The sequence below is a fragment of the Variovorax sp. FW305-3-2-15-B-LB1 genome (genome assembly GCF_058787635.1).
This window is the reverse complement of record NZ_JBYSZY010000034.1, coordinates 1-55,436: the sequence shown is the minus strand read 5'-3', so window position 1 is coordinate 55,436 and position 55,436 is coordinate 1. Positions and strand designations below refer to the sequence as shown.

Here is a 55,436-nt window from a genome sequence, read left to right as displayed (position 1 = left end):
CGGGTCGCGACCGAGACAAAGGATTCGAGTTGCTTGAGGCGGTCCATGGCGCGGGAACTATATCGCCCGCCACCGAAGATCAGTCCCCAGCCGTGACGCCCTGCGCCCGCAGCGCGGCGATGTCGCCGTCGCTGTAGCCCACTTCTTTGAGCAGCGCCGCGCTGTGCTCGCCGATGTGCGGCGGCTGCAGGCGGATGCCGGGACGTTCGCCGCCCAGCGTGAACGGCGCGAGCGGCACCTTGGCCATGTGGCCGTCGTTCATGCGCACGGGCGCGAGGCCGCCGGTGGCGTTCAGGTGCGGGTCGTCGAACAGCTCCTGCGGCTTGGTGATGGGCGCGAAGGGCAGTTCGTTCTGCTCGAACACCGCACTGAGTTCGGCCGCGCTGTGGTTGGCGAGGTGCGAGCGCAGGATCGGCATCATCCACTCGCGTGCGCGCACGCGGTCGTTGTTGGTCTTCAGGCGCGGGTCGGCCAGCATCTCCTCAAGGCCGAAGGCCTTGCAGAAGATGGCCCACTGCTTGTCGCTCACGGCGGCAAGAAAGATCTGCTCGCCGTCCTTCACGGTGAACACGTCGTACACGGCCCAGGCCGAGATGCGGCTGGGCATCGGGTCGGCGGCCTTGCCCGTGGCGGCGAACTGCATCATGTGCTGCGCGACCAGGAACACGTTGTTCTCGAACAGCGCCGACTGCACCTCGCAGCCCTTGCCCGTGAGGTCGCGCTGGCGCAGCGCGGCCATCGCGCCGATGGCGCCGAACATGCCGCCCATGATGTCGTTCACGCTGGTGCCCGCACGCAGCGGGTCGCCCGCGCGGCCGGTCATGTAGGCCAGGCCGCCCATCATCTGCACCACCTCGTCGAGCGCGGTGCGGTGGTCGTACGGGCCGGGCAGGAAGCCCTTGTGGCTCACGTAGATGAGGCGCGGGTTGAACTTGCTGAGCGTGTCGTAGTCGAGCCCCAGCTTCTTCATCGTGCCGGGCTTGAAGTTCTCGCTCACGATGTCGGCGGTGGCGATGAGGCGCAGCGCGGCCTCCACGCCTTCGGGCTTCTTCAGGTCGAGCGCGATGCTCTTCTTGTTGCGGTTGAAGGTCGGGAAGAAACCCGCGCCCGAACCCAGCAGGCGGCGCGTGTTGTCACCCTCGATGGGCTCGACCTTGATGACCTCGGCGCCCAGGTCGGCCAGCAGCAGGCCGCAGGTCGGGCCCATGACCATGTGGGTGAACTCGACGACGCGCACGCCCGCGTAGGGCAAGGGATTGGCTTCAGACATGAGAGAGGGTTTCCTGGACAAAGCCCTTGGGCAGGCCGGCTTCGGGCGTCATGCCGTAGACCGGTTCGCCGGGCAGGCCGGCCTTGAGCGGCGCACGCGCCGCGATGAGTTTGTCGATGTCGATGCCGGTGCGCACGCCCATGGCCTCGAACATGAAGACGAGGTCTTCGGTGACCGCATTGCCCGACGCGCCCGGCGCATACGGGCAGCCGCCGAGGCCGCCGAGCGAGGCGTCGAAGGTGCGCACGCCCTCGTCCCACGCGGCCAGGCAATTGGCGATGCCCAGGCCGCGCGTGTTGTGCATGTGGGCCGCGCCCGCGTGCACGCCGAGTTCGGCGCGCAGCCGCTTGAAGAGGCGGCGCACCTGCGCGGGGTTGGCGTAGCCCACGGTGTCCGACAGACCGACCTCCTGCGCACCGGCCTCGACGCACTGCACCGCCAGGCGGATCACGTCGTCTTCCGGCACCAAGCCCTGCAGCGTGCAGCCGAAGGCGGTGGAGATGCCGGCTTCGAGCTTCACCTGCGGTGCGAGGGCGCCGCGCAGCTCGGCGATGGCACGCACCTCCTCGACCATCTCGGTCGGCGTCTTGCGCACGTTGGCCAGCGAATGCGCGACGCTGGCCGACACCGGCATCGTGAGCTTGTGCACGCCCGCCTCGAGCGCGGCCTGCGCGCCCTTGCGGTTGGGCACCAGCGCCATCACCACGAGGCCGGGCAGCGTGACCGCGTGGCGCACCACCTCGGCAGCGTCGGCCATCTGCGGCAGCAGCTTCGCGGGCACGAAGGAAGCGACCTCGATCTCGCGCAGGCCGGCGGCATGCAGCGCGTCGATCCAGCGCAGCTTGTCGGCCGTGGGCATGGTGGCCTTCACGGACTGCAGGCCGTCGCGCGGACCGACCTCGCTGATGAGAACGTCGGGGGAGGTCATCGGGTGCTTTCTTGACTGTTCTATCTTGCAGAACTATATTCTGTTAAACAGAATTAAATCGGCAAGCCCGCCGACTGTCAAGCCACGCCATGCCCCGCAAAGCCCAGACCGAATCGGTGTCCGACCTCAACGCTGCCCCCGGCGGCGCCGCCGCGGTCGACCGCGCGCTGAGCCTGCTGTCGGCCTTCCGGCCCGGCGACGAGGCGCTGTCGCTGGCGCAGTTCGCCGAGCGCACGCAGCTGTACAAGAGCACGGTGCTGCGCTTGCTGGCCTCGCTGGAACATGCGCGGCTGATCCGCCGGCAGGACGACGGGCGCTACGCGCTGGGGCTGGAGATCGCGCGGCTGCACGGGCTGTACGCGGCGTCGCAGTCGCTCGACCGCCTCGTGCTGCCGGTGCTGCGCACGCTCGCCGCCGCCACCGGCGAAAGCGCGGCGTACCACGTGCGGCAGGACCAGGGCGACAGCTGGGTGCGGCTGTGCCAGTTCCGCGTCGACTCGTCGCATGTGGTGCGCGACCACGTGCGCGCGGGGGACCTGCTGCCCAACGACCGGGGCGCGGGCGCGCGCGTGCTGATCGCCTTCGGGCCCGAGGCCGAACGGCCGCGCGGCGCGAAGGAACGCAAGCTGTACGACGCGATCCGCGCGCAAGGCTATTGCGCGCTGGTGGGCGACCGCACGGCCGAGCTGGCGGGCATCTCGGCGCCGGTGTTCCATGCGGATGGCGGCCTGGCCGCGGCGGTCACGCTGACGATGCCGACGCACCGCTACGACGAGGGCTATATCGAGCCCGTGCGCGCGGCGGCGAAGGCGCTCAGCGGGCAGGTCTGAGCATCAGGATTCAGCCTTGAAGCCCGAGTTCTTGATGGGCAGTTCCCACCGCTTCAGGTGCGTCGCCTGGATGCTCGCCAGTTCCGCCGGTCCCGCATGCGCCGGCACGAGGCCCAGCGCGTAGATCTTTTCCTGCACGTCGGGCATGCGCAGCGCGTCGGCCACGGCCTTGTCGATGCGCGCGACCAGCTCGGGCGACATGCCCGGCGGGCCATACAGCCCGAAGAAGGCATCGGCCGTCACGTTGATACCCGCTTCCTTCAGTGTCGGCACGTCGGGCAGCGCGCGGCTGCGCTTTTCGCCCGTCACCGCGAGGATGCGGACCTTGCCCGCGCGGTGGTGCTCGATGGTTTCCGAGGCGGTGTCCACCATCAGCGGCACCTGTCCGCCGATGAGGTCCTGCGCGGCCGGCGCGCCGCCGCGGTAGGCGACGTGCGTCATCGGCACGCCCGAGGCCTGCGCCAGCAGCTGGCCCGCGAAGTGCGGCACCGTGCCGGCGCCCGAGGTCGCGTAGTTGGCCTTGCCCGGGTTGGCCTTCATCCAGGCCAGCACCGCCTTCAGGTCGCCCGCCGGCGCACCCGGCCCGGCCGTCACCGCGAAGTCGAAGGTGCTGCCGAGCGAGATCGGCGTGAAGTCCTTCACCGTGTCGTAGCCGAGGTTCGAATACAGCCACGGGTGGATCACCATCGCGCCGCTGGGCGAGAAGATCAGCACGCTGCCGTCCGGCGGCGAGCGCTTGAGTTCGGCCAGCGCCAGCCGGCCGGCCGCGCCGGGCTTGTTGTCGACGATGACGTTCTGTCCGAGCGACACGCGCATCTTGTCGGCCAGGATCCGCGCGACCACGTCGGCCGACCCGCCCGGCGGAAAGCCGATCAGGATGCGCACCGTGCGCTCCTGCGCGAACGCCATCGGCGCGAAGGCCGTGGCGGTGATGACGGCAGCGGCTTGCGCTGCGAACTGGCGGCGTTGCATGGGGCGGTCTCCTCGGGGTGGTTGTTCTTCGGTGTGCGTGGGGTCGTCAGCGCAGCGCGGCCAGCAGGGCCTCGTTCTGCGCCGGCAGGCCGACGCTCACGCGCAGCCATTGCGGCAGGCCGTAGGGGCCGAGCAGCGAGACCTCGATGCCGGCGGCCAGCAGGCGCGCGTGCACGGCCGGCGCATCGCCGACCTGCACCATCACGAAGTTGCCCGACGACGGCACGTGCGGCAGGCCCAGCGCGGCGAAGCCCGCGGCGAGCTGCTCGCGCCCGGCGGTGTTGAGTTCGTAGGTGCGCGCCAGGAAGTCGGTGTCGCCCAGCGCCGCCACGGCCGCGGCCTGGGCCGGCGTCGTCACGTTGAAGCGCGGGCGGTGCGCGTTCATGCGCGCCGTGAGCGCCGGCTGCGACACGCCGTAGCCGATGCGCAGCCCCGCCAGGCCGAAGGCCTTGGAGAAGGTGCGCGCCACGATCAGGTTGGGCAGGCGGCGCACCCATTCGATGCTGTCGTAGCGCTGCGCGGGCGTGAGGTACTCGGTGTAGGCCTCGTCGAGCAGCACCGTCACGTGCGCGGGCACCGATTGCAGAAACTCGCGCAGCGGCGCAGCATCGATGAAGGTGCCGGTCGGGTTGTTCGGGTTGGCCACGAAGACCAGCTTCGTGTCGTCGCCGATGGCGGCGCGCATCGCGTCCAGGTCGTGGCCAAAGTCGCGCGAAGGCACGACGGTGGCGCGCGCGTGGGCGTGCGCCGTGGCCGCCGCGTAGACGATGAAACCGTACTGCGAATAGACGACGTTCTCGCCCGGCTTGAGGCTGACCTGCGCCGCGAGCTCGAGGATTTCGCTCGACCCGCTGCCCAGCGTGAGCCACTCGGGCGGCACGTCGAGCCGCGCGGCCAGCGCCTGCTTGAGCGCGGTGCCGTTGCTGTCGGGGTAGTTGCCCGCACCTTCGAGGGCGGCAGCGGCGGCGCGGCGGGCCGACTCGGGCATGCCGAGCGGGTTTTCGTTGGAAGCCAGGAGGATCATTGCGGCGGGAGCTGATTATTTAAGAAGTTAAATATATACAGCTGCCACCGGCCCGGCCTCAGGGCCTACCCTTTGAAGCGGGGCCTGGGTTCTGGTTGATTACCTTCATTTTTGTCACAGATAAATCTCACTTTCGGCTCTTACTCGCCCGCAAAGTATCGAATACAGTTCTCCCATGGCTTCACCTGGGGCAAGTGCGCCCCACTGCTGCGCCGCCCCCGATTTCCTGTTTTTTGCATTGCGTTCCCCAAGGAGAAACACATGACCGACCGCACCACCGCCCACCGACTCCAGGTCGCGACCGAACTGCACCGCTTCGTCGAAGAGAAGGTCCTGCCCGCCAGCGGCGTGGCCAGCGACGTGTTCTGGAAGGGCTTCGACGCCATCGTCCATGACCTGGCGCCCAAGAACGTCGCCCTGCTCGCCGAGCGCGATCGCCTGCAGAGCGAGCTCGACGCCTGGCACAAGAAGAACCCCGGCCCGATCGCCGACATGCCGGCCTACCGCGCCTTCCTGGAAAAGATCGGCTACCTGCTGCCGCAGCCCAAGGGCGTGAAGGCCACCACGGCCAACGTCGACTCCGAACTCGCGCTGCAGGCCGGCCCGCAGCTGGTGGTGCCGATCCTGAACGCACGCTACGCCCTGAACGCCGCCAACGCGCGCTGGGGTTCGCTGTACGACGCGCTGTACGGCACCGACGCCATTCCCGAAACCGGCGGCGCCGAAAAGGGCAAGGGCTACAACCCCGTGCGCGGCGCCAAGGTCATCGAGTTCGCACGCAACGTGCTCGACCAGGCCGCGCCTTTGGCCAACGGTTCGCACAAGAACGCCACCGGCTACAGCGTGAAGGACGGCCAGCTGGTCGTCGCGCTGCAAGGCAGCACCACCGGCCTGGCCGATGCGTCGCAGTTCATCGGCTACCAGGGCGACGCCGCCGCGCCGTCGTCGGTGCTGCTCAAGCACAACGGCATCCACCTGGACATCCGCATCGACCGCAGCACCGCCATCGGCAAGAGCGATGCGGCCGGCGTGAGCGACCTCGTGCTCGAAGCCGCGCTCTCGACCATCCTCGACCTGGAAGACTCGGTGGCCGTGGTCGACGCGGCCGACAAAGTCGTCGCGTACGCGAACTGGCTGGGCATCGTGCAGGGCACGCTCACCGAAGAAGTCGCCAAGGGCGGCAAGACCTTCACGCGCGGCCTGAATGCCGACCGTGAGTACACCGGCGCCAACGGCCAGCCGCTGAAGCTGCACGGCCGCTCGCTCATGTTCCTGCGCAACGTGGGCCACCTGATGACCAACCCGGCCATCCTGTACGAAGGCGGCAAGGAAATCCCCGAAGGCATCCTGGACGCCGTGGTCACCACCACCATCGCCATGATCGACGTCAAGCGCAAGGGCAACTCGCGCACCGGCAGCATCTACATCGTCAAGCCCAAGATGCACGGCCCGGCCGAAGTCGCCTTCGCCAGCGAACTGTTCGGCCGCGTCGAGCAGCTGCTCGGCCTGCCCGCCAACACCGTCAAGCTCGGCATCATGGACGAGGAGCGCCGCACCAGCGTGAACCTGCAGGCCTGCATCGCCGAAGCCGCCGCGCGCGTGGCCTTCATCAACACCGGCTTCCTGGACCGCACCGGCGACGAGATGCACACCGCCATGCAGGGCGGCCCGATGATCCGCAAGGGCGACATGAAGTCCAGCGCCTGGATCGGCGCCTACGAAAAGAACAACGTGCTCGTCGGCCTGAACTGCGGCCTGCGCGGCAAGGCGCAGATCGGCAAGGGCATGTGGGCCATGCCCGACCTGATGGCCGCCATGCTCGAGCAGAAGATCGCCCACCCCAAGGCCGGCGCCAACACCGCCTGGGTGCCCTCGCCCACCGCCGCCACGCTGCACGCGCTGCACTACCACCAGGTCAGTGTGACCGCCGTGCAGCAAGAGCTCGAGAAGATCGACGCCGACGGCGAGCGCGAGAACATCCTGAACGCGCTGCTGCAGGTGCCGATCGCCGCGCAGGCCAAGTGGACCGACGCCGAGAAGCAGCAGGAGATCGACAACAACGTGCAGGGCATCCTGGGCTACGTGGTGCGCTGGGTCGACCAGGGCGTGGGCTGCTCGAAGGTGCCCGACATCCACAACGTCGGCCTCATGGAAGACCGCGCCACGCTGCGCATCTCCAGCCAGCACATCGCCAACTGGCTGCTGCACGGCGTGGTCACGAAGGCGCAGGTCGACGAGGCCTTCCAGCGCATGGCCAAGGTGGTCGACGAGCAGAACGCCGGCGACGCGCTGTACCAGCCGATGGCCGGCCACTTCGACACCTCCCCCGCCTACAAGGCCGCGCAGGACCTCGTGTTCAAGGGCATCGAGCAGCCCAGCGGCTACACCGAGCCGCTGCTGCACGCCTGGCGCCTGAAGGTCAAGGCCGCGGCCTGACGCGCGCCTTGCGCAGTGCCGGCCTCCGCCGGCACTGACGCCTCGGAGACACGCAACGAACGGCGCCCTCGGGCGCCGTTCTGCATGGGGCGCGACATGCCGGTAGCATCGACGCCGCCCTCTTCTCTCTCCGGTCTCCGTTTCTTTCGATGAACAAGCACGCGGCTACGCCGCCCCCGACCCGCGGGTCGACCTCGGCCGCGGCCATGCTGGTCGCACTGGCCACCGCCTTCGCGCTGAGCCAGGCCTTTCGCACCGTCGGCGCCATGATGGCCACGCCGCTCACGCAGCACTTCGGCCTCACGCCGCAGGCGCTGGGCACCTGGGCCGGCACCTTCCATTTCACCTTCGGCATCATGCAGCTCGCGATGGGCGTGTCGATCGACCACTTCGGCGTGCGCCGCACCGTGCTCACCGCCTTTCCGCTGGCCATCGCGGGCGCCGCGCTGTGCACCGTGGCGCCGGGCTTCGGCGCGCTGCTGCTGGGGCAGGCGCTGATCGGCGTGGGCTGCGCGCCGGCCTTCCTGGCCTGCACCGTGTTCATCGCGCGGCACTTCGACGCCGCGCGCTTCACCGCCATGTCGGGGCTGGTGATGAGCCTCGCGGGCATGGGCATCCTGTTCACCGGCACGCCGCTGGCGCTGCTGATCGAGGCCGCCTCGTGGCGCGCCGGCTATGCCGCGCTGACCGCCTTCGCCGTGCTCTCGTGGATCGTCATCTTCTGGCGCGTGCACGAGCCCGCGCGCACGACGATCGCATCGGACGAACCCGCGCCCGAGCGCCAGTCGCTGCGCCAGGCCGTGCGCGACCTGCTGCCGCTGTTCGCCATGCCGCACACGCTCGGCCTGCTGTGCTTCGCCTGCGTGTCGTATGCCGCCTTCATCACGCTGCGCGGCCTGTGGCTCGGCCCCGTGCTGCACGACCGCCACGGCCTCTCGCTCGTGGCCAGCGGCAACGTGGCGCTGGTGATGACCGTCGCCGGCATGGCCAGCCCCATGCTGTTCGGCCGCCTCGACCCTGGCGGCGCGCGCCGCACGCGCTGGATGATGCGCTGCGCCTTCGCCGGCGCGGCGATGTTCGCCGCCATGGCCCTCACGCAGTCGCGCGCCATCGACATCGGCCTGCCGATCGTCTACGGCATGCTGTCGGGCTACAGCGTGCTGCTGTACGCGTACACCAAGAACGCCTACCCGGCGGCCGTCACGGGCCGCGCGATGGCGCTGCTCAACATGGCGATGTTCCTCGGCGTCTCGCTGATGCAATGGACCACCGGCGTCGCCGCCTCCTGGGCCGTGGCCCAGGGCAGCGAGCCGTTCCGCGCGGTGTTCCTCACGGTGAGCGGGATGCTGGCGGCGGGGACGCTGGCGTTTTGGCTGCTGCCGCGGGCGAAGGTGCCAGTGCGTCCCACGCCCTGATCGCCGACACGCGGCCTCACGCCGCATCCCCCAACCGCGCCCGCACCTCGCGCCGGCTCAGCTGCCGCTTGGCAACGGCATAGACATCGTGACGCCCATACATGTCGAAGTGCGTGGGCAGGCCCGGCGCTGAACGTCGCGCCGCGCCGCAGCGCGTGACCATGCAGCGGCGCAGCACGTCGTAGCAATTGGGCTCTGGCTGCGCCGCGCTTGTGCGCTCGGGAAACTGCGCCAGCACGACCTCGAACCAGCAGCCCTCGACGCAGTGCCACTGCGTGGTCTCGTCGATCACGTGGTAGACCGCGCAAGGCGTGTCGCCGCGCCGTGCGGCCCGGTCCACACGGCGCACCGCGCGTGCCTCGCGCAGGCGCCGGTTCGGCAGCAGGATGCCGGTGACCGGGTGCACGAACAGCTCGACGCCCGGCGCTTCGTGCAGCGGCACGCCGTCGCGGGTTCCCCAGCGGTGAGGCCGCACCCGCACCTCGCCGTCGCACAGCACCGCGTCGCGTGCCACGAAGTCGTCGACGTGCAGGAAGATGTGCGCCTGCACCGTGCTGCGGCGATCGATGCCCGCGCACAGCTCGGCGTACACCTTGTCCCACGGCCGGTGCACCTGCTTGTGCAGCCAGCGCTTGAGCGGCTGAAGGTTTTCACTCAGCCACTTCGGATGCTGCAGGCCGCGCTTCATGCCCAGGTGCGAACCGCGCTCGGGGCTGTTGCGCCACGGGCGGCCATCGCCCTGCACGCGCCAGCCGCCGCGCGGACGCTCGACGATCACCTTGCCCATGTCGTCACGCATCGTCGGCCCTCCGCCCGAAGTCGCGCGCGGCTTTCTGCAGCGCCACCTTCTGCGCGCGCCGCTCGGCGCGGTGGGTGCGCAGGTGGCGGCCCGCGCCCTGGCTGGATTCGCGGCGCGCCATCGCGGCCACCACGGGATTGCGCGGTGCCGACGCGGGCACCGCAAAGTAGAACCGGCCCAGACGCTTGTCGTCGTCGCGGGCCTTTCGTTGAGCACTCATGTGCACACACTCCGAAAAAACAAAAAGGCCCCGGCGAATGCAGTTGCGCGCGGGGCCCTTGTCGATACGGCCGCGGCGGATGCGAAGGTGCACATCCGGCCGGGGCGGTCGGTGTGCGTCAGGTGTTCAGTGAACGGTTCATTGAATGGTGTTCTCGCCCGGGAGGTTGATCGTCGCCGTGCGCGGTGTCTGGAAAAACGGTCGCTGAAAAAGGAAGGGCGGATTCTGGCGAGGGCCTTCGCCGTGCGCAAGCCCGGCGCGGCGCGCTGTGGCGCAAAGCTGACAGGGCACGTCGGTTGAATCCGCTTCACACATCGCGCCGTATGGCATCTCAAGCGCATCGCGCCCCCGAGCTGTTGGCGGTTTCCACAGAGCTTTTCCTTCCAGGAGACATCCATGAAAAAACTCGTGATCGCACTCGGCGTGTCGGTCCTGCTCGGCGCGTGCGCCGGCAGTGGCATGAGCAACGCCAGCAGCAGCAACAGTGCCGCCACCCCCATGGTCGGCGGCGCGCCGATGTACCCGACGAAGGACATCGTCGACAACGCGGTGAATTCGAAGGACCACACGACGCTGGTCGCCGCGGTGAAGGCGGCCGACCTCGTGGCCACGCTCAAGAGCCCGGGCCCGTTCACGGTGTTCGCGCCCACCAACGCCTCGTTCGCGGCGCTGCCGGCCGGCACGGTCGACACGCTGCTCAAGCCCGAGAACAAGGCCACGCTCACCAAGGTGTTGACCTACCACGTGGTGCCCGGTCGCATGGACAGCGCGGCGCTGACGAGCGCGATCAACGCGGGCGGCGGCAAGGCGATGCTGAAGACCGCGAGCGGCGGCACGCTCACGGCGACGATGAGCGGCGGCACGGTGTGGGTGACCGACGCCAAGGGCGGCACGGCGGCGGTGACGATCGCCAATGTCTACCAGTCGAACGGCGTGATCCACGTCGTCAACAAGGTGCTGCTGCCAGGTTGATCGGCAGGCGGGCGGCGGCCCTTCGTCAGCTCCGCTGCGCGGCCTCCGCCTCGTCGCGCAGCCATTGCGCGAAGTCCTGCGCGTCGCGGTTGCCCGCGGCGCGCCGCGACATCTCGATGAAGTAGCCGCGGTGCGATGCCACGCCCTGGCCGAGCGGCGCCACGAGCCGGCCGTCGCGCACCAGTTCGCGCAGCAGCGGCAGGCGCCCGATGACCACGCCCTGCCCCGCCACCGCGGCGGCCACCGCATCGGCGTACTGCGAGAAGCGCAGCGTGCTCTTCATGCGCAGGTCTTCCAGCACCATCACCTTGAGCCACGGCTCCCAGTCGGCGGTCGGGGCTTCGCTGTGGTCCGGGTATTCGATGGTCAGCAGCGTGAGCTTGGAAAAATCGGACAGCTCGCGCAGCGACGCGGCCACCTGCGGCGCGCACAGCGGGATCACCGACTCCTCGAACAGCGCCGGGCCCACGCCGCGGCCGATGGGCACGAAGCGCACCGCAAGGTCCAGCCGGCTCACGTCCAGGTCGAGCACGTCGAGCGTGGCCGACACACGCACGTCGACCTGCGGATGCGTGCTGGTGAAGCGCGCCAGTTTCGGAATGAGCCACAGCGACGCGAAGCCCGGTGTGGTGGTGATCGACACCTGCCGCGGCGCGGCGCTGGCGCGCACGCGGGCGGTGGCGTCGCGCAGGCGCTCCAGGCTGTCGGTGACGGCGCGCTGCAGCACGCCGCCGGCCTCGGTGAGCGCGAGCGCGCGGTGGCGGCGCTCGAACAGCAGCACGCCCAGGCTGGCTTCGAGCTGCTGGATCTGCCGGCTCACGGCCGACTGCGTGAGGTGCAGCTCGCCCGCCGCCAGCGTGAAGCTGAGCCGGCGCGCGGCGGCCTCGAAGCTGCGCAGCAGCTCGAGCGGCGGGAGCTCGCCGGCAGGGGTTTTCACATTCTCTGGAGGCATGCAACGAGTTCCGAATGACCGCGTGTAAGAGAGGGCTCTGCTCACTATATTCATTCGTATCACGAATGCAATGGAGGTTCCCATGAGCACCACCGACCGGTCCCCTTCCACCTTTTTCTCCTCGTCGAGCTCGCGCTTCCACGTGAGCCTGCCCAGCCGCGCCGTCTTCGCCGTGCCCGACGGCGCGGGCGTGGGCATCGAATGCCGCAGCGGCGCCGTGTGGATCACGCTCGACCGCGACCCGCGCGACATCGTGCTCGGGCCGGGCGAGCGCTTCGAGAGCACCGAGCACCGGCGCGTGCTGGTGTCGGCGCTGGAGTCGTCGTGCATCTCGGTGTCGGACGCGCAGCCCGCCGCGCTGCCGAACCCGGCCTCGCGCGCACAGGCTCGCGTGCGGTCGCCTTGGCGACTGGCGCTGCACGGGTTGTCCCCGGCTTGACCGCGGGCGCCGTGGCATCGAACCTCGATGCCATGGACCGCCCCCGCAGGGAGCAGCACCGCGCGCCGCCGTGACGACAGGCGGCTTTTTGCTTTGGGCGTCCGTTTTCCTTCTTGGCCTTGAAAGGGACACGCCCATGACCACCACTTCCGGCGCAGCGCTCGCATGACCGCGCCGCAACAACCCCAACCCTGCGTCCTGTGCGAACAGGCCGACGGCATCGCCACGCTCACGCTGAACCTGCCGCACAAGCTGAACCCGATCGCGAAAGACCTGCAGGTCGAACTGCGCGACGCGCTCGAGCGCATCCGCGACGACCGCACGGTGCGCGCCGTGATCCTCACGGGCGCCGGCAAGGCCTTCTGCGTGGGCGCCGACCTGAGCGCGATGGCGCCGCCCGGCGAGCCCGGCCAGACGCTCGGCGACCAGACCGCCGAGTGGATGCAGAAGCTCAGCAACCCGCTCATCGAGACGCTGCGCACGCTGCCGGTGCCGGTGGTGGCAGCGGTCAACGGTCCGGCGGCCGGTGCGGGCGTGGGCCTGGCGCTCGCGGCCGACGTGACCATCGCCGCGCGCAGCGCCTACTTCTACCTGCCCTTCCTGCCCAAGCTCGGCATCGTGCCGGACCTGGGCTGCACCTGGACCATCCCGCGCCGCGTCGGCCGGGCGCGCGCCATGGGCATGGCGCTGCTCGACGAGCGCCTGAGCGCCGGGCGTGCCGTGCAGTGGGGCCTGATCTGGGCCTGCGCCGACGACGAGCAACTGATGGACGAGGCCCGCGCCATCGCGCAGCGCCTGGCGCGCCTGCCGGCGCACGCGGTGCTCGAAGCGCGCGAGGCCTTCGACGCCTCGGAGCGCCACACGCTGAAAGAACAACTGCACTACGAGAGCGAGCGCCAGCGCGCGCTCATCGACCGCCCCAGCTTCCGTGAAGGCGTGAGCGCCTTCCTGCAAAAGCGCCCCCCAGTTTTCGAAACCCGCTGACGTCCCCATGACCATCGAACGCACCCTCTTCACCGCCGACCACGAGGCCTTCCGCGACAGCTTCCGCCGCTTCATGGACAAGGAGATCGCGCCCTTCCACGACGCCTGGGAAGAGCAGGGCTATGTGGACCGCGCCGTCTGGTCCAAGGCCGGCGAGAACGGCTTCCTGTGCATGGCGCTGCCCGACACCTACGGCGGCGCGGGCGCCGACCTGCTGTACTCGGTGATCCAGTTCGAGGAGCTGTGGGCGCGCGGCTTCACAGGCATCGGCTTCGGCCTGCACAACGAGATCGTGGCGCCGTACATCCTGCGCTACGGCACCGAGGCGCAGAAGCAGCACTACCTGCCCAAGCTCGCCAGCGGCGAGATGGTCGGCGCCATCGCCATGAGCGAGCCCGGCGCGGGCAGCGACCTGCAGGCCGTGAAGACCAGCGCCATCCGGCAACCCGACGGCAGCTACCTGCTCAATGGCAGCAAGACCTTCATCACCAACGGCTGGCATGCCGACCTGGTGATCGTGGTCGCCAAGACCGACCCGGCCGCCGGCGCGAAGGGCACGAGCCTGTTCCTCGTCGAGCGCGGCATGCCGGGCTTCGAGAAGGGCAAGCGCCTGAAGAAGCTGGGCCTGAAGGCGCAAGACACCTCCGAGCTGTTCTTCAACGACGTGCGCCTGCCCGCCGAGGCGCTGCTGGGCGAGGTCAACCGCGGCTTCGTCTGCCTGATGGAGCAGCTGCCCTGGGAGCGGCTGCAGATCGCGATCAGCGCGGTGGCCGCGTCGCAGGCGGCCATCGACCACACCGTGGCCTACGTGAAGGAGCGCAAGGTGTTCGGCCAGCCCGTGGGCAACTACCAGAACACGCGCTACACGCTGGCCGAGCTGCAGACCGAGGTGCAGGTGGCGCAGGTGTTCGTCGACAAGTGCATCGAGCTGCTCATGGCCGAGAAGCTCGACACCGCCACCGCGAGCATGGCCAAGTACTGGACCAGCGACCTGCAGTGCAAGGTGATGGACGAGTGCGTGCAGCTGCACGGCGGCTACGGCTTCATGTGGGAGTACGCGATCACCCGCGCGTACGCCGACGCGCGCGTGCAGCGCATCTACGGCGGCACCAACGAGATCATGAAAGAGGTGATCACGCGCGCGATGGGCCTCGGCGGGCGCTGAAGCGCCCCGCATTTGGCACCACTGGCGCCATGGAAAGGGCTGCGGGAGAATGCCGCGCATGCCCATCCTCAACGCCTTCTACGCCCAGTCGGGCGGCGTCACCTCGGTCATCAACGCCTCGGCCTGCGGCGTGATCGAGACGGCGCGCCAGCACCCGGACCGCATCGGCACGCTCTATGCCGGACGCAACGGCATCCTCGGCGCGCTCACCGAGGACCTGATCGACACCAGCGCCGAGCCGGCCGAGGCGATTGCGGCGCTGCGCAGCACGCCCTCGGGCGCCTTCGGCTCGTGCCGCTACAAGCTCAAGTCGCTCGAGAAGAACCGCCGCGAGTACGAGCGCCTGATCGAGGTGTTCAAGGCGCACGGCATCGGCTACTTCTTCTACAACGGCGGCGGCGACTCGGCCGACACCTGCTTCAAGGTGAGCCAGCTGTCGCAGTCGATGGGCTACCCGCTGCAGGCCATCCACGTGCCCAAGACCATCGACAACGACCTGCCGCTGACCGACTGCTGCCCGGGCTTCGGCTCGGTGGCGAAGTACGTGGCGGTGTCCACGCTCGAGGCCTCGTTCGACGTGCGCTCGATGGCCGCCACCTCCACCAAGGTGTTCGTGCTCGAGGTGATGGGCCGCCACGCCGGCTGGATCGCCGCGGCCGGCGGGCTGGTGGCCGACCATGGCATTCCGGTGGTGGTGCTGTTCCCCGAGATCGAGTTCGACGCGGCCCGCTTCCTGGCGCGCGTCGATGCGCTGGTGCAGCAGCACGGCTACTGCTCGGTGGTGGTGTCCGAGGGCTGCCACCATCCCGACGGCACCTTCCTCGCCGAACAGGGCGCGCGCGATGCCTTCGGCCATGCGCAGCTTGGCGGCGCAGCGCCGGTGGTCGCGCAGATGGTGAAGGAAGCGCTGGGCCACAAGTTCCATTGGGCCGTGGCCGACTACCTGCAGCGCGCGGCGCGGCACATCGCCTCGGCCACCGACGTGAAGCAGGCCTACGAACTGGGCCAGCGTGCGGTCGAGCTGGCGCTCGAAGGCCGCAACGCGGTGATGCCGACCATCGAGCGCACGAGCGACGTGCCCTATGCCTACACGCTGGGCGCGGCGCCGCTCGAAGCGGTGGCCAATGTCGAGAAGCCGATGCCGCGCGATTTCATTTCGGACGACGGCTACGGCATCACCGAGAAGTGCCGCCGCTACCTGCTGCCGCTGATCGCGGGCGAGGACTACCCCGCCTACCGCGACGGCCTGCCGGTGTACGCGACGCTGCGCAACGTGGCGGTGCCGAAGAAGCTGCCGGCCTTCGCGCTCGCATGACGGTGGTCATCGACACCGCGCACTGTCCGCTGTGCGGCGAAGCGAACCGCTGCGCGATGGAGGTCGAGCGCGAGACCGGGCAGGCGCAGCCGCCCTGCTGGTGCATGGCCGCCGATTTTTCGCTGGCGCCGCTCGACACGCTGCCACCGGCGCTGCGCGGCCAGGCCTGCATCTGCGCGCGCTGCGCCGCAGGAAAGTCGCCGCCTCAGGACTGAGCGACGTCGCCCTGCGACTGCGATTGGGTCTGCCCCTGTGCAGGCTCGGCAGCTTCCGTCGCGGCCTCCGCCACATCCCCCGCCGTCACCATCGTCGGCGCCGTGCCGCTGCGCTGCGCGGTGACCACGCCGTGGATGAACTGCAGCTTGCCCACCGCCGCACGCGGCAGCACGAAGGGGTAGTAGTCGGGCTGGCCCATGCTGCGCGACAGCTCGTTGAGCATGCTGGTCAGCAGCACCCAACCGTTGATGAAGTCCAGGAATTTCGCAGCGTCGGGATGCTCGGGCTGCCACAGGTCGGCGGCGGTGAACAAATCGTTCTGCAGCTCCACGTTGCTCGCGTCGATGCCGAAGCTCATCGCCGTGTCGGCGGTGTCCGCCATGTGCAGGTAGTGGGCCCAGGTCTCGGCCCAGTCTTCCCACGGGTGCATGCTCGCGTAGCTGCTGACGAAGCGCTGCGCCCAGTCGGGCGGCGGGCCCTGTTCGTAGTGCTGCTGCAGCGCGGCGCCGTAGTCGGCGCGCTCGTCGCCGAAGAGCACGCGGAAGTCGTCGATCCAGCGCGTGGGCAGCACCAGCAGGTCCCAGTAGTAGTGGCCGATCTCGTGGCGAAAGTGCCCCAGCAGCGTGCGATAGGGCTCGTGCATCTCGGCGCGGATGCGCTCGCGCACGGCATCTTCGGCCTCCTCGGCGTTGAGGGTGATCAGGCCGTGCTCGTGGCCCGTCATCACGTGCGGGGCGCCCGGCATGTTGCTGAGAAAGTCGAAGGCCAGCCCGTGCACCGGATCGGCATGGCGGCTCACCACCGGCAGGCCGAGCGCGAGCAGCTGCGAGATCAGGCGGCGCTTGGGCATCTCGAGCTTGCGCCAGAGTTCGCCGTTGGCCTCCACCGACAGGTCGGGAATGGTGCGCGTGACGCTGCAGGCCAGGCAATAGCCGGGCGCCAGGCCCTGCGTGTCGGCGGGAATGGCCTCGCCCTCGCGCGGCTGCGCCACCATCCAGTTGCAGGCGGCCGGCGTCATGAGGTTGGCGCAGCGGCGGTAGGTGGCGCCGTGCGGGTCGCCGAAGACGGTGAAGGTGTCGGGCAGCGCGCCCTCGCCTTCGGCCGGCGCCAGCGGCACCACGCCGAGCCGGTCGATCACGTAGCCCAGCGGCGTGTGGCAGGCCAGGCACTCGCTGTTGCGCAGGAACACGGGGCGCCCGCACTGGCAGCGGTAGGCGCGGCTGACGGTGGGCGCGGCGAGTTCGGCCGCGAGCGTGGGAGCGGCGTCGGGCACGGCGGGGTCGGCCGGTTCATTGACGGGTTCTTGGATCGACGGGTTCATGGCTTGTTTGTTCTTTTGATGACGACTTGACGCACAGGGGACAGCCGCCGCATTGTGCGACCGGCCCGCGCACGGTCGACGCCGCAAACACCGATATGCTTGTAGGACGACGGACCCGCGACCGTCCCTGCGCCGCCCCATGACCTCCCCACAAACCCCTGACACGCCGCCCTCCATGGGTGTCCTGCGCGCCCGCTACGGCGAGCGCTACCGCTGGTACCTGCTGCTGTCGGTCATGGTGGGGACGATGGCGTCCATCATGTCCTCGACCATCGTCAACGTGGCGATCCCCGACATGAGCCACCACTTCGCGCTGGGCCAGGAGCGCGCGCAGTGGGTGAGCTCGGGCTTCATGGTGGCCATGACGGTGTCGATGCTCACCACGCCCTGGCTGCTGTCGCGCTACGGCTACCGCCGCACCTACGTCGGCACCATGCTCCTGCTGCTGGCCGGCGGCATCGTGGGCGGCGTGGCCAACCACTACCCGCTGGTGCTGCTGGCGCGCGTGGCCGAGGGGCTGGCGGCGGGCGTGGTGCAGCCCATTCCGGCCATCATCATCCTGCGCGCCTTCGAGCCGCACGAGCAGGGCCGCGCCAGCGGCATCTTCGGCATGGGCGTGGTGCTGGCGCCGGCCATCGGGCCGAGCATCGGCGGCGTGCTGGTCGACCTGTTCGGCTGGCGCTCGATCTTCTTCATGGTGGTGCCCTTCTGCCTGGCCTCGATCTGGCTGGCCTACAAGTTCGTGCCCAAGACCGCGCCCGGCGGCGTGGCCGCGACGCGCGGCAGCGGGCTCGATGCGCGCGGCCTGGCGCTGGGCACCGTGGGCACGCTGTGCCTGCTGAACGGACTGGTCGAGCTGCGCGGCGATTCGCCGCTGCAGGCCGCGCTGCTGCTGGCCGGCGCGCTCATCGCCTTTGCCGCCTTCGTGTGGTGGCAGCGCCGGCTCATGGCCTCGGGCGGCGCGCCGCTCATGAACCTCGCGCTCTTTCGCTACCGCCAGTTCGCCATGGGCAGCCTGGTCGCCTTCATCTACGGCACCGCGCTGTTCGGCTCGACCTACCTGCTGCCGGTGTACATGCAGGTGGGGTTGCACCTGTCGGCCTCGCACGTGGGCACCACCCTGCTGCCGGCCGGCATCGTGCTGGCCTTCACCATCGCGGGCGTGGGCCGGCTGGCCGACAAGCAACCGACCTGGCTCCTGGTGAGCATCGGCCTGGCGCTGCTGGCGGTGTCGTTCGCGCTCATGGCCGTGCTGCGGCTGGACAGCCCGCTGTGGCTGCTGGTGGTGTTCGCGATCGTCGGGCGCATCGGGCTGGGCTTCATCCTGCCCTCGCTCAACCTCGGGTCGATGCGCCCGCTGGCCAAGCCGCTCATCCCGCAGGGCGCCAGCGCGATCAGCTTCGTGCGCATGCTCGGCGGCGCCGTGGGCGTGAGCCTGTGCGCCATCATTCTCGAATGGCGCCTGGCGGCGCACGGCGACTCGCTCGCCAACCCGGTGAGCACGCCGGCGCGGCTGGCCGCCTTCGACGAGGTGTTCCTGATGCTGGCCGGCCTGTGCGCGCTGGCCGTCTGCGCGGCCTGGCAGCTGCGCGAGCCGCCCGGCGAGGACACGGCGCAACACAGGGGGTAAACCCCGGCGGCGCGGGGACTCGCTTTCGCTTTCAATTGTTATCAGTTGTATCTAAAAGCGGAATCGGTTCCATGCATCGCAGACGTTTTCTCGCCGCCTCGGCCGCGGCGACGGCCGGACTCGGCCCCCTCCTTTCCTTGCCTTCCACCGCCCTGGCCGCCGAGAGCGGCGTCAGCGACGGCGAGATCGTCCTCGGCCACACCGGCATCCTGAGCGGGCCGCTGGGCGTGCCGATCAAGGTCGTGATGGCCGGCGCCGGGCTGGCCTTCGACGCGGTCAATGCGCAGGGCGGGCTCGCGGGCCGCAAGCTCAAGCTGGTCTCGCTCGACGACGAGCTCAAGCCCGAGAAGGCCGTCGCCAACTACGAGAAGCTGCTCGCCGAGCACCGCGCCTTCGCCTTCTTCGGCTGCGTGGGCTCGGGCACCACGGCCGCCGCCGCCAAGGTGCTGGGCCAGAGCGGCGCGCCGATGGTGGGCGGCTACGCGGTGTCGGACTCGGCGCGCGAGAAGGTCGCCGGCGCAGGCTATTTCGTGCGCGCCACCTTCGCGCGCGAGGCGCAGGCGCTGGTGCAGCACTTGAGCACCATCGGCGTCTCGCGCATCGCTGTCGCCTACCTGGACAACCCCGGCGGCGCCGAAGTGGCGCGGCTGGTCGAGGCGGCGCTCGACACGCTCAAGCTCAAACCCGTGGCGGCGGTGCCCGTGAAGGGCGACGGCACGACCAACGAGGCCGCGGGCAAGGCGCTGGCCGACAGCCAGGCGCAGGCCGTGCTCATGTACCTGGGCGGCGGCATCGGCGGCGAGGTCATGAAGAGCGCCTGGACCGCCGGCGGTCGCCAGATGTTCTACGGCATGTCGATCGTGCCGGGCGACGTCACGGCCAAGCTCGTCGGCGACAAGACCAGCGGCCTGGCCATCTCGCAGATCGTGCCCTACCCCTGGAGCGAGGTCGACGCCACCGCGCGCGAGTTCCGCCAGCTGGCCGAGCGCGCCAAGGTCGACATCGGCTACCTCAGCTACGAGGGCTACGTGAACGCGCTCGTGATGATCGAGGCCCTGCGCCGCACCGGCCGCGACCTCACGCGCGCGAAGCTGCACGCCACGCTGAAGGCGATGAAGCTGCGCATCGGCAACATGGAGATCGACTTCACCGGCGCGAGCAACACGGGCTCGCGCTTCATCGAGATGGTGCGGGTGACGAAGGAAGGGCGGTTCCTGCGCTAGAAACAGAGGCCGGCGCTGCTCACAACCCCAGCTGCGTGAGCGCCCAGGCCACCGTGCCCAGTTGCATCACGTTGAGCACCATGCCAGCGATGTGGAGCTTGCGGAACTGCACGATCGACGTGTCCGTCGCCGGGATCGTGTGGCGCAGCAGGTCCATGCGCGGAATGATGAGCCAGCGGCGCAACGCGAAGGCCAAGCCGGCGATGAAGGCCATGCCGACCGCGAAGAAGGGCTTGCCGCACCACGCATAGCTGAGCGCCGCCGCGCTCGCGGTGAGCACCACGGCCACGTAATAGACGTTGAACAGGCCGCGGATGAAGCGCGAATCCAGCGGGGTGTCGTGCGAGAGCACGAGCAAGGGCAGCGAGCCCATCATGAAGAACCCCATCCAGACCAGCAGGATGACGGTCGCCATGAGCGCAACGACGATGGGAAGCATCTTTGAAAACCCTCCGCGGCGCGCAAGCATACGCCCGGGCGGGCGACGCGTCTCCTACACCGCGCGTGCGGCTGCAGGCACCCGCGCCCCGCCATCGGCCACCAGCGCCGCGCCGGTCACGAACGAGGCTTCGTCGCTGGCCAGGAACAGGCAGGCGGCGGCCATCTCCTCGGGCGTGGCCATGCGGCCCAGCGCGATGCGCGCCATCGTCTGCGCGCGCGCGGCGTCCTCGCCGATGCCGCGTTCGGCGGCCAGGTCGCGCATCTCCTGGCGGCTCATCGGCGTGTCGACCCAGCCGGGGCACAGCGCGTTCACGCGCACGCCGTGCGGGCCGTAGGCCTGCGCGGCCGAGCGCGTGAGCGCGACCACGCCGGCCTTGCTGGACGCATAGCTGGCCATGCCGGCGCCCGCATTGAAGGCCGCGACCGAGGCGATGTTGACGATGGCGCCGCCGCCCTGCGCGACCATGCCGGGCAGCACGGCGCGCTGGCAGCGCATGGTGCCGCCGAGGTTGACCTCGTGCAGGCGGTGCCAATCGCCGTCGTCGATGTCGGCCGCGTCGTCGTTGCGGACGATGCCGGCGCAGTTCACGAGCACGTCGATGCGCCCGAAGGCGGCCTGCACCGCGGCCACGGTGGCGCGCACGGCCGCGTCGTCGGTCACGTCACAGTCCAGCGCCGGGCCCTCGCCCACGGGCTGCGGGCGCGGCCAGCCGGCCACCGCGACGCGTGCGCCCTCGGCCGCGAAACGCGCGGCGACGGCGGCGCCGATGCCGGTCGCTGCACCGACGATGAGGCAGGCCTTGCCGTGCAGGCGCGCGCTCATGTCGGTTGCTCCGCGAAGAACGGACTCTCAGGCAGCGTCGAGCCGCCATCGACCACGATCGTCTGCCCCGTGATGTAGCGCGCCGCCGGACTCGCCAGGAAGCGCATCGCGTAGGCGATGTCTTCAGGCCGCCCCAGTTCGCCGGCCGGGATGTGGCGCGCGATGCGCGCGGCCTTCGCCGGATCGGACAGCAGCGAGCCGCCCTGCTTGGCGATGTAGCCCGGCTCCACGCCGTTCACGGTGATGCCCTCGCGCGCGTACTCCAACGCTGCGGTGCGGATGAAACCGTTCACGCCGGCCTTGCTGGCCGCGTAGTGCGCGCTGCCCGGCATGGCCACGCGCGGCCCGGTCACCGACGAAGTGACGAGCAGCCGCCCGCCGCCGCGCGCGCGCAGGTGCGGCACAGCGGCCTGCGTGAGCCAGAAGCAGGCCTTGAGGTTGACGGCCAGCGTGTGCTCGAGCTGCTCGTCGGTCATCGCGTCGATGGCGGCCCAGGGGTTGACGGCCGCGTTGTGGACCACGATGTCGAGCGCTCCGAACACGCGCACCGCCTCGGCCACCGCGCGCTCGGCCTCGTCGCGCCGGCCGATGTCGCAGGCCATCGCCTGCGCCGCGAAGCCGCGCGCACGCAGCTCCGCCGCCACCGCCTCGCCCGCACTGCCGGTGCGGTTGGCGATGAGCACCGACGCGCCCGCTTCGGCGAACACCTGCGCGATGGCCGCGCCGATGCCGCGCCCGCCGCCCGTCACCAGCGCGACCTTGCCCTGCAGGCCGAAGAGATCGGGCGTGCTCATCCCTTGCACTCCCGCACGAACTCGGCGAAGGCCGCGTTGTGCTCGTCCACCTCGCGCTCGGTGGTGCCGGGGCAGCACAGCATCATGTTGTGGAAGGGCGTGATGAGCACGCCGCGGTTCATCATGTACAGGTGCAGCAGCGCTTCGAGTGCGCCGTCGCGCGTGCGGCGCACGTCGCTCGCGTTGCGCGGCGCGTCGGCGCAAAACAGCGTCTCCACGCGCGCGCCGACCTGCGTCGCATGCCACGGCAATCCCGCCGCGGCGATGCTGGCGTTGACGCCTTCGGCCAGGCGCTGCGCGAGCACCAGCATGCGATCGAAGGCCTCGGGCGTGAGCACCTGCGAGAGCACCGCGCGCATCACGGCCACGGTGAGCGCGTTGCCCGCCAGCGTGCCGCCGAAGCCGGCGTGCGCCGACTGGCGCTTCGTCGGATGCAGCTTGGGAAGCACCTGCCAGACGCGCTCGGCGGTCTCGGCGCTCAGGCCGAAGGCCGCGGCGGGAATGCCGCCGGCGATGGCCTTGCCGATCACGAACATGTCGGGCGCGAGCCCGTGCTGGCGCGTGTAGCCGCCGGGGCCGCTGGAGATGGTGTGGGTCTCGTCGATGACCAGCAGCGTGCCGGTCTCGCGCGTGAGGCGGCGCAGCGCGTCGTGAAAGCCGGGCGCGGGCGCGATCATTCCGTAGTTGGTCATGGCCGGCTCGGCCAGCACGCAGGCCACGTCGCCGGCGCGCAGCGCGCGCTCCAGCGCGGGCACGTCGTTGAACTCGACCACGGCCGACAGCTGGTCGTGCGGAAAGCCGTTGGGGTGGATGTCGTTGCGCATCGCGACGGCGCCGTCGCGCAGCTCCACGTGCGCCTCTTCCACCGAGCCGTGGTAGCAGCCCGAGAACACCAGCACGCGCGGCCGTCCCGTGACCATGCGCGCCAGGCGGATGCAGGCGCGGTTGGCGTCCGAGGCCGAGGTCGTGAGGTTCCAGTACGGCAGGCCGAAGCGGCGCGACAGCTCTTCGCCGACCCAGGCCGCGTCGTCGGTGGGCAGCATCAGCGAGCTGCCCACGCGCGCCTGCCGCGTGAGCGCCTCCACCACGGCCGGGTGGCCGTGGCCGCACATGCCGCCGGTGTCGCCCAGGCAGAAGTCGGCATAGCCGTTGCCGTCCACGTCGACAAAGCGCGCGCCGTAAGGCAGCTGCGCGTCCTGCACGTACAGCGGCCAGCCGCCGATCCAGCGGCGCATCCAGTGCGAGGGCGCGCCGTAGAGCCAGGCCTGCTGGCCCTGGGCAAAGCGTTCGCCGCTGCGCGCGTGGGTGCGCGCGTAGCGATCTTGTTCGGCCTGCATCAGGGCCTGCACGCGCTCGCGCGGCACGGTGGGTTCGAAGGTCGGGGTCATCGGGAACTCGGTCAGGAAGAAAGAGAGGAAGAAACGCCCAGCATCGAGAGCGCCTGCGCATAGCTCGCGCCCGGATGCATCACGTCGAAGTGCACGGTGCGCAAGCCCACGCGCTGTGCGCCGGCGATGTTGCGCAGCTGGTCGTCGACGAACACGCAGGCGTCGGCGGGCAGGCCGAGCTGGTCCAGGCACTGCTGGTAGGCGCGCGCATCGGGCTTGAGGATGCCGGTGTGCGTGGCATCGACCACCACGTCGAAGGCGCTCATGAAGGGCAGGCGCTGGCGAAAGCCCGCGCCGTAGAACAGGTCGAGCTCGTTCGACAAGATCGCGAGCCGGCAGCCGGCGCGCCGCGCCGCCTCGATGGCCGCGAGCGCCTCGGGGCGGATGGCGGCTTCGGGGTCGGCGCCGCGTGCGCGCTGCACGAAGGTCTCCATGCGGTCCCAGCGTTCGCCGACCAGCGCGCCCACTTCGCGCGTGCGCGCCATCCAGTAGTCGCGCTCCGAGAGCTTGTCGGCCTGCATGTCGCGCCACAGCGGATCGCTCGCGAGGTCGAAGGGGCCGCGCCAGGTCAGCGTGCCGCGCGGCAGCGACAGCGCCTCTTCGGTCAGTGCGTGGGTCTCGAACAGCGTGCGGCTGATGACGCCGCCGAAGTCGAGCACGAGGGCTTGTGCGGTGGGGCTCATGCGCGGCTCCCTGCGGGCACGGTGCCGTCGGCCACCCAGGCGTCGAACACCTGCAGTGCGGCGTCGCAGAAGGCGCTGTCGTTGATGTGCGCATCGAGCTCAACGAGCCGCGCCGAGTCGACGCTGCCGCGCAGTGCCTCGGTGAAGGCCGCGAGGCCTTCGGGGTCGTGCAGCGGCTCGCCGGGGCGGTCCCAGCCTTCGATGCCCTGCAGCGGCATGAGCAGGCAGGTGGCCCCCTCGGCGCGCGCGAGACGGCGCGCGATCTCGCTCGCCACATCGCGGCGGAATGCGGGCGCGCTCAGTGCCGAGGCCAGCAGCCGGTTGTGGATGTGCGTGGGCCGGCCTTCCAGGCCTTCGGGCGTGGACTGCCAGGCCGGGTAGTCGAGCATGTCGATGGCACCGGGCGCGACGATCTGCGGCGTGCCCGCGCGGCCGGCGCCGAGCAGGCGATCAGGCCCGGCCGTCACGCACGAGCCGCCGAGCTGGTTGGCCAGCTCCTGCAGGCTGAAGTCCATCACCGCGCAGAAGCGGCCCTCGGCGGCCAGCGCCTCGAAGGCGCGACCGCCCATGCCGGTGGTGTGGAACACGGCGACTTCGTAGCCGCGCGCCTCGAGCGCGGGCTTGAGCGTCTTCATGTAGGTGAGCGCGCTGGAGCCCAGCGAGGTCATGCCCACCAACGGCTTCTCGAAGGCCGGCACGCGGGCCTGACGGCAGGCGCCGAGCACCGCGCCCGCGGCCTGGCTCAGGGCCGAGCGGCACAGGCTGTTGAGGCCGTAGAGCCCGCCGGCCCACAGCACCATGATGAGGTCGGGCGGAATGCGCTCGGGCGGCAGCAGGTGCGAGTAGGCGATGGTCGACACCAGCACCTTCGGCACGCCCAGCGGCAGCGCCTGCGCCACGTCGAGCGCCAGGTCGGTGCCCATGGTGCCGCCCAGCGCGAGCAGGCCGTCGATGCGGCCCTCGGCCTGCCAGCGCGCGGCGAGCTTCGCGGCGCCGCGCGCCATCAGCGTCATGGCGCTGTTCTCGTCGCCGCTTTGCGCCACCTCGGCGACGGTCTTGCCTGCAGCCGCGGCCACCTCGGTGTTGGGAATGTCGGGCGTGAAGGGCGCGCCGTCGAGCACGCCCACGTCCATCACGACGACACGGCCGCCGCCGGCCTCGATGCATTCGCGCATGAACAGCAGCTCGGCGCTCTTGGTGTCGGCGGTGCCGATCAGCAGGATCGTGGGCGATGCACTCACAGCGTCGCTTCCACGTCGGCGAACGCACCTTCGAGCGCATCGACCATGAAGTCCACCTCTTCGCGCGTGATGACCAGCGGCGGCGAGAGGATGAGGTTCGGCCCCGAGATGCGCACCATCAGCCCGCGCTGGTAGGCCGCCTGCGCCACCTTGGCGGCGATCGGGTTGCCGCGCGGCAGCGTGGTGCGCGTGGCCTTGTCGGCCACCATCTCGATGCCCAGCATGAGGCCCATGCCGCGCACGTCGCCGACGAAGCTGAACTTGTCGACGAAGGGCCGCACGCGCGCCTGGAAATGCGCGCCCACGCGCGCCGCATTGCCGGGCACGTCGAGCGCCTCGATCTGGTCCAGCGTGGCGAGTGCCGCAGCCGCCGCCACCGGGTGCGCGCTGTAGGTGTAGCCGTGGCCCACCGCGGCCTGACCCGTGGGGTCGTTGAGGAAGACCTCGGCCACCTTGTTGCCGATGGCGGTGGCGCCCAGCGGCACGTAGCCCGACGAGATGCCCTTGGCCAGGCACCACAGGTCGGCCTTCACATTCCACAGCCGCGTGCCGAACATCGCGCCGCCGCGGCCGAAGCCGGTGACGACCTCGTCGGCGATGAGCAGCACGCCGTACTTGTCGCAGATTTCGCGCACGCGCGGCCAGTAGTTGGGCGGCGGCACGATCACGCCACCCGCGCCCTGGATCGGCTCGGCGATGAAGGCGGCCACGGTGTCGGGGCCCTGGAACTGGATCTCGCGCTCCAGCTGCGTGGCGCAGATCTCGCCGAGTTCTTCCGGGTCCTGCGTGTAGGGGTTGCGGTAGAGCCACGGCGTGTCGACGTGAAAGCAGCCCGGCAGTAGCGGCTCGTAGGCGCGGCGGAAGTTCAGGTTGCCGTTCACGCTCATGCCGCCGAAGTGCACGCCGTGGTAGCCCTGGCGCAGCGCGATGAACTTGAAGCGGTCGGCCTGGCCCTTGAGCTTCCAGTACTGGCGTGCGAGCTTGAGCGCGCCTTCCACCGCGTCGGAGCCGCCGTTGCTGAAGAACACGGCGGCCACGCCGTCGGGTTCCATGGTCTTGACCAGGCGCGCCGACAGCTCGATGGCGCGCGGGTGCGTGGTGCCGCGAAACACGTTGTAGAAGGGCAGCTCGTCCAGCTGCGCGACGATCGCGTCGCGCACCGGTTGGTTGCTGTGGCCCAGGTTCGCGGCCCACAGGCCGCCGACGCCGTCGAGCATCTTGTGGCCGTCCACGTCCCAGATCCAGCAGCCCTGGCCGCGCGCAATGATGTCGGGCTTGCTCTTGAGCATGGCCTGCGGATGCGCCATGGGGTGCCACAGGTACTGGGCGTTGTCTTGCTTGAGCGCCGCCACGGCGGCGGCATCGGTCGTTGTCATGCAGGTCTCCGGAAGTATTCGATGTGTGCTCATGCTCAGCACGGCACGCCGACGGTGAGGGTCTTGACCTCGGTGTAGTGCAGCAGGCCCTCGGCGCCCATCTCCTGGCCGATGCCGCTTTCCTTCCAGCCGCCGAAGGGCATCTCGGGCTGCGAGACGCCGAAGTGGTTGATGCCGACCATGCCGGCCTCGAGCGCGTCGCCCAGGCGGTGCGCGGTGTGCAGGTCGCGCGTGAAGGCGTAGGCGCCCAGGCCGTAGGGCAAGGCGTTGGCCTGGGCGATGGCTTCGTCCAGCGTGTCGTAGGGCTGCAGCACGGCGATGGGGCCGAAGGGCTCCTGGCGCATCACGCGGCTGTCGGCCGGTGCGTTCGCGATCACGGTCGGCTCGAAGAAGAAGCCGGGGCGCTGCACGCGGTGGCCGCCGCACAGCAGCTGCGCGCCGCGCTCCACGGCGTCGTCGACAAAGCGCTGCATGTCCTCGATGCGGCGCGCGTGCGCGAGCGGGCCCATCTGCGTGGCGGGGTCGGTGCCCTCGCCCAGGCGCAGTGCGCGCGCGGCCTGGACGAAGGCCTCGCTCCATTCGCCGAAGCGGGCGCGCGGCACGTAGAAGCGGATCGGCGACGCGCACACCTGGCCCGCGTTGCGGAACTTGGCGGCCAGCGACTGCTTGAGCGCGAAGGGAAAGTCGGCGTCGTCGCACACGATCACCGGCGCGTGGCCGCCGAGTTCGCCGGTGAAGCGCTTCACGTGCCGCGCCGCCTGCTCGCCCAGCAGCTTGCCCACGGCCACCGAGCCGGTGAACGACACCTTGGCGATGGCCGGGTGGTCGATGAGGAAGGACGACACCTCGGCCGGGTCGCCGCACACCATGTTGAGCGCGTCGGGCGGCACGCCCGCGTCGAGAAAGGCGCGCACCAGCAGCATGCAGGTGCCCGGCGTTTCTTCCGCCGGCTTGATGACCACGCTGCAGCCAGCCGCCAGTGCGCTCGCGAGCTTGCGCGCCGGCAGGTTGGCCGGAAAGTTCCACGGCGTGAAGGCCGCCACCGGCCCCACGGGCTGGCGCATCACCGACTGCGAGAGGATGCCCTCGACGCGCGGCGGCACGAGGCGCCCGTACAGGCGCTTGGCCTCTTCGGCCTGGAAGTCGATGATGTCGGCCGACAGCGTGACCTCGCGCAGCGACTCGGCCAACGGCTTGCCTTGCTCGAGCGTGAGCACCTGCGCAATCGTCTTGGCCTGTTCGCGGATTTTCTGCGCGGCGGTGCGCAGGATGTTGCAGCGCTCGAGCGCGCTCTTGCCGCGCCACTGCACGAAGCCGCGGCGCGCGGACGCGGCCGCTTCGGCGAGTTCGTCGCGGCCGGCCAGCGGCAGCTGCGCGATCGTTGCTTCGGTGGCGGGGTTGACGACCGCGCGGCGGCCGCCGGCGGTCTGCGTGCGCCATTGGCCGGCGATGTGCAGTGCGAGTTCAGGGTAGTCCATGCCCTGCACGATAGGGAGCGAGCCCCTTGGCGCGTTATCGAAAACTGGCAAACCTCGCGCAGCCTCGTGCGTGATGCGCAAGGGCCTTCCTATACTGTCCGCGCCGATCTTCTTTCACGACGCCTCCACGCCACGACCTCACCGTGCCCCGTTCACGCACCCCTTCCCGGCCCAGCGCCAAGCCCCTGTCCAAGGCACGCAGCAGCGCCGCGAGCGCCCCGGCCTTCGACCTCGAGACCTTCCTGCCCTTTCAACTCTCGGTGGTCGCCAACCGCGTGAGCCAGACGGTGGGCCAGTCGATCGCCAGCCGCTTCTCGCTGCAGATTCCGGAGTGGCGCATCGTCGTGGTGCTGGGCAAGTACGGTGCACTGTCGGCGCTCGAAATCGCACAGAAGACGAGCATGGACAAGGCCCGCGTGAGCCGCGCGCAGCACCGGCTGGTGGACCTGGGGCTGGCCAACATGCACCCCTCGGCCGACGACCGCCGCAAGGTCATCGTGTCGCTCGAAGAAGAAGGCCTGGCGCTGTACCGCGACATGGTGCCGCTGGCGCACGACACCGCGCAGCGCCTGTTCTCGCAGCTCACCGCAGATGAGCGCCAGGTGCTGCAGACCATCGTGCAGAAGCTGTTCGACAGCACCACCGGCTTCGAGCCCAGCGGCGAGCTCGAATAGGGCACGGTCGGGTGGCTTAGGGGTTTGCCCTGTCACTTTAAGATCGTTGTCAACGAAACAATCTGGTCTGGAGATTGCTTCCGGCACGGGTCTTCACGCCCCTGCCACCGCTTCGCCGGACCGCCATGACCAGCCAGACCGCCTCCGTTCTTCCTGCCCCCGCCCCCACCGTCGCGACGCGCTGGACCCTGTCCACGCACGACATCGACGCCTACGCCAGCGGCCAGAACGGCTGGCACCTGGCGTGCGACATGCTCTCGGGCGGCAGCTTCGCCGGCTTTCTCGACCACGTGCAACTGCCCGGCCTGCGGCTGGTGCGCGAGACCACCAACCGCGCGCTGCGCCAGCACGGCGAGATGAATCCCGACTGCTGCGGCTTTGCGCTCACCTGCCGGCAGGACGGCGAGGCGCGCTTCTCGGGCCAGCGGCTGGACACCGAATCGGTGATGGTCGGGCGCTGCGACGAACTCGACCTGTGCAGCCCGCCGGGCTTCGAGCTGACGGGCATCGTGGTCGACAACGCGCTGCTGCAGTCGCTCACCGAACGCCTGAACGACCGCGCGCCGCCGGCCTGGCTCGAACGGCGCGTGGTGCTGCACTTCGACGACCCCACCATGCAGTCGCTGCGCGGCACCTTGCGCGGCGCCTTCAGCGCGCTCGACGCGATGCCCGGCCTGCTCGACGACCCCGTCGCCACGGTGCAGCTGCGCGACGACGTGCTGCTGGCGTGGCTCAACGCCCTGCCCGAAGACGTCGACCTGCGCGAGCTGCGCTCCACCGAGGCGCACCGCCGCGTGGTGCGCCGCGCCTGCGAGCTGATGATGTCGCGGCCCGACGAGCCGCTGTCGATGCTGCAGGTGTGCAGTCGCATCGGCGCGAGCCAGCGCAAGCTGAACTACTGCTTCCAGGAAACGCTGGGCCTGAGCCCCGCGCGCTACCTGCGGGCGCTGCGCCTGAACGGCGTGCGCCGCGCATTGAAGCGGCCCGAGTCGCGCTCGGTGCAGGACATCGCGGCGCACTGGGGCTTCTGGCACCTGAGCCAGTTCGCGACGGACTACCGGCGCCAGTTCGGCGAGCTGCCCTCGCAGACGCTGCGCGGCGCGGCGCTCACGAGGCACTGATCCGGTGCACGGGCCGAGGGGAATCCCTCGGTTTTCGGGGCGCCAGTTTTGCCGTTTTTTGATACCTGCTTGCGGAGGCGGTCGCTATCGTTGACCGCCATATGTCCGCCACGCTGCCCCCCCTTCCCAGCGCCCGTTCGCTCGCCGCCGCCCTGCAACGCCGCGAGCTCTCGTGCCGCGAGCTGATGCAGACCTGCCTTGCACGCATCGACCGCTTCAACCCGCAGGTCAACGCTCTGGTGTCGCTGCAACCCGCCGAGGAAATGCTGCGCCAGGCCGATGCCTGCGATGCACAGTTGGCGCGCGGCGACGCGGTGGGCCGACTGCACGGCTTCCCGATGGCGCCGAAGGATTTCGTCGCCACCGCCGGGCTGCCGACCACCATGGGCAGCCCCGTGTTCGCGAAGCAGGTCACGCCGCACGACGCGATCATGGTCGAGCGCCTGCGCCGCGCCGGTGCGCTCTTCGTGGGCCGCAGCAACACGCCCGAGTTCGGCCTGGGCTCGCACACCTACAACACGGTGTTCGGCACCACGCGCAATGCATGGAACCTCGACCATGCGGCCGGCGGCAGCAGCGGCGGCGCCGCGGTGGCGCTCGCGCTGCACATGCTGCCGGTGGCCGACGGCAGTGACATGATGGGTTCGCTGCGCAACCCCGCGGCCTGGAACCACGTCTACGGCCTGCGCCCGTCGATGGGCCGCGTGCCCACCGGGCCGGGGCCGGAGCTGTTCTTCCAGCAGCTGGGCTGCGAAGGACCGATGGGCCGCACGCCGGAGGACGTGGCCTGGCTGCTGTCGGTGCAGGCGGGCTATGACGCGCGCTCGCCGCTCAGCCTGGCCGGTGACGGCGAGGCTTTTGCGCAGCCACTCGACGCAGAGCTGCGCGGCAAGCGCATCGCCTGGCTCGGCGACCTCGGCGGCCACCTGCCGATGGACCCGGGCGTGATGGCGCTGTGCGAATCGGCGCTGCGGCATTTCGACACGCTGGGCTGCAGCGTCGCGCCTGCCGTGCCCGCCTTCGATTTCAACGCCCTGTGGACCGCCTGGCTGCGCCTGCGCGGCTTCATCGTCGCCGGTGCGCTGCGCGGGCTGCATGCCGACCCGGCCACGCGCGCGCAGCTCAAGCCCGAGGCCTGCTGGGAGATCGAACAGGGCGAACGCCTGAGCGCCGCCGCGCTGCATGAGGCGGCCGTCACGCGCACGCAGTGGCATGCCGCGCTGCTGCAGCTCTTCGAACGCTTCGACTTCCTGGTGCTGCCGGCCGCGCAGGTGTTCCCGCTGCCGGCCGACACGCACTGGCCGCGCGAAGTCGGTGGCCGCGCGATGGACACCTACCACCGCTGGATGGAAGTGACCATCGGCCCCTCGCTCGCCGGCCTGCCCGCGATGGCGATCCCGGCCGGCTTCTCGCAGGCCGAGGGCACGCGCGGCCTGCCGATGGGCCTGCAGCTCATCGGCCGCCCCGGCGCGGACCTCGACGTGCTGCGCATGGCGCATGGCTGGCACCAGGCCGTGCCCTTCGCGAACGTGCAGCCGCCGCTGCAGCAGCAGTAGTAGCAGCAACAACAAGCCCCCCTGTTTCCGTACTCCGACACATCTCACACAACCCGAGGAGAGAACCCATGCGCAGACGTTCGCTGATTGCTGCCGGCCTGGCCGCCGGCCTGTCCCCCATCGCCCTGCCCGCCCTGGCACAGGGCCTGGGGGGCAAGACCCTGAACCTGATCGTGCCCTACCCCGCGGGCGGCGGCTCCGACATCAACGCACGGCTGGCCGCGCCCGAGCTGTCGCGGCTGCTGGGCCAGCCGGCCATCGTCGACAACGTGCCCGGCGCCAGCGGCTCGCTCGGCGTGATGAAGGCGGCCAACGCGCCGGCCGACGGCACGGCCCTGCTGCTGGGTTCGCCGATGGAGCTGATGCTCACGCCGCTCACGCTCAGCAGCGCGCGCTACAAGGCCGAGGACTTCCGCCCCATCGGCGTGATGGCCGTCACCTCGATGGTGCTGCTGGCGCGCAAGGACCTGGGCGCGGGCAGCGTCGACGAACTCATCGCACTCTTGCGCCGCCCCGACACGAAAGAGCTGAGCTACGGCAGCATCGGCCCCGGGTCGCTCTACCACCTGCTGGGCGAGCGCTTCATGCAGCAGACGGGCACCAAGATGCTGCACGTGCCCTACAAGGGCTTTGCGCCGCTGGTGAACGACCTGCTGGGCGGGCAGATCGACCTGGTGTTTGCGCCGCTGGCCGGCAACGTGCCCGACCTGCTGGACGCCGGCAAGGTCAAGGTGCTGGGCATCGCGGCCTCGGCGCCGCACGAGCGCTTCACGGCCATTCCGCTGATCCGCAACAGCAAGGGCCTGGACGACTTCGTCTACAGCCTGTGGGCGGGCATCCAGGTGTCGCACCGCGTGCCCGAGGAAGCGCAGCAGCGGCTGCACACGGCCTTCAACCAGATGATGCTCAAGCCCGAGCTGCGCCGCGCGCTGGAACTCGGCGGCAGCAAGGTGGCGCCCGAACAGACGCTGGCCGAGCTGCGCCGCGGCTACCAGGCCGACATGGAGCGCTACCGCGCCATCGCCAAGTCGGTGAACCTGCGGCCCGAATGACATCCGCGGGCACGGGCCCGCGTTTTGCCAGTTTTCGATAACGCCGCGGCGGCGCGCAGAGAGAGGATGCGGACCTGTCCATCCTTCATCCGCCAAGGAGAACCTCCATGTCCGCCGACCTTTTCCCCGCAGCCTCCGGCGCCCTCACGCGCCGCCAACTCGTCATCGGCGGCGGCGCGGCCGCGCTGGCCGGCGTGCCTGCACTGGCGCATGCGCAATCGAAGACGATCAAGATCGGCTACCTCACCACGCTGTCGGGCGTTCGCGCCAACTTCGGCGAGGCCGACCCCTGGAGCCTGGAGCGCGTGCGCGCCGCGCTGAAGGACGGCCTGACCATCGGCGGCACGACCTACAAGGTGGAGATCGTGGTGCGCGACACGCAGTCCGATGCCAACCGCGGCGCCACCATGTCCAGCGAGCTGCTGCTGCGCGAGAAGGTCGACCTGCTCTTGGTGCAGGACAGCGACGCGGCGCTGGCCGCCGGCCAGCTGTGCGACGTCAACGGCGTGCCGATGGTCTCGACCATGGGGCCGTGGCAGGCCATCACCTTCGGTCGCGGCTCCACGCCGCAAAAAGGTTTTCCGTTCTCGTTCCATTTCTTCTGGGGCGCCGACGACGTGCTGAAGAACTTCTTCGGCATGTGGGAGCCGCTGAAGGTGGAGCGCACGCTGGGCACGCTGTACATCGACAACGGCCCGGGCCACGCCTTCGCCGATCCGGCCACGGGCATCCCGGGCGGCGCGAAACAGCGCGGCTACAAGGAGACCAACGGCGGCTTCTTCAAGATCGCGACCGACGACTTCAGCAACCAGGTGTCCAGCTTCAAGGCGGCGCGCGCGAACATCGTCTCGGGCTTTGCCTACGCCAACCACTTCGCCACCTTCTGGAAGCAGGCGCAGCAGGCGGGCTACCGGCCCGAGGTGGTGACGATGGCCGCGTCGTTCCTGTTCCCGAGCGCGGTGGAGTCGCTGGGCGCGGCGGGCAACGGCATGTCGACCGAGGTCTGGTGGACGCCGAACTTCCCGTTCAAATCGTCGCTCACGGGCCAGAGCGCCAAGGCGCTGGCGGCCGACTGGGAGGCCACCACCGGCAAGCAATGGACGCAGCCCATCGGCTACGGCCACGCGCTGTTCGAGGTCGGCATTGCCGCGCTGAAGAACGCCACCAACCCGAAGGACAAGAAGGCCGTGCGCGACGCGCTGGCCAACCTGCAGCTCGATTCGGTGGTGGGGCGCATCGACTTCAAGGGCAGCCCGATCAAGAGCGTGGCCGTCACGCCGATGGTGGCGGGCCAGTGGCGCAAGACCAAGGCGGGCAGCAAGTTCCCGTACGAGCTGGTCATCACGCACAACAGCACCGCCAAGCAGATTCCGGTGGAAGACGAGCTCAAGCTGCTGTCGCAACTGAAGGCTGCATGACCGACTGCCTCGTCATCGACGGCCTGTGCAAGCGCTACGGCGAGATCGTCGTGGCCGACCAGGTGGCGCTCTCGCTCGCACGCGGCGAGTGCCTGGGCGTGGTCGGGCCGAACGGCGCGGGCAAGAGCTCGCTGTTCAACCTGATCACCGGCGTGGCCGTGCCCGACGCGGGCAGCATCCGCCTCGAAGGCCGCGAACTCGTCGGGCTGCACGCCGATGCGCGGGCGCGGCTGGGCGTGGCGCGCGCCTTCCAGATCCCGCAGCCCTTCGCACACCTGAGCGCCTACGAGAACGCACTGGCCGCCGCCACCTTTGCCGCGCGGCTGCCGCGCGCGCAGGCCGCGCGCCAGGCCTGGGCCGTGCTGGAGCGCACCGGCCTGGCCGACCGCGCCGACGTGCCGGCCGGCCGCCTGCCGCTCCTGGACCGCAAGCGCCTGGAGCTGGCCAAGGGCTTGGCGGCGCGGCCGCACCTGCTGCTGCTCGACGAAATCGCCGGCGGTCTCACCGAGGCCGAGGTGCAGGTGCTGGTGGCACTGGTGCTCGAGCTGAAGCAGGACGTGGCGATGATCTGGATCGAGCACATCGCACAGGCGCTGATGGCCGTCGCAGACCGCATCATGGTGCTGAACTTCGGCCGCAAGCTGCTGGAAGACACACCCGCCGCCGCCATGGCCAGCCGCGAGGTGCGCGAGGTCTACATGGGCGTGGGCGACGAAGACACCTTGCAGGAGAGCACCCATGCCGCTGCTTGAAGTGCGCGAGCTGTGCAGCCACTACGGCGACCTGCAGGCGCTGTTCGACCTCTCGCTCGACGTGGCGGAGGGCGAAGCCACCGCGCTCATCGGCGCCAACGGTGCGGGCAAGTCGACGCTGATCCGCGCCATTGCCGGACTGGGCTCGCGCAGCCGGGGCGGCATCCGCTTCGACGGCCAGGCGATCGAGGCCGAGCCGGCCGAGCGCATCGCGCGCCGGGGCATCGCGCTGGTGCCCGAGGGGCGGATGCTGTTTCCTTCGCTCACCGTGGAAGAAAACCTGCGCATGGGCGCGCTGTGCGGCCGGACCGGCCACTGGACGCTGCCCACGGTGTACGCGCTGTTCCCCATCCTGCAGGAGTTCCGCCACCGGCCGGCCACGCAGCTGTCGGGCGGGCAGCAACAGATGGTGAGCATCGGCCGCGCGCTCATGGCCAACCCGCGCCTGATGCTGTGCGACGAAATCTCGCTGGGCCTGGCGCCGGTGGTCATCGAGCAGATCTACCGCGCCTTCGGCGACATCCGCGCACAGGGCACGGCGCTGCTGGTGGTGGAGCAGGACGTGACGCGCGCCTGCCGCATCGCGCAGCGCGTGTACTGCCTGCTCAAGGGACGCGTCACGCTCGCGGGCCGCGCCACGGACTTCAGCGCCGCGCAGATCGCCAACGCCTACTTCGGACACTGAACACCTCCCCACCATGGCCTGGCTCGAAACCCTCATCAACGGCGTGCTGCTCGGCGGCCTCTACGCGCTCTTCGGCCTCGGGCTGGCGCTGGTCTTCGGCGTGATGCGCATGGTCAACCTCGCGCACGGCGAGTTCGTGGTGCTCGCGGCGTACTTCGCGGTCTTCCTGGCCACGCAGTTCCCCGGCGTGTCGCCGCTCATCTTCATCGCGCCGGTGGCGCTGGCGGCCTTCGGCATGGGCTACCTGCTGCAGCGGCTGCTGCTGAACCGCGCGGTGGCCACCGACGATCCGCTCACGCCGGTGCTGGTCACCTTCGGCATCGCGGTGGTGCTGCGCAACCTGATGGTCGAGCTGTTCGGCGCCGACCCGCGCGCACTCGACGGCGGCGCGCTGGCCACGGCCGGCTTCGAGATCGGCGGGCTGCGCATCGGCTGGTACCCGGTGCTGGTGCTGGTGCTCGCGGTGCTGGCCTTCGGCGCGCTGCAGTGGCTGCTGCAGCACTCGCGCTTCGGGCTGGTGGTGCGCGCCACCTCGGACCACCGCGAGATCGTGCGTACGATGGGCGTGCGCCCGCGCCATGTGTATGCGGTGGTGATGGGGCTGTCGCTGGCCTTCGCGTCGGTGGCGGGGCTGCTGCTGGCGCTGCGCACCTCGTTCACACCCTTCTCGGGCGTGGAACGGCTCTTGGGCGCGTTCGAGGTCGTGATCATCGGCGGCCTGGGCTCGTTCCGCTGGGCGCTGGTCGGCGGCATCGCGCTGGGCGTGGCGCAGCTCGTGGGCCAGCGGCTCGATTCCAACGCGGGCGCGCTGTACGCCCACCTGCTGTTCTTCGCGGTCCTGATGGTGCGCCCCAACGGCATCGCAGGTTCCCGCACCTGAGATCACTGACTTCAATGCGCCATCCGTCCCTCGCCCCCTGGCTCGGCTTCACCGCCGCGGCCCTTGCCATCGCCTTCGCGCCCACCGTGGCCGACGGCGGCCTGCTGCGCCTGCTCAGCGAGGTGCTGATCACGCTGGCCATGGCCCAGATGTGGAACCTGCTGGCCGGCTACACCGGGCTGGTGTCGATGGGCCACCAGGCCTTTGCCGGCATCGGCGCCTACCTGCTGTTCGTGGCCTCCGACCGGCTGGGCATCTCGCCCTACTGGATGGTGCCGGTGGCGGGCCTGGGCGGCGCGCTGCTGGCCGCCGTGGTGGCGCCGCTGATGTTCCGCCTGCGCGATGCCTACTTCTCGATCGGCATGTGGGTGATGGCCGAGATCGTGCGCCTGCTGGTCGCCAAGTTCCCGCTGTTCGGCGGCGAGTCGGGCGTGCCGCTGCAGGCGGTGCGGCTGGTGGAGGCCGAGACCTTCCAGCAGAACGCGTTCTGGATCTCGGGCGCCATCGGCCTGGCGGCAGTGGCCGGCGTGTACCTGCTGATGCGCTCGCCCTTCGGCCTGGGGCTGATGGCGGTGCGCGACAACGAACTGGCCGCCACGAGCATCGGCGTGAACGTGTGGCGCAACCGCTTCATCGCCTTCGTGCTGTCGGGGCTGGGCTTCGGGCTGGCCGGCGGGGCGCACTTCATGGGCACGATGTTCGTCTCGCCCGACTCGGCCTTCGACATCAACTGGGTGGTGACGGCGATGTTCATCGTGATCATCGGCGGCATCGGCACCATCGAGGGGCCGCTGATCGGCACCGTCATCTACTTCGGGCTGCGCGAGCTGTTCAACACCTGGTTCGCGATGTCGGGCGGCTGGTACCTGATCGCGATGGGCTGCATCGCCATCGCTGTCATGCTGCTGGCACCGCGTGGCCTGTGGGGGCTGGCGCGCGAGCGCTGGGGCTGGCGCGGCCTGAGCGTGCAGCGCCATCCACCACCGCGCGACGAAGCCTCGCTGCCCGCACCTCTTCCTCCCTCCACACAAGGACGCACCGCATGAAGACCACCGCCTTCTTTCACGACGAACGCACCTTCTGGCACGTGCCCGGCGGGCTGCATGCGCTGTTCCTGCCGGTGGGCGGCTGGGTGCAGCCCATGGCCGGCAGCGGCATGGCCGAGTCGCCCGATTCCAAGCGGCGCATCAAGTCGCTGATAGACGTGTCGGGCCTGAGCGCGCAGCTCGACGTGCTGAGCGCGCCGATGGCCAGCGAAGAAGACCTGCAGCGCGTGCACCCCGCCGGCTACCTGCAGAAGTTCAAGGCCGCCAGCGACGCCGGCGGCGGCGACCTGGGCGAGGTCGCGCCCTTCGGCCCGGGCAGCTACGAGATCGCGAAGCTCTCGACCGGGCTGGCCATTGCCGCGATGGACAGCGTGCTGCAGGGCCGCCACCGCAACGCCTTCGCGCTCACGCGCCCGCCGGGCCACCACTGCCTGCGCGAGCACAGCATGGGCTTTTGCCTGTTCAACAACATCGCAGTGGCCATCGAGACCATGAAGGCGCGCCACGGCCTGGGCCGCGTGGCCGTGATCGACTGGGACGTGCACCACGGCAACGGCACGCAGGAAATCTTCTACGACCGCCCCGACGTGCTCACGCTCTCGCTGCACCAGGAGAACTGCTTCCCGCCCGGCTACAGCGGCGCCGAAGACCGCGGCACGGGCGCGGGGCTGGGCTTCAACGTCAACATCCCGCTGCAGCCCGGCGGCGGGCACGCGGCCTACATGCATGCCTTCGAGCGCATCGTGACGCCGGTGATCGACCGCTACCGGCCTGAGCTGATCGTGGTGGCGAGCGGGCTGGACGCCAACGGCGTCGATCCGCTGGCGCGCATGCAGCTGCACCCCGAGTCGTTCCGCCAGATGATGCGGCAGGTCAACGCGCTGGCCGCGAAGCACTGCGACGGGCGCGTGGTGGTGGTGCACGAGGGCGGCTACTCGGAAGCCTGCGTGCCCTTCTGCGGACTGGCGGTGGTGGAAGAACTGTCGGGCCACCGCACCGAGGTGGAAGATCCGTTCAGCGACTTCTTCGGGCTGCAGCAGCCCTCGGCGCGCTTCGATGCGTTCCAGCGTGAATTGATGGGCGAGATGGCGGCGTTGCACGGGCTCTGAGGCGGCGGCATGGACTAAGCTCGTCGCTGCCGGCTTATGGCCGCGCGTCCTGCTTCAGAGTCCATGCCCCGTTTCATCTCCCGCCGCACCGTCGTCGTTCTCTCTGCCCTCGTCCTCGTCGCCCTGCTCGGCCTGTGGGGCGCGAGCCGCTTCAACGTCAACCCGACGCATGCGCCCGGCGAGGTGATCGACCAGTTCGAGGGCGTGCCGGTGTACTACAACGGCGCCATCAACCACGTCGACGGGCGCAGCGTGGCGCCCGACGGCTACAACATCGGCCTGCGCTGGCAGTGCGTGGAGTTCGTCAAGCGCTACTACTACGAGCGGCACCAGCACCGCATGCCCGAGGCGCGCGGCCATGCCAAGGCCTTCTTCGACGCGGCCGTGGCGGACGGTGCGCTGAACACGGCGCGCAACCTGGTGCAGCACCGCAACGGCGGCGCGAGTGCGCCGGCCGTGGGCGACATCGTGGTGTTCGCGCCGTGGCTCTTCAATCCCTACGGCCACGTGGCGATCGTGTCGCGCGTGGACGCCGACGCGGTCGAGATCGTGCAGCAGAACCCTGGGCCCTTCGGCACCTCGCGCGAGCGCCTGCCGCTGGTGCTTACCGCCGAGGGGCGCGCGCAGCTGGGCACCGGGCGCGTGCTCGGGTGGCTGCGGCTGCCCACCGCCGCCGTCGCCTCCCCCAAACCCTGAATCGCGGTCTAATCACAGCCATGTGCCAATTGCTAGGGATGAACTGCAACACGCCGACCGACGTGACCTTCAGCTTCACGGGGTTCGCGCAGCGCGGTGGCCGCACCGACCACCATGCCGACGGCTGGGGCATCGCGTTCTTCGAGGACCGCGGGCTGCGCCACTTCGTCGACCACCAGCCCGCTTGCGAGTCGCCGGTGGCGGAGCTGATCCGGCGTTACCCCATTCAAAGCCGCAACGTCATCGCGCACATCCGCAAGGCGACGCAGGGCGAGGTCAACCTGCAGAACTGCCACCCCTTCGTGCGCGAGCTGTGGGGCCGCTACTGGGTGTTCGCCCACAACGGCGACCTGAAGGACTTCCGCCCGCGCCTGCACGGCAACTTCCACCCGGTGGGCAACACCGACAGCGAGCACGCCTTCTGCTGGATCATGCAGGAGCTGGCCAAGTCGCACGCGGGCGTGCCCAGCGTCGAGGAGCTCACGCTCACGCTGCGCGAACTGGCGCCGCAGCTGGCGGCGCACGGCACCTTCAACTTCATGCTGTCGAACGGGCAGGCGCTGTGGGCGCATGCCTCCACCAACCTCTGGTACGTGGAACGCCGCCACCCCTTCGTGACGGCGCAGCTCTCGGACGAAGACCTGGAGATCGACTTCGCCCAGCACACCACGCCCACCGACCGCGTGGCCGTGGTGGTGACTGCGCCGCTCACCACCAACGAGACCTGGACGCCCTTCGCCTCGGGCGAGTTGCATGTGTTCGTGGACGGGCAACGGATGCCGCGCTGAGGCCCGAAATTCAGTCTTTTGGCTGACACTTTTTTGCAACAGCGCAAGAAAGTATCGATGAGTGAGTGCAAAAAATGAACAATAACTGTTCTCATTTGCATTCGGTCGATCTTTCATGTCCGCTCCCCATTTCTTTCTCCGGCCGACCGTGGCCGCCTCGCTGCTGGCCCTTCACGCCCTGACGGCCCTGGCGCAGACACCGCCCGCCGAACCGGCGGCCCCCGCCAGCGGCACGCTGAGCACCGTCACCGTCGAGGCCAGCGCCGACGCCTCGGCCGAAGGCCTCACCAAGCCCTTCGCGGGCGGTCAGGTGGCGCGCGGTGGGCGCGTGGGCATCCTGGGCAACCAGGACATGATGGATTCGCCGTTTTCCAGCACCAGCTACACGCACGAGCTGATCCAGAACCAGCAGGCCAAGAGCGTGGCCGACGTGTTGCAGAACGACCCCTCGGTGCGCGTGGCGCGCGGCTTCGGCAACTTCCAGGAGTCGTACTTCATCCGCGGCTTCGTGGTGAATTCGGACGACATCGCCTACAACGGCCTGTACGGCCTGCTGCCGCGCCAGTACATCTCGTCGGAGCTGTTCGAGCGCGTCGAGGTGCTGCGCGGCGCGAGCGCCTTCCTGAACGGCGCCACGCCCACGGGCGGCGGCATCGGCGGCAACATCAACCTGCTGCCCAAGCGCGCGCCGAACGACCCGCTCACGCAGGTCACGCTCGGCACGGCCAGCGGCTCGCAGAGCTATGTGTCGACCGACATCGCGCGCCGCTTCGGGCCCGACCAGAGCCTGGGCGTGCGCCTGAACGCGGCCCACCGCGACGGCGGCACCGGCGTGGACGCCGAGCAGGTCAAGCTCGACGTGGCCTCGGTCGGCTTCGACTGGCGCAGCCGCAACGCGCGCATCTCGGCCGACATCGGCCACCAGGAACACCGGCTCACGCGCACGCGCCCGAACGTGACGCTCGGCGCCGGCGTGACCCGCGTGCCGTCGCCCCCCGACAACCAACGCAACTACGCGCAGCCCTGGACCTACTCCAACGAGCGCGACACCTTCGGCTCGCTGCGCGGCGAGTACGACCTCACCGACAACGTGACCGCCTGGATCGCCGGCGGCGCGCGCAAGAGCCACGAAGGCAATTCGCTGGCCGGCCTCACGCTCACGAACAACCTCGGCGCGGGCAACATGTCGCGCTTCGAGAACCAGCGCCAGGACAGCACCCGCACGGCCGAAGCCGGCGTGCGCGGCAAGTTCACGACCGGCCCGGTGAACCACACGGTGGTGGCCTCGTACTCCTACTACCAGCTCAAGGAGAAGAACGCCTACAAGTGGGACTTCTTCAACCCCCTGAAGACCAACCTGTACGCACCCGTCGGCTACCCGATCCCGGCCTACACGGCGAGCGCGTTCCGCGGCAACGACATGGACAACCCCGCGCTGCTGACGCAGACGCGCCTGAGCAGCCTGGCGATCGGCGACACGCTGTCCTTCCTGGACGACCGCGCGCAGCTCACGCTCGGCGTGCGGCGCCAGAAGCTGGAAAGCACCGACTTCGCCTACGACACCGGCAAGCCCACCGCTTACGAGAAGAGCCGCACCAGCCCGATGGCCGGCTTCGTGTTCAAGCTGCAGCCGCAGGTGTCGCTGTACGCGAACTACATCGAGGGCCTGAGCAAGGGCGACACGGCGCCCACGGCGCCCACGGTGTCGACCGGCGGCGCCGTGCGCAACGCGGGCACGCAGCTGTCGCCCTATGTGTCGAAACAGAAAGAGATCGGCATCAAGTTCGACGGCGGCCGCATCGGCGGCGGCCTGGCCTTCTTCACGACCGACAAGCCGCGCGCGCTCGTCAACAGCGCCGGCTACTACGTGGCCGAAGGCCGCGACCGCCACCAGGGCCTGGAGCTGACCGCCTTCGGCGAAGCGGCCAAGGGCGTGCGCCTGATGGGCGGCATCACCTTCCTGGACGCCAAGCAGCGCGCCACGGGCGACGCCACGACCGACGGCCGCCGCGTCATCGGCATCGCGAAGACGCAGGGCACCCTGGGTGTGGAATGGGACGTGCCGGGCGTGCGCGGCCTGTCGCTGGACGGCCGCATGGTGTCCACGGGCCCGAGCTACGCCGACGCCGCCAACACGCTGCGCGTGCCGGGCTGGACGCGCTTCGATGTCGGCGCGCGCTACCTCACCGAGGTGGCCGGCAAGCTGGTGACGCTGCGCGCGCGCATCGACAACCTGACCAACCGCAACTACTGGGCCTCGGTGGGCGGCTACCCGAACAACGGCTACCTGGTGCTCGGCGCGCCGCGCACCTTCACGCTGTCGGCGTCGGTCGACTTCTGATCAGGCCGAGGCCAGGTGCGCCTCGAGCGCATCGATGAACATCTTCGGCACGTCGAAGCCGGTCTGCTCGGTGATCTCCTGAAAGCAGGTCGGGCTGGTCACGTTGATCTCGGTGACCGAGTCGCCGATCACGTCGAGCCCGATCAGGAGCAGCCCGCGCGGCGCCAGCACCTTGCCGATGGCTTCGGCGATCTCGCGGTTGCGCGCCGTGAGCGGCTGGGCCACGCCCTTGCCGCCGGCCGCGAGGTTGCCGCGCACCTCGGTGCCCTGCGGAATGCGCGCCAGCACGAAGGGCGCCGGCTCGCCCGCGATGATCAGGATGCGCTTGTCGCCCTGCGTCACCTCGGGCACGAAGCGCTGCACCATGATGGTTTCGGCGCCGTCCTTGTTGAGCGTCTCGACGATGGAGCCGAGGTTCAGCGCATCCTGCTTGACGCGGAAGATGCCCATGCCGCCCATGCCGTCGAGCGGCTTGAGGATGATGTCGCCGTGCTCGGCATGGAAGTCGCGCACGGCCTGCGCGCTGCGCGTGACCAGCGTGGGCGTGACGAACTGCGGAAACTCCATGATCGCGAGCTTCTCGGGGTGGTCGCGCAGCGCGCGCGGCGAGTTGACCACCTTCGCGCCCTCGCGCTCGGCCTGCTGCAGCAGGTGCGTCGAGTAGATGTACTCGGCGTCGAAGGGCGGGTCCTTGCGCATCAGCACGGCGTCGAAGTCCTTCAGCGCCTTCGACTCGACGATGTCGACGTGGTACCAGTCCTTGGCGTCGCCGGTGAGCGTGATCTGCTGCACCACGGCCGAGACGCGCCCGCCGGAGGTCCACTGGATGTCCTGCGGCAGGCAGGCTGCGATGCGGTGGCCGCGGCGCTGGGCCTCGCGCATCATCGAGAAAGTCGTGTCCTTGTAGATCTTGAAGTGATCGAGCGGGTCGGCGACGAAGAGGATGTTTTTCATCAGGCGTTCTTTCCGGCGCCGGGAGCGGCGGCTGTGGAGGGGGTTTCTGGCGGCATGTTGCCGGAAGCGGCGATGTCCTTGCCGGCGGGGGCTTTTTCAACGGGCACCTGCACCCGTGCGCGGCCGACCTGCTGCACCGCCAGCGCCACCGCGCCGGCCACCACGCCCCAGAAGGCGGAGCCGATGCCGGCCAGCGTCACGCCCGAGAGCGTGACCAGGAAGGTGATGAGCGCGGCCTCGCGGTGCGCCTCGTCGCGCACCGCTGCCGCCAGCCCGCCGCCGATGGTGCCCAGCAGCGCCAGCCCGGCGATGGCCGCGACCAGCTCCTTCGGAAAGGCCGTGAGCAGGCCCGTGACGGCCGCGCCGAACAGGCCTATCACCACGTAGATGGCGCCGCAGCTCACGGCCGCCGTGTAGCGCCGCGCCGGGTCTTCGTGCGCCTCGCGGCCCATGCACATGGCGGCCGTGATGGCGCTCAGGTTGAGCGCGAAGGCGCCGAAGGGCGCGAGCACCAGCGTGGCGAGGCCGCTGATGGTGATGAGCTTGCTGACCGGCAGGTCGCTGTAGCCGCTGGCGCGGATCGCCGCCACGCCGGGCAGGTTCTGCGAGGCCATGGTCACGACGAACAGCGGCAGCGCCAGGCTCACGATGGCCTGCCAGGTGAACACCGGCACCGTGAACACCGGCCAGGTGAGCGAGAAGTGCACGGCCGACCACGCCAGCTCGCCGCGCGCGGCCGTGAAGGCGATGGCCACCAGCAGCGTGAGCGGCACCGCATAGCGCGGCAGCAGGCGCTTGCCCAGGAGGTAGGTGGCGAGCATCAGCAGCACCAGCGGCAGCGCGGTCTGCGCCGCCGTGAAGGCCGAGATGCCGAAGCGCGCGAGCACGCCGGCCAGCAGCGCCGAGGCGATGGCCATCGGGATCTTGTTCATCACGCGCTCGAACCAGCCCGTGGCGCCCGCGAGCACGATCAGCACCGCGCAGACGATGAAGGCGCCCACCGCCTCGCCCATGCTGTAGCCCGCGCCGGCCACGGCCAGCACGGCCGCACCGGGCGTGCTCCAGGCGATCATGACGGGCTTGCGCCACCACAGCGAGGGCAGCGCCGAGGCCAGCCCCATGCCGATGCCCAGCGCCCACATCCACGAGGCCACCATCTCGGGCGTGGCGCCGAAGGCCTGGGCGGCCTGGAACACGATGGCCACCGAACTCGTGAAACCCACGAGCACGGCGACGAAGCCCGCGGTGAAGGCCGAAAGGCTCAGGTCCTTGAAGAATCGCATGCCGCGATTCTGCCGGGGCGCGCGCTCTGGCGCCGCGTGCCTCAGATCTCGATCTTCGAGCCCAGCTCGACGACCGCGTTGTTGGGCAGGCCCAGGAAGGCCGCCGCACCGCTCGCGTTGTGGTGCATCTGCGCGAACAGCTTCTCGCGCCAGGGCGCCATGCCGCTGCCCAGCGTGGGGATCACGACGTCGCGCGAGAGGAAGTAGCTGGTCGTCATCGGCTCGAGCTGGCAGCCGCGCATGCGCGCGTTGTCGAGCGCGCGCGGCAGGTCGATGTCGTTCTTGAAGCCGTAGTGCACGATCACCTGCCAGCAGTGGTTGCCCAGCGCCTCGATCTCGATGCGCTTGTCCATCGGAATCCAGGGCACCTCGTGGTTGCGCACGGTGACGAACATGTTCTGCTCGTGCAGCACCTTGTTGTGCTTCAGGTTGTGCAGCAGCGCGTTGGGCACCACGCCCGGTTCGGCCGTGAGGAACACGGCCGTGCCGTCCACGCGCGCGGGCGGGCTCATGAACACCGAGCCCAGGAACGACTTCAGGTCGATCGCGTCGGCGTGCTGCGCCTCGCCCATGAGGCGGCGGCCTTCCTTCCAGGTGACCATCAGCGTGAACACGGCGCCGCCGATCAGCAGCGGGAACCAGCCGCCTTCGAACAGCTTGAGCAGGTTCGAAGCGAAGAACAGGAAGTCGACCACGAAGAAGATCGCGGTCGAGGCGATGCACAGCGCCAGCGGCAGCTTCCAGGCGTAGCGGATCACGAAGAAGGTCAGGATCGTGGTGATCAGCATGTCGGTGGTCACCGCGATGCCGTAGGCCGCGGCCAGGCTGCTCGAGGTGCGGAACATCACGACCGCCATCACGATGGCGACGAACAGGCCCCAGTTGACCAGCGGGATGTAGATCTGGCCCGCAGTGCGCACGCTGGTGTGCTCGATGTTCAGGCGCGGCAGGTAGCCCAGCTGGATCACCTGGCGCGTGACGCTGAAGGCGCCGGTGATGAGGGCCTGCGAGGCGATCACCGTCGAGAGCGTGGCCAGCAGCACCAGCGGAATCAGCGCCCATTCAGGCGCCATCATGAAGAACGGGTTCTTCACGGCCTCGGGGTTCTCCAGGAGCAGCGCGCCCTGGCCCAGGTAGTTGAGCGTGAGCGCCGGCATGACGACCGAGAACCACGCGATGCGGATCGGCTTCTTGCCGAAGTGGCCCAGGTCGGCGTACAGCGCCTCGGCGCCGGTCACGCACAGCACCATGGCGCCCAGCAGGATGAAGCTGGTGCCCGGGTTGTCCCAGATGAACTTCAGCGCGTACCAGGGGTTCAGCGCCTTGATGATCTCGGGGTGGTGCGCGATCTGCCACACGCCCAGCACGGCGATGGCCGCGAACCACGCCAGCGTGACGGGGCCGAAGAACTTGCCGATGCCCGCCGTGCCGCGCTTTTGCACCGCGAACAGGCAGAACAGCACGACCAGCGTGATCGGGATCACGTAGTGCTTGAAGTGCGGCGACACCACCTCCAGGCCCTCGACCGCCGAGAGCACCGAGATGGCCGGCGTGATCACGCCGTCGCCGTAGAAGAGCGAGGTGCCGAAGATGCCGACGATCAGGAGCAGCTGGCGCAGCCTCGGCTTGTCGGCCACGGCCTGGGAGGCCAGCGCGAGCATCGCGACCAGGCCGCCCTCGCCTTCGTTGTCGGCGCGCAGCACGAGCACGACGTACTTGATCGAGACGATGACCGTGAGGGTCCAGAAGAACATCGACAGGATGCCGTAGACGTTCTCCACGGTGAACGGCACATGGCCGTGACCGAAGACTTCCTTGACCGCATAGAGAACGCTGGTGCCGATGTCGCCATAGACGACGCCGATGGCGCCGACGATGAGGCCGGCAGAGATGTTTTTGGGGGCTGACACGGGGGTCGATGGGAAAAGGTTGGCTCGCAATGATCGACGCGTCAGTCACGCCGGGGTGCCGCGGCCGTGCCGCGCATCCCTCCGCCCTTTTGGTTCCGTTGCTGTGGGGCCGCTATTTTGCCGTTGCCCGCTGACGCCGCAACCCGCCCCCGCCGCTCATTCGTAGATTTCGGCGTCCGGGTCGGTCGCTTCCATCTCGTAACTGGCCGCGACCATGGCCAGACGGCCCACCACGCCATACATGTAAAAACGGTTGGGGGCGCTGGCGCCTGGCTTGGCGCCCGGCTGCGGCAGCTGCGCGCTTTCCGAGAAGGCCAGCGGCACGTAGCTGGCGCCCGGCTGCTTGAGGTTCTCGTCGGCGGCGCGCTCGGCGTGCACGCGGTAGAAGCCGCCCACCACGTAGCGGTCCATCATGTAGACCACCGGCTCGGCCACGCCGTTGTGCACGCGCTCGTTGGTCAGCACGCCTTCCTGCACGATCAGCTCGGTGGGCTCGCGCAGGTCGCGCCCGGCGCTGGTCTTGGCGGGCGACGAGGTGGCGGTGCGCGACTTGCCGATCAGCGCCTCGACCTCCTTGGCGTCGCGCACGGTCACGACGCCGGGGCTGCCGCTGCCGCTGTGGCCGCCCTTGACGACCACGAAGGGCTTCTCGTTGATGCCGTATTCCTTGTACTTGCGGCGCACCTTGGTGAGCACCGCGTCGACATGGCTGGTGAGCACGTCGATGCCGCGGCCCTCGGCCACGTCGACGCCTTCGGCGCGCGCGTAGATCGGGTTGATCAGCCAGGGGTCGATGCCCAGCAGCTTGCCGAAGCGCTTGCACAGCTCTTCGTAGCTGTGCAGGTGGTTGCTCTTGCGGCGCACCGACCAGCCCGCGTGCAGCGGCGGCAGCAGGTACTGCTCGTGCAGGTCTTCGAGGATGCCGGGCGTTCCTGCAGAAAGCTCGTTGTTGAGCAAAATTGTGCAGGGATCGAAATTCTTCAGGCCCAGGCGGCGCTTGGAGCGCACCACCGGCTCGAGCGTCACGGTCTCGCCGTTGGGCAGCTCGATCTTCTTGGGCGACTTGATGGCCGGATCGATCGAGCCGATGCGCACATTGAGGCCCGCCATGTGGAAGATGCGCACCAATTGCGCGACGTTGGCGAGATAAAAGGTGTTTTTCGAGTGGTTTTCAGGAATGACGAGCAGGTTGCGCGCCTCCGGACAGATCTTCTCGATGGCCGCCTGCGCGGCCTGCACCGCCAGCGGCAGCATTTCCTTGGTGAGGTTGTTCCAGCCGCCCGGAAACAGGTTGGTGTCGACCGGGGCGAGCTTGAAGCCCGCGTTGCGGATGTCGACGGCGCTGTAGAACGGCGGCGTGTGCTCCATCCACTCGAGGCGGAACCAGCGCTCGATGGCGGGCATCGAGTCGAGCACCCGCTGCTCCAGTTCGTTGATCGGGCCGGTCAGGGCAGTGACGAGATGCGGAACCATGCAGCGGCCTTGTTGGTTTTGTGCTTAAAGGTGGAGTGGAATTGTAGGATTTGGGGATGGCGCGCCCGATGACAAGCAGCCAAAGAGAACAAAGCACCCCAATCCACAACACACGTTGCAAGAACACCGCGGCACGGGCCTCGCCGCGCCGCCGGCCCGATGGCCCCGGCCCTTCGGACCCCGATTAACCGCGGACTTCGCCCTGCCCCAGCACCACGTACTTGAGCGAGGTCAGGCCTTCGATGCCGACCGGGCCGCGCGCGTGGAACTTGTCGGTGCTGATGCCGATTTCGGCGCCCAGCCCGTACTCGAAACCGTCTGCGAAGCGCGTGCTCGCATTCACCATCACACTGGCCGAATCGACCTCGCGCAGGAAGCGCTGGGCGTTGATGTGGTCGCGCGTGACGATGGCGTCGGTGTGGTGGCTCGAGTAGCGGTTGATGTGCGCAATGGCCTCGTCCAGCCCCGCCACCACCTTGATGCTGATGACGGCGGCCAGGTACTCCTCGGACCAGTCGGACTCGACCGCATCGATCACCTTCGCCTGCGGATGGTGCGCCTCGCTGGCGCGCAGGATCGCGGCGGCGGCCGGGTCGCAGCGCATCTCGACGCCCTTGGCGGCGAAGATGGCGGCGATCTCGGGCAGGAAGTGGTCGGCCACCGAGGCCGCCACCAGCAGGCCTTCGGCGGCGTTGCAGGGGCTGTACTTCTGGGTCTTGGCGTTGTCGACGATGCGCAGCGCCATGTCGAACTCGGCCGTGTCGTCCACGTAGACGTGGCAGTTGCCGTCCAGGTGCTTGATGACGGGCACCTTGGCGTCGCGGCTGATGCGCTCGATCAGGCCCTTGCCGCCGCGCGGAATGATCACGTCGACGAACTCGGGCATGGCGATGAGCTGGCCCACGGCCTCGCGGTCGGTGGTCTGCACCAGTTGCACCGCATCGACCGGCAGGCCGGCTTCGGCCAGCGCCTCGGACACCAGCAGCGCCAGCGCCTTGTTCGAGTCGATGGCTTCCGAGCCGCCACGCAGGATAGCGGCGTTGCCGCTCTTGATCGCGAGGCTCGCGGCCTCGATGGTCACGTTGGGACGGCTCTCGTAGATCATGCCGAAGACACCGATCGGCACGCGCATCTGGCCCACGCGGATGCCGCTGGGCTGCTGCTTCATGCCGATGATCTCGCCGATCACGTCGGCCATGCCGGCGAGCTGCTCGCAGCCCTCGGCCACGGTCTCCAGGACCTTGGGCGTGAGCTTGAGCCGGTCGACCATCGGGGCCGACAGGCCGGCGGCCGTGGCGCGCTCCAGGTCCTTTTGATTGGCGACGGCCAGCGCGGGGCCGGCTTCGCGCAGGCGCCGGGCCAGCGCCTTCAGTGCTCTGTTTTTGGTAGCTGCATCCGCACGGGCCATGAGGAATGCAGCGGCTTTGGCTTGCAGACCGAGGGTCTGCATGTGCTCGCTGACGTTGAACGCGTTCATGACCGGCATTTTCCCACGCGGACCTTCGGCCCGGCTGACGCGGGCCTTTTGATGGCGATCGACGTCAGGCCCGGCGCGGCGCCGCAGCCGTGCTGCAGGCGCGGCACAGCATCAGCGCCAGCCGCTGCAGCGCCTGCCAGCCGCTGGCGGGCCAGTCGGGCTGCTTCAGGCCCTTGCAGATGCCGTCGACCAGGTGGGCCGCGCGCAGCAGCCGGGTCAGCATGCGGTCGTCCAGGCGCGGCAGCACGCGCTCGAAGGCGCGCTCGCGCGGGCCCCAGATGCGGTTCTCGCGCAGCGCCATCGGCAGCGGACGGCCGGCGGCCATGGCGTCCTTCACGCGCTTGAGGGCGCGGATGTCCTCGGCGATCGTGTAGTGCACCAGCACCTCGGCCTCGCCCTCGGCCTGCAGGCCGTCGAGCATGCGCGCCACGCGCTGCGGGTTGCCGGCCAGCACGGCCTCGGACAGCTTGAACACGTCGTAGCGCGCCACGTTGTTGACGGCGCCCTCGACCTGCTCCCAACTCAGCTCGCCGGCCGGGTGCAGCAGCGCGAGCTTCTGGATTTCCTGGTGCGCGGCGAGCAGGTTGCCTTCGACGCGGTCGGCAAAGAACTGCAGCGTGCGCTGGCCTTCGTCGCCGGGCATCACGCGCTGGTTCTGCAGCCCCAGGCGCTGGGCGATCCATTGCGGCAGCGCGGCGCGCTCGATCGGGTCGACCTGGATGCTCACGCCGTTGTTCTCCAGCGCCGAGAACCACGCACCGGTGCGCGTGGCCTTGTCCAGGCGCGGCAGCATCACCAGCGTGAGCGTGCTGTCGTTGCCGGGCGCCCCCTCGGCCAGCTGCTGCAGGGCGACGCTGCCGTCCTTGCCGGGCTTGCCCGAGGGAATGCGGATCTCGACGATCTGCTTGTCGGCGAACAGCGAGAGCGAGCCCCCCGCCGCGAGCACCGCGCTCCAGTCGAAGTGCGCGCCGGCCACGGTGTACGAGCTGCGCTCGGTGTGGCCCTGCGCACGCGCGGCGGCGCGGATGGCGTCGGCCGCCTCCTGCGCGAGCAGCGGCTCGTCGCCGTGGATCGTGTAAAGCGGCTTCAGGCCCTTTTGCAGGTGGGCGCCGAGCTGGGCACTGGCAAGTTGCATTGAAAAAAGAACGGAAGCGACGCTTACAGGGACTGCACCGCCGCCAGCCGGCGCATCAGCTGCTGCGCGATGTCGGCCTGCATGTCGCGGAACAGCAGGTCGGCCTCGCCTTCCTTGGCCAGCGCGTTGGTTTCGTTGAAGCTCAGGTCGCGCGTCTGCGAGACCTCGGACGCGGGCAGCAATTCCTTGCCGCCCGGCGTGCGCAGGCTGAAGCGCACGCGCAGGCGCAGTTGCAGTTCGCGCAGCAGGCCGGCGGAGTTGGTCGAGATCACGAAACGGTCGCGGTCCTCGCCCAGCACGACCAGCACGGCGTCGGCGGTGCTGGCCTCTTCCTTGGGCACCAGCGTCACGTTGCCGGCCGCGCGCAGCTCGCGCCGCAGCTGGTTGATGAGCGCCGTATTGCCTTCGAGCGACAGCGTCTTGAACGCGAAGTTCGGCGCCTTGCGCAGCGCGAAGCCGCAGCCGGACAGGGCCAGCGAAGCGCCTGCCACGCCGAGGCCCAGGAGAAAGCCGCGGCGCGGCTGCGAGGCATTGCGAATGTTCATGCGTCTGTCGTTTCCGTCGTTCTGCAGTGTCGGGTTCAGATGACCACGTTGACCAGGCGCCCGGGCACCACGATCACGCGCTTGGCCGGCGCGCCTTCGGCGAAGTTGACGAAGTCGTCGCAGGCGAGTGCCAGCCGCTCGATCTCGTCCTTGGACGCACCGGCCGGCACCAGCAGCTTGCCGCGCAGCTTGCCGTTGACCTGCAGCATGAGTTCGACTTCGTCCTGCGCCAGCGCGGCCACGTCGACCACGGGCCAGGGGGCGTCGAGCAGGTCGCCCGAGGCCTTGTCGTAGCCGAGCTGCTGCCACAGCTGGTGCGCGATGTGCGGCGTGGCCGGGTACAGGCAACGCAGCAGGATGCCGAAGCCCTCGCGCGCGGCGGCCGCGTCGCCCGCGCTGCCGTCGGACTTGAAGCCCTCGAGCGCGTTGAGCAGCTTCATCGCGCCCGACACCACCGTGTTGTATTGCATGCGCTGGTAGTCGTAGTCGATCTGGCGCAGCACGGTGTGCACCTCGCGGCGCAGCGCCTGGGCGGGCTTGCCGAAGCTCTGGCCGGCGAGCGCCACCGGCGCCACGTCGGCCTGGGCCACGCCGTAGTTCCACACGCGGCGCAGGAAGCGGTAGCTGCCTTCGACGGCCGCGTCGTTCCACTCGAGCGTGGCTTCGGGCGGCGCGGTGAACATGGTGTACAGGCGCGCGGTGTCGGCGCCGTACTTCTCGATCAGGTCCTGCGGGTCGACGCCGTTGCGTTCGCTCTTGCCCATCTTGCCCACGCCGCCGTACTCGACCTTGGTGCCGTCGGCCAGCGTGCCGCCGGTGATGCGGCCCTGTGCGTCGAGCACCGCCGTGACTTCGAGCGGCGGGAAGTAGTCCTTGCCGCCCTTCTCGTTGCGCTTGTAGAAGATGTGGTTGAGCACCATGCCCTGCGTGAGCAGCTTGGCGAAGGGCTCGTCGGCCTTCACCAGGCCCAGGTCGCGCATGACCTTGGTCCAGAAGCGCGCGTACAGCAAGTGCAGGATCGCGTGCTCGATGCCGCCGATGTACTGGTCCATCGGCATCCAGTAGTCGGCGCCTTCGGCGACCATGGCCTTGTCGTTGGTCGGGTCGCAGTAGCGCATGAAGTACCACGACGAATCGACGAAGGTGTCCATCGTGTCGGTCTCGCGCCGCGCGGCCTTGCCGCACACCGGGCAGGTCACGCCGGCGTGGAAGCCTTCGTGCTTGGCCAGCGGGTTGCCCGAGCCGTCGGGCACGCAGTCGGTCGGCAGCACCACGGGCAGGTCCTTCTCGGGGACCGGCACCGCGCCGTGTTCTTCGCAATGGATGATCGGGATCGGCGTGCCCCAGTAGCGCTGGCGGCTCACGCCCCAGTCGCGCAGGCGCCAGGTGGTCTGCAGCTCGCCCAGGTCCTTCTGGCCCAGCGCATGCGCCACGGCGGCCACGGCCTCCTTGTAGGTCATGCCGCTGAAGTTGTCGGAGTTGATGGTCACGCCGCGCTGCTTGTCGCCGTACCAGTCCTGCCACTTGTGATAGTCGAAGTGCGGCTCGTCGTCGACCAGCACGACCTGGATGATCTCGATGCCGTACTTGTTGGCGAAGGCGAAGTCGCGCTCGTCGTGCGCGGGCACGCCCATCACGGCGCCGTCGCCGTAGCCGATGAGCACGTAGTTGCCGACCCACACCGGCACCTGCTCCTCGGTGATCGGGTGCTTCACGGTCAGGCCCGTGGGCACGCCCTTCTTCTCTTGCGTGGCGAGCTCGGCCTCGGTCGTGCCGCCACCCTTGCATTCTTCGATGAAGGCCGCGACCTTGGGATCGAGCGTGGCGGCGTGCGCGGCCAGCGGGTGCTCGGGCGCGACGGCGCAGAAGGTAACGCCCATGATGGTGTCGGCGCGCGTGGTGAACACGTACATGCGGCCGTCCTGGATGAGCTTGCCGCTCGCGTCCCGGATGTCATGCGTGAAGGCGAAGCGCAGGCCTTCGCTCTTGCCGATCCAGTTTTCCTGCATCAGCTTGACGCGCTCGGGCCAGCCCGGCAGCTTGTGCTGGGTGTGCTCGAGCAGTTCTTCGGCGTAGTCGCTGATCTTCAGGTAGTAGCCGGGGATCTCGCGACGCTCGACGGTGGCGCCGGTGCGCCAGCCCTTGCCGTCGATCACCTGCTCGTTGGCCAGCACGGTCTGGTCGACCGGGTCCCAGTTCACGACCTGGGTCTTGCGATAGGCAATGCCCTTCTCGAGCATCTTCAGGAACAGCCACTGGTTCCACTTGTAGTAGCTCGGATCGCAGGTGGCGATCTCGCGGCTCCAGTCGATCGCCAGGCCCATGGCCTGGAGCTGGCCCTTCATGTAGGCGATGTTCTCGTAGGTCCACTTGGCCGGCGGCACGCCGTTCTTCAGCGCCGCGTTCTCGGCCGGCAGGCCGAAGGCGTCCCAGCCCATGGGCATCAGCACGTTGTAGCCGCTCATGCGCAGGTAGCGCGTGAGCATGTCGTTGATCGTGTAGTTGCGCACATGGCCCATGTGCAGCTTGCCGCTCGGGTACGGCAGCATCGAGCAGGCGTAGTACTTCTTGCGGCTCGCGTCCTCGGTGACACGGTAGACATCGGCGGCGCGCCATTGCGCCTGGGCAGCGGACTCGACGTCGCTGGGTTTGTAGCTGGGGTTCATGACATCTCGGCAGGGCCCGGCTCGACGGCGGCCGGGAAGGCGGATTATCGCGCCGTGCGTGATCGTCCCCCGGGCCCCATGCCGGAATCAGGCCCTTTCCTGCGGCGGCGGGGCGGGCGTCCACTCGTCGCCGAACAGTTCCGGCTCGCTGTAGGCCTCCAGATTCGCCCAGTGGTGGGCCGCGTCTTCCCGGTAGAACAGGCTGGCAAGCCCCGCCGCCAGGCGCCGCGCGCCGTCGCTGATGGCCGGGATGTCGCCCGACACCGTGCCGTGCGACAGCGCCGCCGGGTAGCAGAAGCAGTGGATGCGCGCGAGGCCCGGGCAGGCGCCGGGCGCGTTTTCCTGGAATTCGAAGGCCGGACCGAGGTCGGGCGAATCGGCCAGTTCGCGGTCTTCGTCGCCGGGCGCGGGCGTGAAACGGTCTTTCCAGGTACGAATGTGCGCGGCGATGCCCGCGAATTCGGGGCGGGCGGCCCAGTCGACCTGGAAACCGGTCGACACGATCAGGAAGTCGAATTCGAAAGCGCCTTTCGGCGTGGTCACGCGCAGCGCCTCGCCCTGCCGCGCCACGGCCAGGATGGGGCAGCCGAAGTTGAAGAAAGCGTTGGCGTGCCGCGACACCCGCAGCGTGCTGCCGTGCGGCGGCGGCACGTTCAGCACGTTGATGTAGTGGCGGATGCGCCATTTCAGTTCGTCGGGCAGGTCGTAGTGCCCCTGCGTGAGCCCCGGCACGCCGGCGCCCTTGCCCTTGTTGACGCGCGGCAGGTCGGGCCGGCGGATCAGCAGCTCGACGCTGTGCGCGCCCGCTTCGAGCGCGGTGGCGGCGCTGTCCATGGCCGAGGAGCCCGCGCCGACCACGCCCACGCGCAGGCCTTTCAGGCGCGCGTAGTCCATCTCGTCGGAGGAATGCGCCCACTTGGCACGCGGCAGGCCGTCCACGAACGCCGGCACGGCCGGGCCGCCCAGGCCGTCGCGGCCGGTGGCCAGCACGACGCGGCGCGCCAGCACGCGGCGCTCGCCCTCGGGCGTGCGCAGGTCCAGGCGCACGGCGCTGGCGTCGGGCAACGGTTGCAAGCCAGTAACAGCGGTGTCGTTGCGCACGTCCACGCCCATCACGCGGCGGTACCAGACCAGGTAGTCCATCCATTGCAGGCGCGGGATCTTGTCCATCGCGGCCCAGGCCTCGGTGCCGAACTGGGCCTCGAACCATGCGCGGAAGGTCAGCGAGGGCAACCCCAGCGCCGGGCCCGTGAGCTCCTTGGGCGAGCGCAGGGTTTCCATGCGCGCCGTGGTGGCCCAGGGGCCTTCGCGCCCGGCCGGCGCGCGGTCGAAGACCACCGCGCGGATGCCCTGCTGCGCCAGCGCGCCCGCCGCGGCCAGCCCGGCCTGGCCGCCGCCGATGATGGCCACGTCGAGCACGGGTTCGCCGTCGACCTGGCGCGGCGGCACCCAGGCGCGGGCGGGCCAGCCGAGGTAGTCGAGGTCCTGGGCGAGCCGGCGTTCGAGCGCGGCAAGGCCGATGGGTGGGGCGGAGGGGGAG

General features: G+C 69.6%; 49 protein-coding genes and 1 pseudogene (1 of these 50 running past the window's edge). 24 read left to right on the top strand and 26 right to left on the bottom strand.

The features are described from left to right. The 3 genes in view from AC3WQR_RS20385 to AC3WQR_RS20375 are tightly spaced (at most 32 nt apart) and all read right to left on the bottom strand, a layout consistent with a single transcriptional unit that may run on beyond the window. Positions 1-47: the start of a LysR family transcriptional regulator gene (locus tag AC3WQR_RS20385; RefSeq protein WP_062479733.1), read on the bottom strand. 880 nt of this gene lie to the left of the window's left edge; the window shows 47 of its 927 coding nt (coding positions 1-47); the start codon lies at positions 45-47; its stop codon lies off the left edge, out of view. A gap of 32 nt (positions 48-79) precedes the next feature. Then, entirely contained in the window at positions 80-1,270 is a 1,191-nt protein-coding gene (locus AC3WQR_RS20380; RefSeq protein ID WP_492743295.1) for a CaiB/BaiF CoA transferase family protein, read from the bottom strand. Further along, complete coding sequence (locus AC3WQR_RS20375; protein ID WP_139702179.1) at positions 1,263-2,198, bottom strand: hydroxymethylglutaryl-CoA lyase; 936 nt, start codon at positions 2,196-2,198, stop codon at positions 1,263-1,265. Before AC3WQR_RS20375 ends, AC3WQR_RS20380 begins: the two co-directional genes overlap by 8 nt. 89 nt (positions 2,199-2,287) lie before the next feature. On the opposite strand from AC3WQR_RS20375, the gene AC3WQR_RS20370 reads away from it, so the two are divergent. After that, a complete protein-coding gene (locus tag AC3WQR_RS20370) occupies positions 2,288-3,028 on the top strand; it encodes an IclR family transcriptional regulator (RefSeq protein ID WP_489059975.1) in 741 nt (246 codons plus the stop codon). Positions 3,029-3,031: 3 nt separating this feature from the next. On the opposite strand, the gene AC3WQR_RS20365 is transcribed toward AC3WQR_RS20370, so the two are convergent. Further along, positions 3,032-4,000, bottom strand: a complete 969-nt coding sequence (locus AC3WQR_RS20365) for a Bug family tripartite tricarboxylate transporter substrate binding protein (RefSeq protein WP_369631025.1) — start codon at positions 3,998-4,000, stop codon at positions 3,032-3,034. Positions 4,001-4,046: 46 nt separating this feature from the next. Continuing rightward, positions 4,047-5,030: pseudogene (gene hisC / locus AC3WQR_RS20360) on the bottom strand (histidinol-phosphate transaminase); the annotation flags it as partial. A gap of 255 nt (positions 5,031-5,285) precedes the next feature. On the opposite strand from hisC, the gene AC3WQR_RS20355 reads away from it, so the two are divergent. After that, positions 5,286-7,460, top strand: coding sequence for a malate synthase G (locus AC3WQR_RS20355; RefSeq protein WP_492743294.1), 2,175 nt, complete (start codon positions 5,286-5,288; stop codon positions 7,458-7,460). Positions 7,461-7,609: 149 nt separating this feature from the next. Beyond that, positions 7,610-8,875: an MFS transporter gene (locus AC3WQR_RS20350; RefSeq protein ID WP_492743293.1), complete on the top strand. Its 1,266-nt coding sequence runs from the start codon at positions 7,610-7,612 to the stop codon at positions 8,873-8,875. A 16-nt stretch (positions 8,876-8,891) separates the two neighbouring features. Here the strand turns inward: AC3WQR_RS20350 and AC3WQR_RS20345 are convergent, their stop codons facing one another. Beyond that, on the bottom strand, positions 8,892-9,674 hold the full coding sequence (locus tag AC3WQR_RS20345; RefSeq protein WP_492743292.1) for a hypothetical protein: 783 nt from the start codon (positions 9,672-9,674) through the stop codon (positions 8,892-8,894). After that, complete coding sequence (locus tag AC3WQR_RS20340) at positions 9,667-9,894, bottom strand: hypothetical protein (protein ID WP_062479749.1); 228 nt, start codon at positions 9,892-9,894, stop codon at positions 9,667-9,669. Before AC3WQR_RS20340 ends, AC3WQR_RS20345 begins: the two co-directional genes overlap by 8 nt. A 396-nt stretch (positions 9,895-10,290) precedes the next feature. Here AC3WQR_RS20340 and AC3WQR_RS20335 point away from each other — a divergent pair, with 396 nt between their 5' ends. Then, the gene (locus AC3WQR_RS20335; protein ID WP_492743291.1) at positions 10,291-10,866 is read left to right on the top strand and encodes a fasciclin domain-containing protein; all 576 of its coding nucleotides are present in this window, start codon (positions 10,291-10,293) and stop codon (positions 10,864-10,866) included. 25 nt (positions 10,867-10,891) lie between these two features. On the opposite strand, the gene AC3WQR_RS20330 is transcribed toward AC3WQR_RS20335, so the two are convergent. Continuing rightward, positions 10,892-11,818, bottom strand: coding sequence for a LysR substrate-binding domain-containing protein (locus AC3WQR_RS20330; protein WP_447740547.1), 927 nt, complete (start codon positions 11,816-11,818; stop codon positions 10,892-10,894). 82 nt (positions 11,819-11,900) lie between these two features. Between AC3WQR_RS20330 and AC3WQR_RS20325 the strand changes: the two genes are divergently transcribed. The 5 genes from AC3WQR_RS20325 to AC3WQR_RS20305 all read left to right on the top strand — a co-directional run bounded on the left by AC3WQR_RS20325 (position 11,901) and on the right by AC3WQR_RS20305 (position 15,936). Continuing rightward, positions 11,901-12,257, top strand: a complete 357-nt coding sequence (locus tag AC3WQR_RS20325) for a DUF2917 domain-containing protein (RefSeq protein ID WP_062479754.1) — start codon at positions 11,901-11,903, stop codon at positions 12,255-12,257. Positions 12,258-12,422: 165 nt separating this feature from the next. Continuing rightward, positions 12,423-13,241, top strand: coding sequence for an enoyl-CoA hydratase-related protein (locus AC3WQR_RS20320; protein ID WP_492743290.1), 819 nt, complete (start codon positions 12,423-12,425; stop codon positions 13,239-13,241). Between the two features lie 7 nt (positions 13,242-13,248). Further along, the gene (locus AC3WQR_RS20315; protein WP_492743289.1) at positions 13,249-14,406 is read left to right on the top strand and encodes an acyl-CoA dehydrogenase family protein; all 1,158 of its coding nucleotides are present in this window, start codon (positions 13,249-13,251) and stop codon (positions 14,404-14,406) included. 58 nt (positions 14,407-14,464) lie between these two features. Beyond that, positions 14,465-15,721: a 6-phosphofructokinase gene (locus AC3WQR_RS20310; RefSeq protein WP_492743288.1), complete on the top strand. Its 1,257-nt coding sequence runs from the start codon at positions 14,465-14,467 to the stop codon at positions 15,719-15,721. Beyond that, positions 15,718-15,936: a cysteine-rich CWC family protein gene (locus AC3WQR_RS20305; RefSeq protein WP_492743287.1), complete on the top strand. Its 219-nt coding sequence runs from the start codon at positions 15,718-15,720 to the stop codon at positions 15,934-15,936. Before AC3WQR_RS20310 ends, AC3WQR_RS20305 begins: the two co-directional genes overlap by 4 nt. Here the strand turns inward: AC3WQR_RS20305 and AC3WQR_RS20300 are convergent. Then, entirely contained in the window at positions 15,927-17,258 is a 1,332-nt protein-coding gene (locus AC3WQR_RS20300) for a zinc-binding metallopeptidase family protein (RefSeq protein WP_492743286.1), read from the bottom strand. The two genes, AC3WQR_RS20305 and AC3WQR_RS20300, sit on opposite strands and share 10 nt — an antisense overlap. Before the next feature lie 139 nt (positions 17,259-17,397). On the opposite strand from AC3WQR_RS20300, the gene AC3WQR_RS20295 reads away from it, so the two are divergent. After that, a complete protein-coding gene (locus tag AC3WQR_RS20295) occupies positions 17,398-18,888 on the top strand; it encodes a DHA2 family efflux MFS transporter permease subunit (RefSeq protein WP_492743285.1) in 1,491 nt (496 codons plus the stop codon). Between the two features lie 137 nt (positions 18,889-19,025). After that, the gene (locus AC3WQR_RS20290) at positions 19,026-20,111 is read left to right on the top strand and encodes an ABC transporter substrate-binding protein (RefSeq protein WP_492743284.1); all 1,086 of its coding nucleotides are present in this window, start codon (positions 19,026-19,028) and stop codon (positions 20,109-20,111) included. Positions 20,112-20,130: 19 nt separating this feature from the next. Here AC3WQR_RS20290 and AC3WQR_RS20285 read toward each other — a convergent pair whose 3' ends face one another. Genes AC3WQR_RS20285 through AC3WQR_RS20250 form a run of 8 tightly spaced genes read right to left on the bottom strand, consistent with a single transcriptional unit; the run spans position 20,131 to position 28,335 of the window. After that, complete coding sequence (locus AC3WQR_RS20285) at positions 20,131-20,550, bottom strand: hypothetical protein (protein ID WP_062479768.1); 420 nt, start codon at positions 20,548-20,550, stop codon at positions 20,131-20,133. A 54-nt stretch (positions 20,551-20,604) separates the two neighbouring features. After that, the gene (locus tag AC3WQR_RS20280) at positions 20,605-21,375 is read right to left on the bottom strand and encodes an SDR family NAD(P)-dependent oxidoreductase (protein WP_492743283.1); all 771 of its coding nucleotides are present in this window, start codon (positions 21,373-21,375) and stop codon (positions 20,605-20,607) included. Beyond that, on the bottom strand, positions 21,372-22,169 hold the full coding sequence (locus AC3WQR_RS20275) for an SDR family oxidoreductase (RefSeq protein WP_159278765.1): 798 nt from the start codon (positions 22,167-22,169) through the stop codon (positions 21,372-21,374). Before AC3WQR_RS20275 ends, AC3WQR_RS20280 begins: the two co-directional genes overlap by 4 nt. Then, entirely contained in the window at positions 22,166-23,557 is a 1,392-nt protein-coding gene (locus AC3WQR_RS20270; protein WP_492743282.1) for a transaminase, read from the bottom strand. Before AC3WQR_RS20270 ends, AC3WQR_RS20275 begins: the two co-directional genes overlap by 4 nt. An 11-nt stretch (positions 23,558-23,568) precedes the next feature. Next, a complete protein-coding gene (locus AC3WQR_RS20265) occupies positions 23,569-24,240 on the bottom strand; it encodes an HAD-IA family hydrolase (protein ID WP_492743281.1) in 672 nt (223 codons plus the stop codon). Next, on the bottom strand, positions 24,237-25,481 hold the full coding sequence (locus AC3WQR_RS20260; protein WP_492743280.1) for a Tm-1-like ATP-binding domain-containing protein: 1,245 nt from the start codon (positions 25,479-25,481) through the stop codon (positions 24,237-24,239). Before AC3WQR_RS20260 ends, AC3WQR_RS20265 begins: the two co-directional genes overlap by 4 nt. Continuing rightward, a complete protein-coding gene (locus tag AC3WQR_RS20255) occupies positions 25,478-26,857 on the bottom strand; it encodes an aminotransferase class III-fold pyridoxal phosphate-dependent enzyme (protein WP_447740517.1) in 1,380 nt (459 codons plus the stop codon). The genes AC3WQR_RS20260 and AC3WQR_RS20255 overlap by 4 nt, the downstream gene beginning before the upstream one ends. A 35-nt stretch (positions 26,858-26,892) precedes the next feature. Further along, entirely contained in the window at positions 26,893-28,335 is a 1,443-nt protein-coding gene (locus AC3WQR_RS20250; protein ID WP_492743279.1) for an NAD-dependent succinate-semialdehyde dehydrogenase, read from the bottom strand. A gap of 143 nt (positions 28,336-28,478) precedes the next feature. On the opposite strand from AC3WQR_RS20250, the gene AC3WQR_RS20245 reads away from it, so the two are divergent. The 13 genes from AC3WQR_RS20245 (at position 28,479) to AC3WQR_RS20185 (ending at position 42,453) form a co-directional block, all read left to right on the top strand. Next, the gene (locus tag AC3WQR_RS20245; protein ID WP_307636092.1) at positions 28,479-29,009 is read left to right on the top strand and encodes a MarR family winged helix-turn-helix transcriptional regulator; all 531 of its coding nucleotides are present in this window, start codon (positions 28,479-28,481) and stop codon (positions 29,007-29,009) included. Between the two features lie 125 nt (positions 29,010-29,134). Further along, the gene (locus AC3WQR_RS20240) at positions 29,135-30,130 is read left to right on the top strand and encodes a helix-turn-helix domain-containing protein (protein WP_159273608.1); all 996 of its coding nucleotides are present in this window, start codon (positions 29,135-29,137) and stop codon (positions 30,128-30,130) included. Between the two features lie 101 nt (positions 30,131-30,231). Then, entirely contained in the window at positions 30,232-31,686 is a 1,455-nt protein-coding gene (locus AC3WQR_RS20235) for an amidase (RefSeq protein ID WP_492743278.1), read from the top strand. Between the two features lie 68 nt (positions 31,687-31,754). Next, positions 31,755-32,738: a Bug family tripartite tricarboxylate transporter substrate binding protein gene (locus AC3WQR_RS20230; protein WP_492743277.1), complete on the top strand. Its 984-nt coding sequence runs from the start codon at positions 31,755-31,757 to the stop codon at positions 32,736-32,738. Between the two features lie 107 nt (positions 32,739-32,845). Next, a complete protein-coding gene (locus AC3WQR_RS20225) occupies positions 32,846-34,156 on the top strand; it encodes an ABC transporter substrate-binding protein (protein ID WP_307636095.1) in 1,311 nt (436 codons plus the stop codon). Continuing rightward, positions 34,153-34,908, top strand: a complete 756-nt coding sequence (locus AC3WQR_RS20220) for an ABC transporter ATP-binding protein (protein ID WP_492743276.1) — start codon at positions 34,153-34,155, stop codon at positions 34,906-34,908. Before AC3WQR_RS20225 ends, AC3WQR_RS20220 begins: the two co-directional genes overlap by 4 nt. Beyond that, on the top strand, positions 34,895-35,593 hold the full coding sequence (locus AC3WQR_RS20215) for an ABC transporter ATP-binding protein (protein WP_492743275.1): 699 nt from the start codon (positions 34,895-34,897) through the stop codon (positions 35,591-35,593). Before AC3WQR_RS20220 ends, AC3WQR_RS20215 begins: the two co-directional genes overlap by 14 nt. A 13-nt stretch (positions 35,594-35,606) precedes the next feature. Further along, complete coding sequence (locus AC3WQR_RS20210) at positions 35,607-36,473, top strand: branched-chain amino acid ABC transporter permease (protein WP_492743274.1); 867 nt, start codon at positions 35,607-35,609, stop codon at positions 36,471-36,473. A 14-nt stretch (positions 36,474-36,487) separates the two neighbouring features. Then, on the top strand, positions 36,488-37,519 hold the full coding sequence (locus tag AC3WQR_RS20205; protein ID WP_492743273.1) for a branched-chain amino acid ABC transporter permease: 1,032 nt from the start codon (positions 36,488-36,490) through the stop codon (positions 37,517-37,519). Further along, complete coding sequence (locus AC3WQR_RS20200; protein WP_492743272.1) at positions 37,516-38,628, top strand: class II histone deacetylase; 1,113 nt, start codon at positions 37,516-37,518, stop codon at positions 38,626-38,628. Before AC3WQR_RS20205 ends, AC3WQR_RS20200 begins: the two co-directional genes overlap by 4 nt. Positions 38,629-38,691: 63 nt before the next feature. Beyond that, positions 38,692-39,324: a CHAP domain-containing protein gene (locus AC3WQR_RS20195; RefSeq protein ID WP_492743271.1), complete on the top strand. Its 633-nt coding sequence runs from the start codon at positions 38,692-38,694 to the stop codon at positions 39,322-39,324. Positions 39,325-39,344: 20 nt separating this feature from the next. Then, positions 39,345-40,112 (top strand): class II glutamine amidotransferase, encoded by a 768-nt coding sequence (locus AC3WQR_RS20190; RefSeq protein WP_062477710.1) that lies wholly within the window; start codon positions 39,345-39,347, stop codon positions 40,110-40,112. 115 nt (positions 40,113-40,227) lie between these two features. Beyond that, on the top strand, positions 40,228-42,453 hold the full coding sequence (locus AC3WQR_RS20185) for a TonB-dependent receptor (RefSeq protein ID WP_492743270.1): 2,226 nt from the start codon (positions 40,228-40,230) through the stop codon (positions 42,451-42,453). Here AC3WQR_RS20185 and gshB read toward each other — a convergent pair whose 3' ends face one another. The 9 genes from gshB to AC3WQR_RS20140 form a co-directional block, all read right to left on the bottom strand. Further along, the gene (gene gshB, locus AC3WQR_RS20180) at positions 42,454-43,407 is read right to left on the bottom strand and encodes a glutathione synthase (protein WP_492743269.1); all 954 of its coding nucleotides are present in this window, start codon (positions 43,405-43,407) and stop codon (positions 42,454-42,456) included. It lies immediately after the preceding gene. Beyond that, on the bottom strand, positions 43,407-44,690 hold the full coding sequence (locus AC3WQR_RS20175) for a benzoate/H(+) symporter BenE family transporter (protein ID WP_492743268.1): 1,284 nt from the start codon (positions 44,688-44,690) through the stop codon (positions 43,407-43,409). Before AC3WQR_RS20175 ends, gshB begins: the two co-directional genes overlap by 1 nt. A 41-nt stretch (positions 44,691-44,731) precedes the next feature. Beyond that, entirely contained in the window at positions 44,732-46,600 is a 1,869-nt protein-coding gene (locus AC3WQR_RS20170; RefSeq protein WP_159273598.1) for a potassium transporter Kup, read from the bottom strand. Between the two features lie 156 nt (positions 46,601-46,756). After that, a complete protein-coding gene (gene gshA, locus AC3WQR_RS20165) occupies positions 46,757-48,073 on the bottom strand; it encodes a glutamate--cysteine ligase (RefSeq protein WP_062477724.1) in 1,317 nt (438 codons plus the stop codon). 184 nt (positions 48,074-48,257) lie between these two features. Next, entirely contained in the window at positions 48,258-49,550 is a 1,293-nt protein-coding gene (locus tag AC3WQR_RS20160) for a glutamate-5-semialdehyde dehydrogenase (RefSeq protein WP_307636103.1), read from the bottom strand. Positions 49,551-49,614: 64 nt separating this feature from the next. Further along, entirely contained in the window at positions 49,615-50,685 is a 1,071-nt protein-coding gene (gene holA / locus AC3WQR_RS20155; RefSeq protein WP_062477727.1) for a DNA polymerase III subunit delta, read from the bottom strand. 23 nt (positions 50,686-50,708) lie between these two features. Beyond that, positions 50,709-51,230, bottom strand: coding sequence for an LPS-assembly lipoprotein LptE (locus AC3WQR_RS20150; RefSeq protein WP_062477729.1), 522 nt, complete (start codon positions 51,228-51,230; stop codon positions 50,709-50,711). Positions 51,231-51,265: 35 nt separating this feature from the next. Further along, the gene (leuS, locus tag AC3WQR_RS20145; protein WP_492743267.1) at positions 51,266-53,896 is read right to left on the bottom strand and encodes a leucine--tRNA ligase; all 2,631 of its coding nucleotides are present in this window, start codon (positions 53,894-53,896) and stop codon (positions 51,266-51,268) included. 87 nt (positions 53,897-53,983) lie between these two features. After that, on the bottom strand, positions 53,984-55,436 hold a 1,453-nt coding region (locus AC3WQR_RS20140), incomplete at its 5' end, for an FAD-dependent oxidoreductase (protein WP_492743266.1).

What these genes read in the sequence shown, in the direction of transcription:
- AC3WQR_RS20275 (WP_159278765.1), bottom strand. Translation starts at nt 22,169, where the DNA reads ATGAGCACGCCCGATCTCTTCGGCCTGCAGGGCAAGGTCGCGCTGGTG.
- AC3WQR_RS20320 (WP_492743290.1), top strand. Translation starts at nt 12,423, where the DNA reads ATGACCGCGCCGCAACAACCCCAACCCTGCGTCCTGTGCGAACAGGCC.
- AC3WQR_RS20345 (WP_492743292.1), bottom strand. Translation starts at nt 9,674, where the DNA reads ATGCGTGACGACATGGGCAAGGTGATCGTCGAGCGTCCGCGCGGCGGC.
- AC3WQR_RS20315 (WP_492743289.1), top strand. Translation starts at nt 13,249, where the DNA reads ATGACCATCGAACGCACCCTCTTCACCGCCGACCACGAGGCCTTCCGC.
- AC3WQR_RS20185 (WP_492743270.1), top strand. Translation starts at nt 40,228, where the DNA reads ATGTCCGCTCCCCATTTCTTTCTCCGGCCGACCGTGGCCGCCTCGCTG.
- AC3WQR_RS20255 (WP_447740517.1), bottom strand. Translation starts at nt 26,857, where the DNA reads ATGACAACGACCGATGCCGCCGCCGTGGCGGCGCTCAAGCAAGACAAC.
- AC3WQR_RS20325 (WP_062479754.1), top strand. Translation starts at nt 11,901, where the DNA reads ATGAGCACCACCGACCGGTCCCCTTCCACCTTTTTCTCCTCGTCGAGC.
- AC3WQR_RS20310 (WP_492743288.1), top strand. Translation starts at nt 14,465, where the DNA reads ATGCCCATCCTCAACGCCTTCTACGCCCAGTCGGGCGGCGTCACCTCG.
- AC3WQR_RS20220 (WP_492743276.1), top strand. Translation starts at nt 34,153, where the DNA reads ATGACCGACTGCCTCGTCATCGACGGCCTGTGCAAGCGCTACGGCGAG.
- AC3WQR_RS20240 (WP_159273608.1), top strand. Translation starts at nt 29,135, where the DNA reads ATGACCAGCCAGACCGCCTCCGTTCTTCCTGCCCCCGCCCCCACCGTC.
- AC3WQR_RS20195 (WP_492743271.1), top strand. Translation starts at nt 38,692, where the DNA reads ATGCCCCGTTTCATCTCCCGCCGCACCGTCGTCGTTCTCTCTGCCCTC.
- AC3WQR_RS20340 (WP_062479749.1), bottom strand. Translation starts at nt 9,894, where the DNA reads ATGAGTGCTCAACGAAAGGCCCGCGACGACGACAAGCGTCTGGGCCGG.
- AC3WQR_RS20350 (WP_492743293.1), top strand. Translation starts at nt 7,610, where the DNA reads ATGAACAAGCACGCGGCTACGCCGCCCCCGACCCGCGGGTCGACCTCG.
- holA (WP_062477727.1), bottom strand. Translation starts at nt 50,685, where the DNA reads ATGCAACTTGCCAGTGCCCAGCTCGGCGCCCACCTGCAAAAGGGCCTG.
- AC3WQR_RS20250 (WP_492743279.1), bottom strand. Translation starts at nt 28,335, where the DNA reads ATGGACTACCCTGAACTCGCACTGCACATCGCCGGCCAATGGCGCACG.
- AC3WQR_RS20270 (WP_492743282.1), bottom strand. Translation starts at nt 23,557, where the DNA reads ATGACCCCGACCTTCGAACCCACCGTGCCGCGCGAGCGCGTGCAGGCC.
- AC3WQR_RS20365 (WP_369631025.1), bottom strand. Translation starts at nt 4,000, where the DNA reads ATGCAACGCCGCCAGTTCGCAGCGCAAGCCGCTGCCGTCATCACCGCC.
- AC3WQR_RS20210 (WP_492743274.1), top strand. Translation starts at nt 35,607, where the DNA reads ATGGCCTGGCTCGAAACCCTCATCAACGGCGTGCTGCTCGGCGGCCTC.
- AC3WQR_RS20215 (WP_492743275.1), top strand. Translation starts at nt 34,895, where the DNA reads ATGCCGCTGCTTGAAGTGCGCGAGCTGTGCAGCCACTACGGCGACCTG.
- AC3WQR_RS20190 (WP_062477710.1), top strand. Translation starts at nt 39,345, where the DNA reads ATGTGCCAATTGCTAGGGATGAACTGCAACACGCCGACCGACGTGACC.
- AC3WQR_RS20330 (WP_447740547.1), bottom strand. Translation starts at nt 11,818, where the DNA reads ATGCCTCCAGAGAATGTGAAAACCCCTGCCGGCGAGCTCCCGCCGCTC.
- gshB (WP_492743269.1), bottom strand. Translation starts at nt 43,407, where the DNA reads ATGAAAAACATCCTCTTCGTCGCCGACCCGCTCGATCACTTCAAGATC.
- AC3WQR_RS20300 (WP_492743286.1), bottom strand. Translation starts at nt 17,258, where the DNA reads ATGAACCCGTCGATCCAAGAACCCGTCAATGAACCGGCCGACCCCGCC.
- AC3WQR_RS20295 (WP_492743285.1), top strand. Translation starts at nt 17,398, where the DNA reads ATGACCTCCCCACAAACCCCTGACACGCCGCCCTCCATGGGTGTCCTG.
- AC3WQR_RS20175 (WP_492743268.1), bottom strand. Translation starts at nt 44,690, where the DNA reads ATGCGATTCTTCAAGGACCTGAGCCTTTCGGCCTTCACCGCGGGCTTC.
- AC3WQR_RS20160 (WP_307636103.1), bottom strand. Translation starts at nt 49,550, where the DNA reads ATGAACGCGTTCAACGTCAGCGAGCACATGCAGACCCTCGGTCTGCAA.
- AC3WQR_RS20150 (WP_062477729.1), bottom strand. Translation starts at nt 51,230, where the DNA reads ATGAACATTCGCAATGCCTCGCAGCCGCGCCGCGGCTTTCTCCTGGGC.
- AC3WQR_RS20305 (WP_492743287.1), top strand. Translation starts at nt 15,718, where the DNA reads ATGACGGTGGTCATCGACACCGCGCACTGTCCGCTGTGCGGCGAAGCG.
- AC3WQR_RS20200 (WP_492743272.1), top strand. Translation starts at nt 37,516, where the DNA reads ATGAAGACCACCGCCTTCTTTCACGACGAACGCACCTTCTGGCACGTG.
- AC3WQR_RS20380 (WP_492743295.1), bottom strand. Translation starts at nt 1,270, where the DNA reads ATGTCTGAAGCCAATCCCTTGCCCTACGCGGGCGTGCGCGTCGTCGAG.
- leuS (WP_492743267.1), bottom strand. Translation starts at nt 53,896, where the DNA reads ATGAACCCCAGCTACAAACCCAGCGACGTCGAGTCCGCTGCCCAGGCG.
- AC3WQR_RS20355 (WP_492743294.1), top strand. Translation starts at nt 5,286, where the DNA reads ATGACCGACCGCACCACCGCCCACCGACTCCAGGTCGCGACCGAACTG.
- AC3WQR_RS20375 (WP_139702179.1), bottom strand. Translation starts at nt 2,198, where the DNA reads ATGACCTCCCCCGACGTTCTCATCAGCGAGGTCGGTCCGCGCGACGGC.
- AC3WQR_RS20280 (WP_492743283.1), bottom strand. Translation starts at nt 21,375, where the DNA reads ATGAGCGCGCGCCTGCACGGCAAGGCCTGCCTCATCGTCGGTGCAGCG.
- AC3WQR_RS20370 (WP_489059975.1), top strand. Translation starts at nt 2,288, where the DNA reads ATGCCCCGCAAAGCCCAGACCGAATCGGTGTCCGACCTCAACGCTGCC.
- AC3WQR_RS20285 (WP_062479768.1), bottom strand. Translation starts at nt 20,550, where the DNA reads ATGCTTCCCATCGTCGTTGCGCTCATGGCGACCGTCATCCTGCTGGTC.
- AC3WQR_RS20230 (WP_492743277.1), top strand. Translation starts at nt 31,755, where the DNA reads ATGCGCAGACGTTCGCTGATTGCTGCCGGCCTGGCCGCCGGCCTGTCC.
- AC3WQR_RS20335 (WP_492743291.1), top strand. Translation starts at nt 10,291, where the DNA reads ATGAAAAAACTCGTGATCGCACTCGGCGTGTCGGTCCTGCTCGGCGCG.
- AC3WQR_RS20225 (WP_307636095.1), top strand. Translation starts at nt 32,846, where the DNA reads ATGTCCGCCGACCTTTTCCCCGCAGCCTCCGGCGCCCTCACGCGCCGC.
- AC3WQR_RS20265 (WP_492743281.1), bottom strand. Translation starts at nt 24,240, where the DNA reads ATGAGCCCCACCGCACAAGCCCTCGTGCTCGACTTCGGCGGCGTCATC.
- AC3WQR_RS20235 (WP_492743278.1), top strand. Translation starts at nt 30,232, where the DNA reads ATGTCCGCCACGCTGCCCCCCCTTCCCAGCGCCCGTTCGCTCGCCGCC.
- gshA (WP_062477724.1), bottom strand. Translation starts at nt 48,073, where the DNA reads ATGGTTCCGCATCTCGTCACTGCCCTGACCGGCCCGATCAACGAACTG.
- AC3WQR_RS20205 (WP_492743273.1), top strand. Translation starts at nt 36,488, where the DNA reads ATGCGCCATCCGTCCCTCGCCCCCTGGCTCGGCTTCACCGCCGCGGCC.